The organism is Streptomyces flaveus (assembly GCF_014647675.1).
Classification (GTDB): Bacteria; Actinomycetota; Actinomycetes; order Streptomycetales; family Streptomycetaceae; genus Streptomyces; species Streptomyces flaveus.
The window spans coordinates 1-43,730 of sequence record NZ_BMPQ01000051.1 but is presented as its reverse complement, the minus strand read 5'-3'; the positions used below and the strand labels follow the sequence as shown (position 1 = coordinate 43,730).

Below are 43,730 nucleotides of genomic sequence, written 5' to 3'. Positions count from 1 at the left end.
ATGGTGACCGTGGCGGTTTCCGTCGGGACGACCGTCCGTCGGGCGGCTCGGGTGGCTTCCGTCGCGACGACCGCCGTGACGGCGACCGTCCCACCGGTGGCTTCCGCCGCGACGACCGTCCCTCCGGCCACCGGGGCAGCGACCGCCCGTTCAACCGCGACCGTCAGGGCGACCGTCCCACCGGCGGCTTCCGTTCCGGCGGCCACGACCGCCCGCACGGCCGCCGTGACGATCACCGTGGCGCCGGCTCCGGTACGGGTACGGGCTCCGGCTCCTCCTTCGGCCGCCGCGACGACAAGCCGCGCTGGAAGCGCAACGGCTGACCCGACCCTTACCCGGAGGGCCCGGACGACTTCGGTCGTCCGGGCCCTCCGGCGTTCGCGGGCCGCGAGCGAGCCGACCGACCGTCCGCCGCCACGTGGCGGTACGCCTCGGCCCGCCACTGATCCCTCGACCCGGACCACGAACACACCCGCACCCACGAGGCGTCCCGCGCGAACACCCCGGAACCGGTAGATCCCTGACGCTTCCACCCACCCGACGTGGCCGGGACCCCGATACCCGATCGGAGACCCGGCCACGTCCGGCTATGCTCGGGGGAGCAACATCGCCAGGGCCCTTAGCTCAATTGGCAGAGCAGTGGACTTTTAATCCATTGGTTGTGGGTTCGAGTCCCACAGGGCCTACCTTCAGCGGGTTGGCGGATACCCCGTCCGACCCGCGCTTGAGCGCCCTGTCCGGCTGTGCCGGGCAGGGCGCTTCCGCGTTCTCGGCCCCGCTGCGTGAGCGAAGTGGATCAGGTCGCTGCGGCCGCCTCGGCGCGGGAGAGTGCGACGTCGAGTACGACCAGCAGCGCGTCCCGGACCGAGCCGGTCCTCCGTGCGTCGAAGACGATCAGCGGCACGTGCTCGGAGATGTCCAGTGTCCACCGCACCTCGTCCAGATCGTCCCCGACCTCCCCGTCGAACGCGTTGACGGCGACCGCGAAGGGGATGTTCTTGTGCTCGAAATAGTCCACCGCTGCGTAGCAGTCGTCCAGGCGGCGGGTGTCGACGATCACCAGGCCGCCGAGGGCGCCCTCCACCAGGTCGTCCCACATGAAACCGAACCGGTCCTGGCCCGGCGTGCCGAACAGGTACAGCTTCAGTGTCGGGTCGATGGTGAGGCAGCCGAAGTCCATGGCGACCGTGGTGGTGCTCTTGCCAGGAGTGTGCGTGAGATCGTCCACGCCGGCCGCGACCTCGGTGATCGCGGCCTCCGTGGTGAGCGGCCGGATGTCGGAGATCGAGCCCACGGCTGTGGTCTTGCCGACCCCGAAGCCGCCGGCGATGACCAACTTGACGGGCGTCGGCGGCTGTTCAGCCGGAGTCGCGGAGTGTGCCCCGTGACTCGGGGACGGCACGGAGACCATCGATAACCCTTCTCAGTACGGAGAGATCCTGAGCCGTCCCGGCGTTTGGCCTGTGGACCGCCAGATGCCCGGCGGCACACAGATCCTCGGCCAGCACGCGGACGACGTTGAGGTGCAGTCGCAGCTGGGCGGCCAGTTCCGCCACCGACTGCGGCCGTCGGCAGGCGGCGATGATGTCGTGGTGCTCGAAGGTGAGCGTGCGGAGGACGGAGAGCCCGGTCGAGGTCGACACGACCTGGGTCTCGATGGGGATCGGTGGCGCGGTGCCGCGTCCCGACACGCGACCGGCGGTCAGCAGGAAAGGCCGGATCGAGCGGGCGCGGCCGGCCGGCTCCGCTGAGCCCTCGGCTTCCCCTGCTGCATCGTGTGGTGCTGGTCCACCGACGGCCATCACGGTCCCTTTCTGAATGCCTGTACCCGCGCTCTCGCTGCGGGACGGTCAGCGGGCCGGCGCGGCACCGACGCTCTTCTTCAGCTCCAGTACCAGTTGGGGGGTGAGCGCGGCCCCGGCCCGGTTGGCGAAGAGAGCCATCTCATAGGCGATGTTGCCCAGTTTCGCCTCCTTCGAGGTCACCACGCCGAGGACGGCGCCGCCGCCGATGGCCGACACCAGAACATGGCCGCCCTCCAGGTCGATGATGACCTTGTTGAGGCCGCCCAGGCCGTAGTTGCCGGAGGCGCCCGCGGCGAGACTCGTCATGCCGGACACGATCGCGGCGAGCCGCTCGGAGTCGGCCTGGTCGCGCAGCCGGGAGACCGCGATCAGCAGGCCGTCGGACGACACCGCGATGGCGTCGAGGACACCGTCCGTCTCCGAGGCGAACCGGTCGAGCAGCCAGGTGAAATCGGCCGCGGCGGCTCGCAGAGCGGTGGGTGTTGTTCGCTCGGAACTGCTGTCACCTGTCGACGTGGTCACTGCCCGACTCCTTCTTGGATTCCTGGTGTGGCGATGGTGCAGGCTCCGTCCTGCCCAGGGGACTGTCCTGCGCCGCCCTGCGTACGGCGGCCTCGAACTCATCGAGTTCCGAGCGGATCGCCTCGGCGTCGACGGGGGGCCGTACGGCAGCCGGGGCCTCTCGGTCGGTCGGCTGGGTGGTCCTGGAGAGTGTCGCGCCACGCACCCGTCTGGGCCGGGTCCGGGAGGCCTCCGCCGCGGGCTTCCCGGGGGCGGCGGTCCGGTTCGTGGGGACGCGCTGGGGGAGGCCGCCCTGCGGCGGCGGGGCCGTCAGCCGCAGTTCGGGTGCGGAGGCCCGTACGGGACGGGGCTCTCGGTATTCGAGTTCGTTCGCCTCCGGCCGTTCGGTTCTGGCGCCGACGCTTCTCGGACTTCGCTCGTTCCTCGCTGTGTCCGCGTGCGCTCTCGCTGTGTCGATCAGCGGCTTCGCCGCGGGCGGCGTGGCCTTTGACTCGCTCACGGGTGCGACGGCCTCCAGCTCGGACCTCTGCCCGGACCTCGTCGGGAGTACCGCCACGGTCCCGGTCGGGCTCGGGGGCGGAGTGGGGTCCACGGGGCTCATGGTCAGCAGGAGCGCGGAGGGGATCCAGACGGTGCTGGTGACCCCGCCGCCCGGCGTACGGCTCAGGGTCACCCGTATGCCCCAGCGCCGGGCGAGGCTTCCGACCACGAAGAGGCCGAGCACTTTGGTCGGTACGAGGTCGAGCCGTTCCCGGCGGATGAGCCGGGCGTTCTCCTCGACGAGGCGTTCCGCGCTCAGGCCGAGGCCGTGGTCGATGACCTCGACCAGCGCACCACCGTCCGAGGTGACGTCGGTACCGGGCCGGACGGCCACCTCGACGGGCGTGTGGGACGGGGAGAACGCGACCGCGTTCTCCAGCAGTTCGGCGAGCATCAGCGTCAGGTCGCCGATGATGTCGGGGGCGACGGTGACCTCTGTCTCGGACCGCAGGGACACCCGCTGATACCCCTCGATCTGGCCGAGCCCCACCCGTATGACGTTGGCCAGGGTGGTCGGCCGGGCCTCGACGCCGGTCTCCCGGATGCCGGCGAGCAGCATCAGGCTGTCGGCATTGCGCTGGAGGCGTACGGCGATGTGGTCGATGCGGTAGAGCCGCTCGAGGAGGTCGGGATCGGTTTCCTCGCTTTCGATGGCATCGATCAGTGTGAGCTGACGCGATGACAGATTGCTGACACGTCGCCCGACGTTGCCGAACATCTCGGCGACGTTGCGGCGGCTCAGCACCTGCCGCTCCAGCAGTGCGGCGGCGGTGACCTGCACCTGGTTGAACGCCTCGGCCAGCTCACCGATCTCGTCACGGACCGGAACCGGGATCGCCTGCGGACGCAGCGGTGTGCTGTCGGCGGCCTCGTCGTCCGCGACCCGGGCGAGCTCCTCACCCGCCACGTCGACGACCTGCTGAGCCGCGCCGGTCAGCGCCGCCAGGGGGCGTACGACCGAGCGCCGGACCAGCACGGAGAAGGCCAGCCAGCCGGCGAAGCCGAGCAGGGCCAGGCCGAGCAGCATCAAGGCATTCCGCAGGGCGCTCGCGGACATGGCGTCGGCCCGAGCGGCGGTCTGGTCGATCAGCGACCGGGTGATGCCGAGGCGGGTTTCGGCATGCTGTGCTCCGGCAGCAATCTTCTTGCTCAGTTGCTGTGGCGTCTGGGCCTGCAGGGAACTCGGATCGATCTGGAGCTCCGCGAACTGGGCCTCGATGCCGCTCTGCCCGGCACTGCGCTCGATGCCGCTCAGGGTCAGGACCTGGGCCGGCGTGGCGATCCGGCCGAACCGGTCCGACTGGTGCTCGTAGAGCGTGTGGGCGCCGAGCGCGCGGCTGTACTCGGTGAGGGCGTTGGCGTCACGGGTCTGCGCGGAGAACACGGCGCTCTCGAAGGCCGCGTGGGCGGCGTCGGCGCGCAACACCGTGTCGAGCAGAGTGATCACCGAGGATGAGGGGGTGTCCGACAAGCGGTCGAGCCCGATGCCGTCGATCAGGTAGTCGACCGCGGAAGCGTACGCGGGGTCGATGTTGGCGGCGGGTACGTAGTCCCGTTCGAGCTTCTCGCGCAGGACGGCAAGGCTGCTGATGTACTCGAGGGCCTGCTTCTCCTTGTCCGGCAGGCTCGAACCGAACGCGGAACGCACGGCGGCGACTTGTGAGTCGGTGTTCCGCTGCGCCTGGCGGTAGTCGGCGGTCGACGGGCGGGCGTCCCCGGAGCGGTCCGACTCGTACCGCACAGACAGCACGAGCGCCTGCCGGTGTTCGGCCTGCACGCCGTTGATCAGCCTCGCGACCTGTTCGCTGTCGCGCACCAGATCAGCGATCCGACCAGCGTCCCGGGCCCGTACCACCTGGTCGACGACACCGGCGCCGAGCAACAGGCCGACGACCAGGACGGGCGCGCTCACCAGGACGTTGAGTTTTCGCCGGAACGGCCATCGGTCGAGCACGGCTCCCGCTCTCCGGCGCAACGGCGGTGTCACCTCCGCAGGCCCTGGCGGGTCGGGTGCGAGGTGGTGGTCCCCCCGCTCGGCCGAAGCCGAGAGCAGGGGAGGGTCCACTGTTTTCACGGACACCCTGGCCTCCTTCGTCGTGTTCCTGAGCGGTGACCGAGGTGTCGTTCGTGCCGGACCGCGAACCGCCGGGAGCGGAGAGTGACACTTTTGACGCGCCCATCGCTGATAGGTACGAAAGGATTGCGCCACGTGTCCGAATCCGACCGTGCGGAGACTATCGTTTGGGCGGAGGTTCGACTGGCCATATGTCATCAAGAGTTGATTACGAAATGTTTCTTGGTTTATGTGCGGACATTGACGCTTTTTCGTCGGAAGGTCCGCCTCCGACCCATGTCCGGTGCGGGGCGGCGGAGTTGACGAGGGCCGACGTGTCCCACATGGTCCGGGCGTTCTGCGTGTTCTGCGTGTTCCGCGCGACCTTCGGCATCAGCGGCGTGTAAGTCGTCGGCATCGTCGGCGCCCTGCTCGCCCCGGCCCGGCGCCAGATCGTCACCTCGGCGTCGTGCGGAGGGGGGCGGCGTCGTGTTGTCGGACGTCCACTCGCACCCTGCTACATTCCCCCCGGCAAACGCCCTGGCCACCTCCGGGGGCACCGTCGTCGCTGTGGCCACCCCGCCACGGACTCGGCGTCGCCGTCGGTGCCGCGGCCTCTCCTTCGGCGGAGGCGCCGCGCCGGAACCGTCGGCGTCTTTGTCCATCTCCTCCCCCCACTCGCCCCGTACCCTCTTTTGCCTTGTTGAGGAGACCTCAGTGCACGCCACCCGCCAGGCGACCGTGTCGGCCGCCGCGTTGCTGGCCATGGCCACTGCCGTCGTCGGCTGTGACAGCGGTTCGACCACTGCCGCAGCCACCGCCGACTCCGCCAAGCCCGGCTGTCCCGCCGTCCTCGCCCATGTCAAGTCGGCGGTCAAGAAGGCCGAAGACGTCGACGCGCCGTGGGACGGTCCCACCACCGGCCCCCGGGCCGTTCCCGACAAGACCATCGTCTTCGTCGCCCAGACCCTGGCCAACCCCGGTGTCACCGGCGTAGCCCAAGGCGTTGAGGAGGCTGCCAAGGTCATCGGCTGGAAGGTCCGCGTCATCAATGGCCAGGGCACGTCCGCCGGTATCAAGGCCGCCTTCGGCGAGGCCGTGGCCCTCGAGCCCGCCGGCATAGTCATCGGCGGTTTTGATCCCAAATCCACTGCCCAGCAGGTCCGTCAGGCCAAAGCCGCGGGTATCCCGCTGATCGGATGGCACGCCGTTGGAGCCCCTGGCCCCAGCGAGGACCCGGAGCTCTTCAGCAACATCACCACCAAGGTCGAGGACGTCGCGAAGATCAGCGCCGACTGGATCATCGCCCGGTCCAACGGTCGCGCGGGCGTCGTCCTGTTCACCGATGCCTCGATACCCTTCGCCAAGCGGAAGTCCGACCTGATCAAGAAGGAACTCGCCACCTGTTCCGACGTCAGGCTGCTGAGCTACGAGGACATCCCCATCCCCGAAGCCAACAGCCGCACCGTTGAGGCCGTCTCTTCCCTTCTCTCCCGTTTCGGCAGTGAGTGGACCCACTCCGCCGCCATCAACGACCTCTACTTCGAGCACGCCGCCACCGCTCTGCGGGCCGGCGACCGGCAGGGCGCCGACGCCCCGTTCAACATCGGCGCCGGCGACGGCGACCCGTCGGCTTTCCGGCGCATCAACGGCAGGGAGTACCAGGCCGCCACCGTGCCCGAGCCCCTCTCCGAACAGGGCTGGCAGATCATCGACGAGTTCAACCGTGCTTTCTCCGGCAGAGCCGACAGCGGATACGTCGCCCCTGTCCACATCGCCACCGCCTCCAACAGCGGTGGCGCACTGTCCTGGGACTCCGAGGGCTATCGCCAGGCGTACCGGAAGATCTGGGGCAAGTAGGCCATCGGTCAACGGCCCCAGCCACAAGCCAAGCCGGTACGCACCCGGCGGCGTCGTCGCCGACGGGCACGAGCGGCGCCGCCTCCAGGGGGATGTCGCAGGGCAGCCGCAGGGGTCCGCGTGAGCGATGCGTGAGCGGACGACGCCGCACAGGTCGGGCCGAGCCGGACCGAGCACCACGCTTCACCCGCCTCCGACCAGGCACAACAGGACGGCGGGGGACCGTCGGGCACCGCCCGGCAAGGGGCGGCGGGGACTTTTAATCCATTGGTTGTGGGTTCGAGTCCCACAGGGCCTACCGGAGAGCCCCAGTTCAGAGCGATCTGATCTGAGGCTTCGGTGCGTTTCGGGGCCGCGCGTTGCGTCGCGTGGCCCCTTCAGGCGCTCGGCTCGCCCTCTTCGGGCGCGTCGCCGACTGGCTCCGGCATTCCGATGACGTACGTCCCCTTCGCGGGCAGAGTGGCGACGAGCCCTCGTTTCCGGAGTTCGACGACGGCGCGACGCACGGTGCCGATGCTCACGCGGTACAGCTCCGTCATGGCTCGCTCGCCCGGCAGCGCGGCGCCCTGCGGCAGCTTGCCGGACGCGATCTCCGCCGCGATGGCATCGGCGAGTTTCACGTACTCGTAGCGCGGAAGCTCACTCATCCTTCTACGGTGCCGCAGCCCAACGCGTATCGCAGGGGTCGAACGCGTTCCGACGCGGTAGGACGCAGTAAAACGCAGAGGGGTGCAGGGGGACGCAGTTCCCGGTATGGTCGAAATGGAAAGACCCCGGCGAGGTGGCTAGACCTCCCGGGGCACGGCCAACGCTGACATAGGAGCGTCGACAATGACCGACCTTATCCGCCGCACCCTCGAATGGCTGCGCCTCCTCTTCGCCCCGGGCACGGGTAAACGGCGCCGCCCCCACCGGCACCCTCACTTCTGCCTTCACCTCACCGTCGTACGCCGCCCCTCGTCCCTTCTGTCCCCGAACCTCCCTCGCCACCGCTCCCCGTACGGCCTCGTCACCCTCCTCGACGGCGCCGACTCCGCTCTCGTACGCCCCTACCTCACCGCCCACGAACAGGAAGCCGCACTCCAGGAACGCCGTCGCCTCGCCCTCGTGCTCGCCGCCGACTTCGGGATCGACCTCGATCGGCACCTGATCGGCGCGCAGGAGGTGGCTGCCTGATGAAGCACACCACCGACCCCGCGGCGGCCACCTCCGCTCCCCGTCTCCTGCCCTGGCCGTCCCCCACCGGCACCCCCTGCTACCTGATGACGGACAGCGGCGGCGGGTACGTCTCCCGCCTCGCCGACGACCTGGAAGCCGTACAGCTCGCCATGGGCACCGACGTACTCGGCCTCGCCCGCACCGTGCTGGACGACCCCACGTCGCCGTACACCGAGGTCCGCTACGCAGGACTGCGGCTCGCCGAGTGCCTGACCGACGCCCTGCGCGTCGCCGAGTCCCGCGGCCTGCGCCTGCCTCTACCGGACACCGCGGGAGCCGAAGACGCCGACGGCGTCGAGGAGGCCGAAGCGACCGAACGCAGCACGGCGTAACCGCCGACCGAGACCCGGGGCGCCCCTGGAAGACGCTCCCCGGCCAGGTGGCTGGTCGCGAAAATGTGACAGTTCGGCACCTGAGTGTCACATTTTTTCGCGACTGCCTACCAGGGGTCCGGCAGCGTCGACCGGAGCGCCCGCACTGCCGTCGGGATTCGGCTCGGCCCGGGCGCTGCTTCGTCATCGGGCGAGCACAGGAGGACACCGACTCCGTGTCCGTGGTGGTTTCCGTGGTCGGCACGGATGCCGCCGCACCTCGGTCAGGACAGGCTGTGACCACAGCGGCAGGGCCTGACCGGGCACACCGAGCCGCTCGTGACACACGACCACAGGAGTGATCATGGCCGGCGCCAAGAACAGCTCGTACGAGGGATTCACGGCCGAGGAGCGGGCCGCGATGAAGGAGCACGCCCAGGAGCAGAAGAAGGCGGCGCGGCGCGGCTCGCGTGCGGACAAGGCGGCGGAGGCGGAGCGGGACGTGTTCGCGAAGATCGCTGAGATGCCGGACTCGGACCGGATCATGGCCGAGCGCGTCCATGCCGTCGTCAAGGCCAACGCCCCGGTCCTCGCGCCGAAGCTCTGGTACGGGATGCCCGCCTACGCGCTGGACGGCAAGGTCGTCTGCTTCTTCCAGAGCGCCGCGAAGTTCAAGTCGCGCTACGCCACCCTCGGGTTCAACGACCCGGCGAAGCTGGACGAGGGCACGATGTGGGCGACCGCTTTCGCCCTGACCGAGGTGACGGACGAGGCGGAGGCGCGGATCGCCGCACTGGTGAAGCAGGCGGTCAGTTGAAGGCACACGCAGCGGCGGTTGTCGGCTACCGGTCGGACTTGGGCGCCAGGCCGAGGCCGGCCAACGCGGCCGTGCCGGCGGTGGCGTGGTCGCCGCCGGCGAGGAGCAGCGTGCGTGCCGACTGGTAGGGGCAGCCGGCCGCGTCGAACGCCGCCGCGGCGGCGAGCTGGCGCGGCAGGTCGCCGTCCAGCAGTGCCTCCGCTCGGTCCAGTTGGGCGGTGGCGACCGGGTTGCCGGTGACCACGACGCGCGCGGCGTCGATCCGGGCGCGGGCGTCCGGGTGTCCGGCGAGCACCGCCGTCTCCGCGCGGAGCGCCACGTACCAGTGGTGCCAGATCCAGCACACCCACTTCCACACCTCGTCCGGCTTCGGCGCGACCCGCTCCAGCGCGGCGTCCACCTCTCCGTGGTGGAGCAGGACCATGGCGTCGAAGACCGCACCGTAGCCATGACGATGCTGCTCCACCGCCGTGTCCGCCTGATCGACGACCGCGAGCCAGGCCGCCCGCGCGTCGTGGTCGCCGCGCAGGCCGTGGATCATGGCCACCGACGCGGCCGCAGCGCCGAGGGAGAGCGAGCGCTGGCGGCCGCTCTGCTCCCACGCGTCGAGGAACCTCACACTGCGGGTGAGTACCTCGTCGGCATGGCCGGCGAACGCGTCCGCGGTCAGGATCCAGGACGTGGCGTGGTGGCCCGCCTCGGCCAACTGGGGGTGGTCGGCCAGCTGCCTGCCCCACCGTCGGGCCTCTGGCAGTTCACCCACACCGAGGGCGGTTCCGGCGGCCATGGCGAGGGCGTCCATCAACTCGTGCGTACTGGCAGGAGTTGGCCGTACGGAAGCCAGGATGTCGATACGGCGCCGGGCGAGCCCTGCGACTGCGAAGGCATCACCGGCCCAACTCCGGGCGCCGGAAAGCGCGTCGAGGGCGGCCGACTCCGCCACCGGGTCGCCGGTGCGCCGGGCGAGCCCGACGGCCTGTTCGGCTCGCTCGACCGTCTCCTCGACGGTGTTTTCCGTATCTCCCTGAATCGCGCCGTACGCGTCCGCGACCACCGCCGCCTCGGCCAGCGCGACAGCCGCCTCGGCGGCCGGGCTGTCACCGGACAGCTCTCGCGCCTCCGCGAGCATGGCGGTCACCTCGTCCACGGGGGGAATGCGCGTGAACGAGGTGGAGAAGCGGTACGCGACGGTGGCGGCGGCCGCCAGTTCGCGGCCGGCACCGGCGCTGTCCCCGGCCCGGCGGGCGGCCTCCGCGGCGGCACGATGCAGTCGGAACATGTCTTCGCCGAGTCTGCGGCACCCGGCCACCGAGGCGGCGTGCCGCAGTGCGGCGGCACTGGCGGCGGCGTCGTCGGCGAGCCGGGCCGCCTGCTCGTACCGCTGCTTGGCCTCGCCGAGCAGGTTGCGGGTGAACGCCAACTCGGCCAGGAACAAGGCGAGTTGGCAGGCGTTCGCGCGCCGCTCCGGCTGCTTTGCGGCCCAGGTGAGAGCGGCCCTGAGGTCGTCCGCCAGCGCGTCGAACCGGGCGCGCCAGTCCGCGCCGCCGGCACCCATAAGGGCCCTCGCGCCGGCCAGGCACCAGTCCACGTGGCGGGATCGGACGTCGATCAGCTCACCGGCGTCGGCGAGCCGCTCCGTCCCGTACTGGCGGATGGTCTCCAGCGCCTGGTAACGGGTGCCGTCCGCGGACGGTGCCACGGCGAGCAGACTCTGCTCGGCAAGCCTGCCGAGCCCGTCCGTGACCGCGGCCGGATCCAGCGGGGCGAACCCGGCCACCGCGGTGGCCGCCTCGGCGGTGAACGGCACGGCGAACACCGACACCCGGCGCAGCAAGGCCTGATCCTGCGGCTCCAGCAGGTCATGGCTCCAGTCGAGGACCGCCCGCACCGACCGGTGCCTGTCGTCGGCGCGGGCCCCACCGGTGAGGATCCGCAGCTGATCGGAGAGGCCGGCCGTGAGGCCGTCGAGGCCGAGCGTGGACCACCGCGCCGCCGCCAGCTCGATCGCCAGCGCCATACCACCGAGCCGTTCGCAGACGGCCACGACTCCTTCGCTCACAGCCGGAGGCGGCGGCTGGCCGACCGCCGCCGCCCGGTCCATGAACAGGGCCACCGCCTCCGACTCGCCGCCACCGGCCCGCGACAGCGGCGGGACCGGGAAGACCCGCTCGAACGGAACCATCAGCCGGGCCCGGCTCGTCACGAGCACCCGCAACCGCGGACAGGCCGTCAAAAGCCGCTCCACAAACGACGCCACCCCGTCGCGTACCTGCTCGCAGTTGTCCAGCACCAACAGCGCCCGGTGATCCGCCAGCGCGGCCGGCACCGCGTCGTCGATGCCGCGCCCGGGCTGCTCGCCCACACCCACGGCCGCCGCGACCGCCGCCCCCACCCGCTCCGGATCGGTGACCGGGACCAGGTCGACGAACCACACCCCGTCGGCGAAGTCGCCGGCCACCTCCGCTGCCACCGCCAGTGCGAGCCGGGTCTTGCCGACCCCGCCCGGGCCGACCGCGGTCACCTGTCGGTGCGTCTTCACCGCCTCGGCCAACTCGCCACGCTCGCGCGCCCGGCCGACGAACGGCGTCAGCCGCGCCGGGAGGGCGGGTGCCGACCGCGACCGCTCGGCGTGGGCGGACTCGGCCGCGCGCCGGGAAAGCGCCCGCCGATCCGGCACCTCCAGCTTGCGCAGCAGCGAGGAGACGTGCGACTCGACCGTACGTACGGAGATGACCAACCGCGCGGCGATCTCCGCGTTGCTGAGGTGCTCCCCGAGCAGCGCAAGCACTTCGGCTTCCCGGGCGGAGATCACTGGAGTGGACACCGGCTCATTATCCGTATCCGTATTCGTTTATCCGTGGCGGTTTCCGTGGTCAGCACGGAGGTGGACCGCATCCGGTCCGGGAGAGGCTGTGGCCACAGCGATCGTGACCCCCGACCACAGGAGTGACCATGACCGTGGTGTACGACGACCCCCGCTCCCCTGCCCAGCGCCGCCGCGACACCGAGGACCGGCTCACCCGCGATGTCGACGTTTGGGTGGCCAGTGCCTCGGCGGACGGCGCACCGTACCTCGTGCCGCTGTCCTTCGCCTGGGACGGCGAGGCGCTGCTGGTGGCCACCCCGGCAAAGAGCCCGACCGGCAGGAACCTGGCCGCCACCCGGACCGCCCGAATCGGGCTGGGGCACACCCGCGACGTGTCCATGATCGACGGAGAGGTCGAGGTCCTCGAGATCGACGAGTTGCCGCAGCAGCAGGCTGACCGGTTCGCCGCACGCACCGGCTTCGACCCGCGCCCGCTGACCACGCCGTACCGCTGGTTCCGTATCACCCCGCGCCGCATCCAGGCCTGGCGCGAGGGGAACGAGCTGCGCGACCGCGAGTTGATGCGCGATGGCCGTTGGCTGGTCTGACGCTCCGGCGCTCCGGCCGGGCGCACCTGAGTCCCACGGCGTGAGCCGCGAAGCTATTTTTTGAACGTGTTCAAATTTCTGCGATAGGCTCGCCCATGCACACCGAGGGGGAGCCTGATGAAGATCGTGATGCCTGGGGGCACCGGGCAAGTCGGTACGGTTCTGAACCGCGAACTGACCGCGGCGGGCCATGACGTCGTGGTTCTGAGCAGACGGCCGCGGCGCGAGAGTGAAGTCCACTGGGACGGCGAGACCTTGGGGCCCTGGGCCGAGGTGATCGACGGCAGCGACATCGTGATCAACCTGGCCGGACGCAGCGTCAACTGCCGGTACACCGCGGCCAATCTGCAGGCCATGATGGATTCTCGCGTCAACTCCGCCCGCGTCGTGGGCGAGGCGATCGCCGCCGCCGCTCAGCCTCCCCGGGTCTGGCTGCAGATGAGTACGGCCACCGTCTACGCCCACCGCTTCGACGCACCCAACGACGAGGCGACCGGCGTGCTCGGCGGCACCGAACCCGGCGTCCCGGACTACTGGGCGTACAGCGTCGAGATTGCCCAAGCGTGGGAGCGGGAGCAAGAGCGCGCCGACACCCCGCACACCCGCAAGGTCGCCCTGCGCTCAGCCATGGTGATGAGCCCCGACCGCGGAGGCGTCTTCGACGTCCTGCTGCGGCTGGCGCGGCTAGGCCTCGGCGGACCGGTCGCGGGCGGCGCACAGTACGTGTCCTGGATTCACGACCGAGACTTCGTCCGCGCCGTCGAGTTCCTGATCGACCGGGGCGACCTCGCCGGGCCGGTGAACCTCGCCGCTCCCGGTCCCGCACCGCACCGCACGTTCATGCGCACGCTGCGCGCCGCCTGGGGCATGCCCGTGGGCCTGCCCGCCACGAAGTGGATGGCCGAACTCGGCGCGTTCGCGCTGCGCTCGGACACCGAACTCCTGCTGAAGAGCCGCCGCGTCATCCCCGGCCGCCTGCTCGAAGCGGGCTTCACCTTCGACCACGCCCAGTGGCCGGAGGCCGCCCAGGATCTCGTCGGGCGCGTACGAGACGGACGGGCCGCACGGGCGGTACGAAGCGAGCCGTCGGCTCCGCACTGAGCGGGCCCAGTGGACCTTACCCGGGTGAACCCTTGCCGAATCTATCGATTCTCGATAGATTTCCATCGTTGCTCGATCAGAGGAGGGGCGATGGGAAAGCTGGCCGTGCTCGCGCTGCGGGTCGTGCTCGTGGTGGTGCTCACCGGCACCGTGTTCGTACAGGCATTGATGGTGTGGGCGTTGGTCAGCGGGAGTGACCCGGAGGACGGGTCGCTTCCGCTGACCCCGCTGCGCGTGATCACGATCCTGGGCATCGGGACGGCCCAGGTCGCCCTGGTCTGTGTATGGCGACTGGCAACGATGGTGCGACGCGGAACCGTGTTCTCCCACGCCGCCTTCCGGTACGTGGACGTCATCATCGGCGCGATCGTTGCGGCTGCCCTCGTGTGGTTCGCGGTCACGGCCCTGAATGCGCCCGGCCAGCGGGACGACCCGGGCGTCACCCTCATCATGAGCGGGATTGGCGTGGCCATCCTGGGAGTCGCGCTCCTCGTGCTCGTGCTGCGGATGCTGCTCGCCCAGGCCGTCGCGCGCGATGTCGAGGCGACGCGGATGCAGGCCGAGCTGGCCGAGGTGATCTGATGCCGATCGCCGTCGACATCGACGTGATGCTGGCCAAGCGCAAGATGTCCGTGGGCGAGCTCGCGGAACGCGTCGGAATCACGCCCGCCAACCTGGCGGTCCTCAAGAACGGCCGCGCCAAAGCCGTACGGTTCACCACGCTCGCCGCACTCTGCGAGGTGCTCGAATGCCAGCCGGGAGATCTGCTGCGCTGGGAGACCGACGAGACCAAGAAAGCCGACGAGGCCGAGGAAGCCGACGAGGCGAAGCAGGGCGGCGGAGTCAGCCCGCGTTGAGTTCCGGCAGTGGCAGCGTGTGGCGGGTCTGGAGGACCTTGGCCCGCAGGTAGCGGACGTTGTGGGCCGTCGTGAACACGCCCGTGGGGACCCGGCGTTGGACGTCGACGCCCAGTGCGCGGAGCTGTTCCGCCTTGTCCGGGTTGTTGGACAGCAGGTCGAGGGACGAGATGCCCAGGGCCGCCAGCATCTGGGCCGCCGACGTGTAGTCGCGGGCGTCCTCCGGCAGGCCGAGGGCCGTGTTCGCGGCGTACGTGTCGAGGCCCTCGTCCTGGAGGGCGTACGCGTCGAGCTTGTTGTAGAGGCCGATGCCGCGGCCCTCCTGGCGGAGGTAGAGGAGTACGCCGCCGCGTGTGGCGATCTGCTCGACCGCCTCGCGGAGCTGCGGGCCGCAGTCGCAGCGGGCCGAGCCGAAGACGTCGCCCGTCAGGCACTCGGAGTGCAGGCGGACCAGTGGGGTCGTCGAAGGGTCGCCGAGGACGAGGGCCACGTGTTCCTGGCCGTCGGTCAGTCCGTGGAAGGTGACCACGTCGGCGTCGACGCCGTAGCCGTCTTGGAAGCGCAGCGGGACCCGGACGCGTGCGCGCGGGGTGGCGGCGGGGAGTTCGGGCATGCGGGTTCTCCGAGTCCAGGATCCGAACTGCTCCAGAACAGCCTCTTCAGAAGCAGCCTGTTCAGAACAGCCTCAACAACAGCTTCAGATCTGCTCTGCTACAGATTTGAAGCAGATCCTCTGATCGAGACCCTAACTCATGGTTCAAAGTTGAAGCAACAGTTCCGAATGTTGCTCATGAGCCCAGAACACGCGCCTGTGCGGAAGGCCGCGGCGAGCCGCCGCTTCACGAGGGGCTTGTACGTCCAACACGGACGACAAAAAGCAAAGGCAAGGAGCTCACCCGCTCCTTGCCACTCTCAACTTATAGCGCACCGGGGGGCTTGCGGCAAGGCCCCCGTCGTGCCGCAGAATTGCCCGGCCAAGGCCAGGACCTGCGGAAATGGGAGTCGCGAAGTGCGTGTGTTGTTGTCGACCTATGGGTCGCGGGGGGACGTTCAACCGATGGCGGGACTCGCGGTGCGGTTGCGGGAACTCGGCGCGGAGGTGCGGGTGTGCGCACCGGCGGACGAGGAGTTCGCGAAGCTGCTGGCCGGTGTCGGCGTGGAGCTGGTGCCCTTCGGGCCGTCGGCGCGCGCGCTCACGAAGGCGACGCCGTCCCTGCCCGCGGAGGGCCTGCCCCGGCGCGCGGCCGAGGTGATCGCCGGCCAGTTCGACGTGGTCATCCCGGCGGCCGAGGGATGTGACGTGCTGGTGGGGACCGGCATGACGCCGGCCGCGGCGGGCGCGCGGTCGGTGGCCGAGAAACTCGGCATCCCCTCCGTGTCCGTGACCTTCCAGCAGCTCACCCTGCCGTCGCCGCGGCGCCGACCGCTGGAGTATCCGGGCCGGCCGTTGCCGCCGGACGTGACCGACAACCGGGTGCTCTGGGACCTGGACGCCCAGAACATCAACGCGCTCTTCGGTGAGGCGCTCAACACCAACCGGGCGTCGATCGGCCTGCCCCCGGTGGACAACGTCCGCGACTACGTCATCGGCGACCAGCCGTGGCTGGCGACGGACCCGGTTCTGGACCCGTGGCAGCAGACGCCGGACCTCGACGTCGTACAGACCGGCGCGTGGATCCTCCCCGACGAACGCCCACTCCCGGCCGACCTGGAAGCATTCCTGGAGGCCGGCGAACCACCGGTGTACGTCGGCTTCGGCAGCATGCCCCTGCACGGCTCGACGGACGCCGCCCAGGTGGCCGTCGAGGCGGTCCGCGCGCAGGGCCGCCGCGTACTCGTTTCCCGCGGCTGGGCCGACCTCGGCCTGATCGACGCCCAGGACGACTGCTTCGCCGTCGGTGACATCAACCACCAGGCACTGTTCGGCCGGGTGGCCGCCGTCGTGCACCATGGCGGCGCGGGCACCACGACGACGGCCACCGGGGCCGGCGCGCCTCAGGTGGTCGTCCCCCAGCTGGCGGACCAGCCATACTGGGCCGACCGGGTGGCCGGCCTGGGCATCGGCGCGGCACACGACGGTCCGACCCCGACCTTCGAGTCCCTGTCGGCCGCGCTCACCACGGCCCTGACCTCCGAGACCGGAGCACGAGCAGCCGCCATCGCCGCCACGATCCGTACCGACGGGGCGGCGGTGGCCGCGAAGCTGCTGCTCGACGCGATCAGCTGAGAAGGGCCGCCGGTGCCCGCGTGCACCACGCGGGATCGCCGAGCCAGGACCAGAACGCCAGAACCCAGAACGCCGCAGAAGGCCAGAACCCGCACATCTGGTCCCCTCAACCGACAACGGCCACAGGGTCGCAAACGACCCCAGATCGGAGCCGATGACGTGAACCCGCTGACCACCAGCGTGTTTGACCTCCCCGACCACCTTTCCCCCAAGGCCGACCCGAAGCTGATCGCCGACGACGAGCAGCACTTCGCGGCCATCGCGGAGTGCCTCGAGCAGACGATCGCCGAGGTCTCCGGCAGCCTCGACGCCGAGCGCAGGGCACCCGGCGGCATGGGCCGGCACGCCATGGACCGGGACACGGAGATCCACCGGCTGACCAATCGCCTGCGTACCCTGCGTCGCTTCGGTCTGGACCTGTGCCTCGGCCACATGGTCGGCGCGGACGACCAGGAGCCGGTGTACGTCGGACGACTCGGCCTCACGGACAGCACGGGCCGTCGGCTGCTGGTCGACTGGCGCTCCCCGGCGGCCGAGCCGTTCTTCGGAGCCACCCACGCCAACCCGATGGGCCTGGCGAGCCGCCGCAGATATCGCTGGACCCGCGGCCGGATCAGCGACTACTGGGACGAGGTGTTCACCGCGGAGGGGTTCGCCGGGCACGCCGCGCTCGACGACCAGTCCGCCTTCATCGCCAGCCTCGGCAGCAACCGGTCGCCGCGGATGCGAGACGTGCTCGGCACCATCCAGGCCGACCAGGACGCCATCATCCGCGCGGGCTCCCGCGGCGCTCTCGTCGTCGACGGCGGTCCGGGTACGGGCAAGACCGTCGTCGCCCTGCACCGCTCCGCCTACCTCCTCTACTCCGACCCTCGCCTCGGTCACCGCCGCGGCGGCGTGCTCTTCGTCGGTCCGCACCGGCCCTACCTGGCGTACGTCGCCGATGTCCTCCCCAGCCTCGGGGAGGAGGGCGTACAGACCTGCACCCTGCGGGACCTGGTCACCGAGGGCGCCGTGGCGGCGGTCGAGGCCGACCCGGACGTGGCCCGCCTGAAGTCGTCCGCGAACCTGGTGGAGGGGATCGAGAAGGCCGTCAGGTTCTACGAGGAGCCGCCCACCCAGGGGATGACGGTCACGACCCACTGGTCCGACGTCTGGCTGAGCGCCGACGACTGGGCCGTGGCCTTCGAAGCGGCGGAACCCGGTACTCCGCACAACGAGGCACGCGCCCAGGTGCTGGAGGAGTTGCTCACGATCCTGGTGGACAAGCACGGCGAGGACGACGCGGACGGTTTCTCGCCCGACCTGCTCCGCAAGTCGCTGCGGCGGAACAGGGAACTGCTGACGGCCTTCAACCGCGCGTGGCCGCTGCTCGAGGCGACCGACCTCGTCGGAGACCTGTGGTCGGTACCCGCCTACCTGCGGATGTGCGCTCCCTGGCTCAGCCGCGAGGACGTACAGAAGCTCCAGCGCGAGGACCCCCAGGCCTGGACGGTCTCCGACCTGCCGCTCCTGGACGCGGCACGGCAGCGGCTCGGCGACCCGGAGACGGCCCGGCGCAAGAGCCGGTACGAGGCCATCCTCGCCGCCCAGCGCGAGCGCATGGCGCAGGTCGTCGACAACCTGGTCGACGCGGTGGCCGACTCCGGCGCCGACGGTGACGACGGCGAAGGCCTGGTGAGGATGCTGCGCGGCGAGGACGCCCAGGTCAGCCTGGTCGACGAGTCCGAAGCGCCCACCGTCGACCCGGACCTGCTCGCCGGCCCGTTCGCGCACATCGTCGTGGACGAGGCTCAGGAACTGACCGATGCGGAGTGGCAGATGCTGCTGCTGCGCTGCCCGTCCCGGAGCTTCACCATCGTCGGCGACCGCGCCCAGGCCAGGCACGGGTTCACGGAGTCATGGCAGGAACGGCTCGAGCGGATCGGGTTCGACCGGATCAACCTGGCCTCCCTGAGCATCAACTACCGGACGCCGGAAGAAATCATGGCGGAAGCCGAGCCGGTCATCCGAGCCGTACTCCCGGACGCCAACGTGCCGACCTCCATCCGCAGCGGCGGCGTCCCCGTCGTCCACGGATCCGCCTCGGACCTGAACTCGATCCTCGACACCTGGCTCACCGCACACGCCGACGGAATCGCCTGCGTCATCGGCGACCCCACATTCCGTACGACATTCCGTACGCCGTCGTCCCGCGTCCGCTCCCTGACCCCGGAGCTGTCGAAGGGGCTCGAGTTCGACCTCGTCGTCCTCATCGACCCGGAGAAGTTCGGCGAGGGCATCGAAGGAGCGGTCGACCACTACGTCGCGATGACCCGGGCGACCCAGCAGCTCGTCGTTCTCACGAGCACCTGACGCCGGCCGGACGAACGCCCGCCGCCCATGTGAACCGGGTCACCTATGTGAGCTGGGTGGACGAGCGCCGCCGCCACGGCAGATCGTCCGACGCGGGCTGGTCCCCGTCCCCCTGGAGCGCCCCCGCGACCCCCGTGAAGATCTCCTCCAACTGCCCCACCTGCTCCGGAGTGAGGTGCTCGAAGAGCGCGGTGCGCACCATCTCAACATGACCCGGCGCTGCCCTCTCCAGCACCTCCATGCCCTCGTCGGTCAGGAACGCGAGGCTCCCGCGCTTGTCCATGCGGCAGCCTTCACGGCGTACGAGACCGTCCTTCTCCAGGCGGGTCACGGCGTACGTCAGCCGACTGCGGGTGATCTTCAGCGCCTCGGCGAGATCCGTCATCCGCAGACATCGGTGGTCGGTCTCGGAGAGGGTGGCCAGGATCGTGTAGTACAGGTGCGGCATACCGGCCTCCTGCTGGAGCTGCCGGTCGAGCGCGTCCTCCAGAAGGTGGGAGGCGGCGATGTACGCGCGCCAGGCGCGTTGCTCGTCGGGGGTGAGCCAGCGGGTCGTCATGCCACCCAGTGTAGGTACTGTTTAAAAATTGAACCACCATCGCCCGAAGCAGACGCACCGAAGCAGACGCACCGAGCCGAGCGGAGAGTACGCCCCATGCCCCACCCCTACGTCCTGTTGTCCGCCGCCGTCTCCCTCGACGGCTACCTGGACGACACCGGCCCCGAACGGCTGCGGCTCTCCGGCCCCGCCGACTTCGACCGGGTCGACGAGGTGCGGGCCCAGTCCGACGCGATCCTGGTCGGCGCGGGCACCCTGCGCGCCGACAACCCCCGCCTCCTGGTCAACTCCGCCGAGCGACGCGCGGCCAGGCTCGCGGAAGGCCGCCCGGAGTACCCGCTGAAGGTCACCGTCAGCGGCGGCGGAGACCTGGACCCGGCCCTCAACTTCTGGTCCACGGGCGGCGAGAAGGTCGTCTATACGACGGACAAGGGCGCCCCGAAAGCCACAGCGGCCCTCCGCGGCCTGGGCGTCGACGTCGTCCCCGTCGGACCGGAGCTCGACTGGCCGGCCGTACTCGAGCACCTTCACGACGTACGAGGCATACGGCGGCTCATGGTCGAAGGTGGCGGACGCGTGCACACGCAGCTGCTCCAGGAAGGCCTCGCGGACGAGTTGCAGCTCGCCCTCACGCCCCTCCTAGTGGGCCAGCCGGACGCACCCCGGCTGTTCGGACCCGGTGGCTACCCGGGCGGGGTGCGCAACCGGATGCGGCTGGTGGAGACGCGGCCGGTGGGCGACGTGGTGCTCATGCGGTACGTGCCCACGGCGCCCGGTGCCGGCGGGCTGGCCTCCGCAGCCGACCGGCACTGGCTGGAGCTCGCCTGCGAGCTCGCTGCCCAGTGCCCGCCCTCGCGCACCGCGTTCAGCGTCGGCGCGGTCGTCGTCGCGTCCGACGGCACAGAACTGGCCCGTGGATACTCCCGCGAGTCCGACCCCGTGTCGCACGCCGAGGAGGCCGCCCTCGCCAAGCTCGACCCGGCCGACCCGCGCCTTCCCACCGCCACCGTCTACAGCAGCCTGGAACCCTGCGCCCGCCGCGCCTCCCGGCCCGCCCCCTGCGCCCGGCTGATCCTCGAAGCGGGCGTACGCCGCGTGGTCACCGCCTGGTGCGAGCCCGACACGTTCGTGCCGTCCGCCGACGGAAGCGGTCTGCTTTCCGCCCGGGGCGTCGATGTCGTCGTACTCCCGGAATACGGGGAGCGGGCCGCCGAGCCCAACCGCCATCTGCTCGGCGGGTGACAGGGACCAGTGGCAGGGACTGGTTAAGAGCGGGCGGCGAAAAGCCGTGTGCTGAGCGTCCCGCGGATGGCGTACACTGGTCTTACCGACGCGGGGTGGAGCAGCTCGGTAGCTCGCTGGGCTCATAACCCAGAGGTCGCAGGTTCAAATCCTGTCCCCGCTACTGAAGACTCAGGGCCGGAACCTACGGGTTCCGGCCCTGAGTGTTTTCCCGGCGTTCCCGGTGTTCCCGACGGTCCTCCTGTCCCCGATGGCCCGCTCACCCACTCGGCCCGCACAGGTCGCCCCCCGACCACCCGCCGGGAAACTGGACAGAGCGCGGTGAAGGGCAGGAGAGAAGTGGTGGGGCCTGGAGATGCGGAGGGCGGACCGCGCGGTGGTGCGTACGTCCAGACCCTTGTCCGGGCCCTCCCCGTGCTGCTGATCGTCGCGGGCGTCTGCTACGACCTCCTCACCCCTCCCCCCTTCACCGCGGTGCCCTTCTTCACGGTCGCCCCGCTCATCGCCGCACCCCTCTCCACGTTCGCCAACACGCTGCGCACCGGAGTCGTGGCCGTCGTCGCCCTGGCCCTGCTGCACATCAGGGGTTCCTTCGACGTGGGAGCGGCCACGGAGGTGGCCACCGCGGCGGCGGTCGCCGTGCTGGCCCTCGTCATCAACCGTCTCGTACGCCGCAGTGACCAACGTCTCGCCTCCGCGCGCGAGATCGCGGAGGCGGCCCAGCGCGCCGTACTGCCCGAGCCGGCCGAGCGGATCGGCGGGTTCGACATCGCGGCGCGGTACGAGGCGGCGCAGGCGGACGCGTTCATCGGGGGTGATCTGTACGCCGTGCAGGACACCCCGCACGGCGTACGGCTCGTCGTCGGGGACGTACGCGGGAAGGGCATGGGCGCGGTGGCGGCCGTGGCCGTGCTCATCGGGGCCTTCCGGGAGGCCGCCGAGCAGGAGGCGACCCTGGAGGCGGTGGCGCAGCGGCTGGAGCGGGCGCTGGTGCGCGAGGCCGCCCGGCGCGGCGGTCTCGAGGCGGTCGAGGGCTTCACCACCGCCGTACTCGCCGAGATCCCGCACGCCGGCGCCGTCGTACGCCTCGTCCACCGCGGTCACCCGGGGCCGCTCCTGCTGTACGGGGACGGCTCGCTGGACACGCTGCGGGCCGAGGAGCCCGCACTGCCGCTCGGAATGGGCGAGTTGGGCCCGTGGCCCGACCGCGCGCAGGAGGTCCCGTTCCCCGGCGGGGCCACCCTCCTCTTCTACACGGACGGGGTGACCGAGGCCCGGGACCGGCACGGCGTCTTCTTCGACCCGGCCCGGTGTCTTGCGGGCCGGACCTTTCGCGGTCCTCGGGCGCTGCTCGCCACGCTCGTGGAGGAGGTTGTCCGGCACACGGGAGTCGGAGGCGCGACGGACGACATGGCGCTGCTGGTGGTCAGGAGGCCGTGAGGCGGGTTCCTGAATCGCCCCGGATCTGAGCCCTGGGTCCGATGCCTGAGAGGCCTCAATATCACCGGTAGTAGTTGAGTCAACCCACTCCGGTTAGCAACTGAAACATTGTCAACAGAAGTCACAGCGGTGAATTGCCTCCGAGTCGTGGTCAACTCGCCCGATTCATCCCGCTCATGACCTGAAAGTCCAGGCCAAGGCCGCCAACGAATCTCCAGAACAGCTTGGAATCCGGTGCCTGCCTCTATTAACGTTCGATAACGCAGCGCGGTCGTCCCAGCCGGCACAAGAGTCGGCTCCGTGCGCACGCGCCGAATCCCGCAAGGGAACCGGGGAACCACCAACTTGGGGTGAATCGGGCGTTGTTCTCGGTGGAGACACCGTGAGTGACGCGCGTAGGAGACCTTCCTGCTCCGAACCCGTCAGCTAACCCGGTAGGCGACAAGGAAGGAAAGGAGTGCGCCTACGTGGCGTCCAACCGGCCTGCCCCCCAGACCTCGTTCGCACCGGATGAGCAGCAGCCCGACTCATTCGGCTACGGCAAACGCCAGGACGAGGGGACCTGGGAGGAGTGGAATCCCACAGAGGATTCCCTCAAGCCCATCCGCGGCAGGCACCGCGTCGGCAAGCAGCGCGGCGGAGGCCTCGCACGCAGCTCGACGGTTCTGGGCGTCGGCGTCATAGCGGCCGTCAGCGCGGGCGGTATGGCCAGCGCGAACACCGGCAAGCCGCCGGTCTCCATCACCCTGCCCGACCTGCCGCTGATCTCGGACGAGCCCGAGGAAGAGACCGGTTCCGCGACGCCGCTCACCCAGGCCGGTCTGACCACGGCGGACGCCAAGCAGGGCAACTCCGACGCGGGCGAGGCCCTGCGTGCCCGCATCGTCCTCCAGGCCGAGCGGCAGCAGGACCAGGTGGACCGCGAGGCCAAGAGGGCCGCGGAGACCGCCGCCGCGAAGAAGGCCGCCGAGCAGGCGGCCAAGGAGCGGGAAGCGGCCAAGGCCAAGGCCGAAGCCGCCAAGGAGAAGGCGGCGGAGGAGGCCCGGCAGAAGGCCGAGGCGGAGCGCCTCGCCGAGCTCGCCAAGAGCTTCACGCTGCCCACGTCCTCGTACACCATCACCTCGACCTTCGGTCAGTCCGGCGCGCTGTGGTCCTCCGGGACCCACACCGGCCTGGACTTCGCCGCCCCGACGGGTACGCCGCTCAAGGCAGTCCACAGCGGCACCATCACCGAGGCCGGCTGGAACGGCTCGTACGGCTACCTCACGAAGCTCAAGCTCGACGACGGTACGGAGGTCTGGTACGCCCACCAGTCCTCGATCAGCGTCAGTGTCGGCCAGAAGGTCAGCACGGGCGAGGTCATCGGCCGCGTAGGCGCGACCGGCAACGTCACCGGTGCGCACCTCCACATGGAGGTCAAGACGACGGGCGGCGACGGAATCGACCCCGCGGCCTGGCTGCGGAGCAAGGGGCTCAACCCGTAAGTCCCGACCAGGTACCAGGTCTTCGACGCCATCCGCTTTCGGACGAGAAGCGGGTGGCGTCTTGGTTTCGCCTGATTCCGGGCTGAGCGGCCTTGGTGAAGCCCGGTGCGGTACCGCGCCCGCTTGAGGGGCCGCAGGCCCTCCTTTCAGGGGCGCGGGGCTGTATCGATGTGCGGCTCCGCCGCGTGGGCGCGACCAGCCACAACGAACCCGCAGCTTCAAACCGCCAAACCCGGCGGAGCGCCTAGTTCCGGTAGGGGTTGTAGGCCGGGTCGTACGCCGGGTAGGGCGACCCTTGCCCGTACGTGTTCCCGTACGTGGGCCACGGCGGCGGCACCGGGAGGGGAGCCGTCGCCCGTGCCGCGTACGCCAGCGCGGGGCGGGCCAGCTCGCGGCGGGCCCACAGTTCGTGGAGCAACTCCCGTTCCCGTACGACGAAATCAGTGCTCGCACGGCCGCGGCGCCCCCGGTGGCGCAGGAACGCCAGGGATGTCGCGTACGCCTCGTACTCCGCGACCGCCCGCCCCGCCGCGCGTCCGCCGTGATGCGTGGCGTACTCGCGGGCCAGTCGCCGGGCCTTCATCGAGCCGAGCACAAACGGCTCGGGAACGGTCAGCCAGCCCGCCATGGCGTACGCGGGCAGTTCGGTGCGGATCGTGCCGAGTTCGCGCTGCCGGGTCCAGATGGCCAGCCAGGTCAGCAGGCCGAACGCGGGCACCATGAACGCCGCGTACACCGCGAAGAAGCCGTACGTGCCAAAGGTCGACGAGCCGTTCCAGAGGGCATGCATGCCCATCGCCAGCAGCAGGCCCGTGAAGGGCAGCAGCACGCGTCGTATGTGGTGGCGGTCCGCGGAGAGCGCCGCGATGCCGAAGCCGATGCCGGTGAGCACGGTGAACAGCGGGTGCGCGAAGGGCGACATGATCACGCGTACGAAGAAGGTGGCGGCCGTGACGGAGGCGATGCCGCCGTCGCCGCTCAGCTGGTCGGTGCCGAAGGCGGTGCCGAGGTAGAGGATGTTCTCGGTGAACGCGAAGCCGGTCGCGGTGACCCCGGCTATCACCACGCCGTCGACGATCCCGGTGAAGTCCCGTCTGCGGAACAGGAAGACGAGTAAGACGGCGGCGGCCTTCGCGCTCTCCTCCACGACCGGCGCTATGACCGTCGCACCGATCGTGTCGGCGCTCGACGGGTCCGCGGTGGCCGTCGCTATCCATCGCGTCGCGAAACTGTTCGCGACGATCGCTATCAGCGCCGCCGCGCAGGCGCCCCAGGCGAACGCGAACGTCAGGTTCCGCCAGGGCCCCGGCTCGACCCGGTCCAGCCAGCGGAACGCGGCGATCAGCAGCGGGACGGGCAGTACGGCGAGGCCTAAGCCCACCAAAAAGCCTTCGGTGCCGGTCTGTTCGCGGACCAGGGCCAGGATGACGAGACCGGACAGGGCGAGCAGGGTGGTCAGCGCGCCGTAGCGCACCCACTTGCGGCGCCACCAGTGTGCATGCCGCCGGGTGCCTCCGGCGGGGGTGCCGGGGGGTGGGGGGTACGCCGGATACGGGGGACTGGTGGCCACGGCATCGACCCTAACCAGGGAGGGGGTTGGCTGGCGATGGTGCCGGGCTCACGTGGCGCTGCGCGTGGTGCTGGACGGCACACGGAGGAACAGCAGGTCGTGCACCACATGTCCCTTGTCCAGGCCCTGGCCCTCGAAACGGGTCAGCGGGCGGAAGTCCGGGCGGGGCGCATAACCGCCGTCCGGTCGGGTGTTCTCGAAGTCCGGGTGTGCGGTGAGGACTTCGAGCATCACCTCGGCGTACGGCTCCCAGTCCGTGGCGCAGTGCAGCAGCGCGCCGGGCCTGAGGCGGGACGCGGCGAGGGTGAGGAAGTCCGGCTGGATCAGGCGGCGCTTGTGGTGGCGCTTCTTGGGCCAGGGGTCCGGGAAGTACACGCGCAGGCCGCTCAGGGAGTCCGGCTGGAGCATCTCCCTGAGCAGGATGATCGCGTCGCCGTTGCCGACCCGGATGTTGGACAGACCCTTCTGGTCCGCGAGGTTGAGGAGGTTGCCCTGGCCCGGGGTGTGCACGTCGATGGCGAGGATGTTGGTGTCGGGATCGTCAGCGGCCATCCGAGCGGTGGCCTCGCCCATCCCGAACCCGATCTCCAGCACGACGGGCTTGTCGTTCCCGAACAACTCCGCGAGATCGATCTTCCGCTGCCCGTCGATGTCCAGCCCCCACTTGGGCCACAGCCGCTGCAAGGCGTCCGCCTGCCCCTGGGTGACCCGGCTCCGCCGCGGCTGAAAGCTGCGGATCCGGCGCTCGAAGTGAGAACCGGCGGGGTCGGGGCGGGGGCCGTCGGGGAAACGGGGTTCGCCTTTGGCGCGGGGGTGGGGGCGGCGGGGCTCTTCGGTGTTTTGACGTTCAGACACAGTAGTTCTGATTCTACGGAGTGGGCTGGGTGCGGGGAGCCGCAGGCTTTTGCTTTTAGGGGCGCGGGGAACTGCGCGCCCAGCCACGACGCACCCGCAGCCGCGACACAACGTGTCACCCCACCCCCTGGCGGGGGGGCCTGGGGGCGCAGCCCTCAGTTTCGGGAAGGGGCGGGGCTGGGGAAAGAACCCCCCGCAGTCACCCCCGCCCCAACGCCTCCAGAACCCGCCGCCCCACCTCACGCCCAATCGGAAGCGAAGCGGTAGCCGCAGGGGACGGCGCGTTCAGCACATGAACCGTCCGCGGCCCTTCCCGAAGGAGGAAGTCGTCCACCAACGTGCCGTCCCGAAGGACCGCCTGGGCACGGACGCCCGCAGAAGCCGGAAGCAGGTCATCCGAAGTCACCGCGGGCAACAACCGCCGCACAGCAGCAGCAAACGCCGCCTTGGACACCGACCGCCGCAGCTCACCCCCGCCATACCGCCAGTGCCGCCGAGCGATCCTCCAGGACCCGGGCCAGGCAAGCGTCGCCCCCAGCTCCCGAGCCCGTACGGTCCGCCAGTCATAACCCTCACGAGCCAACGCCGGCACAGCGTTCGGCCCGATATGGACACCTCCGTCGATTCCCCGCGTGAGATGCACCCCGAGGAACGGAAACGCGGGATCCGGCACCGGATACACCAGCCCCTTCACCAGCCAGGGCCGCGCCAGCGAGTAGTACTCACCCCGGAACGGCACGATCCGCATCCCGGGCTCGTCCCCGGCAAGACGAGCGATCTCGTCACAGTGCAGCCCCGCACAGTTGACCAGCACACGCGCGCGTACGACGTCACCATCGCCCGTACGAACGGCGACCCCGAGGTCGGGACGCCGGTCGATGTACGTGACCTCCGCCCCGTACCGAATCTGCGCCCCGGAAGCCTCCGCGAGCTGCCGAGCCACCCCCACGAAGTCACAGACGCCTGTCGTGGCGACGTGAATGGCAGCGAGCCCCCGGACCTCCGGCTCGTACTCGGCGATCTGGGAGGCCCCCAGTTCCCGTACCGCAATGCCGTTCTCCCGCCCCCGCTGCACCAGCGCATGCAGCCGAGGCAACTCGTCCCGCTCCGTGGCGACGATCAGCTTCCCCGTCACGGCATGCGCGATCCCGTACTCCGCACAGAACTTGACCATCTCGGCCGCACCCCGCACGGCATACCGCGCCTTGAGGGAGCCGGGCCGGTAGTAGATCCCGCTGTGGATGACCCCGCTGTTGCGCCCCGTCTGGTGCCGCGCCGGCCCAGGCTCCTTCTCCAGCACCATCACCCGCGTCCCCGGCGCGGCCCGCGTGATCGCATACGCAGTCGACAGCCCGACGATCCCCCCACCGACCACGACCACATCACAGTCATAAACGATCACCCGCGGCACCACTCCCACCTCCCAGTTAAATAGTGCACTGCACCACTGACAACGCCCTCAAACCCGAAAGAGGACGCGCCCCTTGAAGGGCCGCAGGCCCCTTCAAGGGGCGCGGGGCTGTGTCGATTTGCGGCTCCGCCGCGTGGGCGCGACAAGCCACAACGAACCCGCAGCCCCAAGACCACGAGTAACCAGGCAGACGCGTAGGAGACCCGCCCCAAGCGGAGCGTTCACGCGGGGGCGACCAGCAACGGCCGAGCCCTCTCCCGCAACTCAACAACCCGCGGCTCATCCCCATACGGCTCCAGCCGATGCAGAAGATCCTTCACGTACTCCGTGGTCCGGGCCGACGAGATCCGCCCCGCCACCTCCACCGCCCGCACGCCCTGCTCGCACGCCGCGTCCAGGTTCCCCGACTCCAGCTCGGCGACCGCGGACACCACAAGCCGCAGGCCGTGCGACCGCACGAACTCCTCCGTCGGCTTCGACAGCGCCTGCTCGGTGAAGCGGCGTACCTGGCGCGGGGCCTTGAGATCGCGGTAGCACTCCGCGGCATCGGCGGCGAAACGGTCGTACGAGTAGAAGCCGAGCCAGGACGGATCCTGGTCGCCGTCGCGGGCCCGCTCCAGCCAGCCCTCGGCGGCCTTCAGGGCTCCGCCGGCCGCCTGGGCGTCACCGGCGCGCGCGTGTGCGCGTGCCTCGACAAGGCTGAAGAAGCTCATGGTGCGGGCTGTGGCCAGGCCACGGTTGCGCTCCAGGGCGGCCTGGGCGAGGTCCACGCCCTCGTCGCCGAAGCCGCGGTACGTCGCCTGGAGGGACATGGAGGCCAGTACGTAACCCCCCAGAGGGACATCGGCCGCCGCGCGCGCGAGACGCAGCGCCTGGATGTAGTACCGCTGTGCGGCCTCCTGCTGGCCGGTGTCGAAGGCCATCCACCCGGCGAGGCGGGTCAGTTCGGCCGAGGCGCCGAACAACGCCCGGCCCACCTCGTCGGAGTACGCGCCGAGCAGCAGCGGCGCCGCCTCCACTCGTAGGCACTCGGGCACCATGGACGAACGCCAGTCGCCGCCTCCGTACTTGGAGTCCCAGCGCCTGGCGTCCTCGGCGGCCTCACGCAGCTTCTGCACGTCGCTGTGGCCGACTTTCAGCGGTGCTCCGGAACCCTCCACGGGGCTCGCGTCGCGGGCCACCGAGCTGTCGGCCGGGGTTATCAGCCACCGGGAGGCGGGAGTCGCGTACGCGCTCACCGCGAACGATCCGGCGAGCGACTGCCAGATGCCTCCGGAGCCGGCTTTGCGCCCGGCGAGGTCGAGACGGTACAGGTCCGTCGCGGCCCGTACGGCCTGTCCTACGTCACGGGGGAAGGCGAGGCCCACTTCCGGTGCGGGGTCCGCGTCCGCCAGACCGATTTCGTGGAGCGGTACGGGCCGGCCGAGCTTCTGGCCGATGGCCGCGGCGATGAGGTGCGGGGCGGCACCCTGCGGCACCATGCCCTTCGACACCCATCTCGCCACCGAGGTCTTGTCATAGCGAAGAGTCAGTCCGCGCTGTGCGCCAAGGTCGTTGACGCGACGGGCGAGGCCTGCGTTGCTGATTCCCGCGAGGGCGAGAACGGCGCCGAGTTTGTCGTTCGGCCCGCGTTGCTCCCTGGACATGCGCCACCCCTCGACACAGACGGCTGCCGCGTTGGCATAACCACGCGGCATTCGTAAACCCAGCGTAGTTCGCCGCATCCCATGCGTTAAGAGGCATAGTTCCGGATGGCGGGATTGTGGTCCGCGGGGAAGTACGCAGCGTTGTGGTGTGCTCCTGGTGTGTGGCTGTGCGCCCGCCCGTGCGCTCTTCTCCGGCCACCGTCGAATCGCTTCCATGGATCCTGCGTGGGTCGGCCCGCTGTACTGGATCCAGTGGGCTGGGGGACACCGCCGTCACATATCCCCGCGGGCGGCGGACCGGTCCGGGAGGCGAACTCCGCCTCCCGGATCGTGCGTTGCGCGGAGCCTGTACGGAGCGTGTGCACGCCCGTGCGCCCATCGCGGATTTGGCTGATTTTCGCCCCTGCCTTCTGAGCTCGAAAATCCCTCCTACCATGGCACTTGAGGGCGCGTTGGGTGTCGTGGGGGAGCGAACCGGGGGCGCATTCGCGTCGTAATCTCCGTGCTCCGTGCGTGCGTTCGCTCCATTGCGGGCATCTCCCCAGGGGCGCACTCTGGGGAGCACAAGCGGAGGCAGGGGCCCACCGGCGCGCTCTCTTCGTGGCAGCATGGTGCCCAGTTCGTACGGTGCACTGGTTGTCCACAGCCTGTGGAGGCGGCGATGCGGTGGTTGGTGGGGTGGAGCAGTACCGCCACTGCGGCTCCTGAGGTCGGCTCGGCGGGGGCCACTGGCAGCGACGGTGAGACGGTGCACCCGGTGGGGTCCCAACTCCTGTGGGGCGACCCGGATCCGCTCTGGGCGGTCGGTGACTGGCGCCCCGACGAGGTGCGCGTCGTGAAGGCCGACGCGCAGAACCGGATCGCGGTGCTCGGCACCTGCGGCGCCTCCGACGAGCAGCTGCGGGTGGGCCTGGTCGCCGCGCGCGGAGGGGCACTTCGCCATCTGACGGCCTGGTCCGGCAGCTACACCGCGGTCGTCCAGGTGGGCCGCCGGGTGATGGTGTGCGGCGATCTGGCGGGCGCACGGCCGGTGTTCTACACCCCCTGGGCGGGCGGCACGGCGTACGCCACGGCCGCGCTCCCCCTCGCCGACCTCATCGAGGCCAATCTCGACTTCGGACACCTCGCCGCCATCCTCGCCGCCCCCGACGTACCCGCCGCCCTGCACAACTCCACGCCCTACCAGGGTGTGCAGCGCATTCCGCCGGGGCACGCGCTGATCCTGCGCGCCGGCGCACGCGAGATCGCCGGTTACGAACCGGTGGCCTCCCTCGCCGTCGCGGCCCCCATCGCCGACCCGGACAGCGCGGTGGACGCCGTACGCGACGCCCTGGTGGAGTCCGTACGCGCACGTCTCGCCGCCCCCCGGCACGTCCCCGGCGCCGATGTGGACCCCGGCCCCGTGCCCGGCATGGGGCCCGCCGAGCGGCGCGCGGCGCGCGGCATGCCCGTACCCGGCATCGGAGCCGACCTCTCCGGAGGCCCCGCTTCGGGAACCCTCGCCCTCCTTGCCGCCGGCCTCCCCGGAATGCCGGGCACCGTCCTGGGGCACGGCACCGGCGCCGGTGAGCGTCTCCTCGCGGTCACCTTCAACGACCTCGCCGTGAAGGGCCGGGAGGCGGAACTGGAGCGGGCAGGGACCCTGGCCGCCAACCCACGGCTGCACCACGTAGTGGTCGCCGGCGGCGAAGAGGTCCTCCCCTACGCCGAGTTGGACGGCCCCCTGACGGACGAACCAGGCCCCTCCCTCGTGACCGCCGCCCGCCACCGCGCGCGGCTCGCCGCGGGCAGCGCGGACCACTTCACGGGGTACGGCGCCCGGCAGGTCCTGGACGCCCACCCGGCGCGCCTCGCCGACCTGTTGATGGACCGCAAACGACGTCATCTGGTGCGCCCCGTCGCCGCGTTGGCGAGGGCGGACGGTTCGGTCATGGTCCCCGCGCGCGTGTACGGCGCGGCGCGCAAGCTCGCCCGTACGCCCTATCTCGTCGGCATACAGGGTCTCGCCGACCGGCTGCTGCACCGGCGCTTCGACGAGCCCGGAGGTGCCGTGGGGGCGTCCCTCGCCGCGCTCACCTGGGCCAGACCGGGCCCCGCCGCGCGCTGGCTCACCGGTGAGGCGCTCGCTGAAGTATCGGTTCGCCTGACGGGCGCGACGAGCCGGGTGAGCGTCGGCCCCGGCCAGCGCCCCGGCGACTTCCGCGCCCGCGCCGCCCTCGCCCGGCACGCCGCCGACCTCCGCATCCTGGAACAGGCCGCCGAGATCCGCTTCCAGCGCCTGCACGCCCCCTTCCTCGACAACCAGGTCGTACGCGCCTGCCGAGCCCTCCCCGAGGCCCTCCGCGTCCAGCCGGGCGCCCGCGCCGCCATACTCCGTACGGTCCTGGAGGGCGCCGGCGTGGCCGACCTCCCCCCAGGCTGGGGCGCCCCCTCCCACGCCTCCTCAACAGCCGCCGCCCGCACGGGCCTGCGCGCCGCCGCCGACACCCTCGTCGACCTCTTCGACACCCCGCTCCTGGCCCAGGCGGGCCTGATCGAGGCCAGGGTGGTCCGCAAGGCCCTCCGAGCGGCGGCGGACGGCGAACCCCTGCCCCTGGAGGGCCTGGCGGACCTCGTCTCACTGGAACTGTGGCTCGGCCGCCTGCTGGACCGCAGGGGGACTTGCTGGACAGGGACGCCTGCGCGGGCGCGGGCGGTGCCCGGGGGGATTGCTCCGGAGCGGGGGGCGTTGGGGGCGGGGGCGGCGGCTCGGCGGGGGTAGCGGGGACCGCACCCGTACGTTCTCAGCCCAAGTACACCGGCCCGTCTGGGCACCAGCGGTAGCTGGGGAGTTCGACGACGAGGCACTGCCAGGCAAACTGTCACCTGCCCACCTGCCCACCTGCCCACCTGCCCACCTGCCCACCTGCCCACCTGCCCACCTGCCCACCTGCCCACCTGCCCACCTGCCCACCTGCCCACCTGCACCTCCACCCGCCCAGTCCAGGCACAAGCAGCCCGTCCGGCGCTTGAGGACGAGGCCGTTCAGGCCGATAGCACCCACCCACCCGCACTTTCCCACCCACCCCCAGGCACCCCCAGCCCGTCCGGCGTTTGAAGACGAGGCCGTTCAAGCCGATGCGGGGTCTGGGGCGCAGCCCTAGCGGGGCCCAGGGGCGGAGCCCCTTGGCTTCGGGAAGGGGCGGGCTTGGGGAAAGAAAACCCGCCCCGCCGCCGACCCCCGTAAGAATGACCCCGTGCGGTACAAAATCCTGGGCGTCACCCAGGCCGAGGACGACCACGGCACCCCCGTACCCATAGGAGGCCCCCGACTCCGCACCCTCCTGACCGCCCTCGCCCTGCGGCCCAACCGCGCAACGACACCGGACACCCTCATCGACGAGGTCTGGTCGGACAACCCGCCGCACGACGCACACGCCGCCCTCCAGGCCCTCATCGCCCGCCTCCGCAGAGCCCTCGGCAAGGAAGCGATCACCTCGGAACCGGGCGGCTACCGCCTCAACGCCACCCCCGAAGACGTAGACCTGTTCGCCTTCGAACGCCTCGTCCGCCAGGGCACGGCAGCCATGCCCGACGCCCCCGCGGAAGCGGCCCGCACCCTACGCCAGGCACTCGCCCTGTGGCACGGCCCCGCCCTGGCCGACCTCCCCGACCGCACCGCCGCGGCCACCCGCACAGAAGCCCTGCACCAGGAGGCCATCCGCGCGCGCGTAACGGCGGACCTGCGACTGGGCCACGCCGCAGACCTCGTACCGGAGTTGAGGGGACTCACCGAAGCGCACCCGTACGACGAAGCCCTGCACGCCCTCCTCATCCGCGCCCTGCGCGACACGGGCCGAAACGCGGACGCCCTCGCCGCGTACGAGAAGGCCCGCCGCGCCCTCGCCGAGAACCTGGGCACGGACCCGGGCCCGGAACTGCAAGCCCTGCACGCGCAGTTGCTGACCCCACAACCCACGCCGAGAGAACCCACCCCGAGAACCGAGCGACCCGACAGAGCCGACCGGACCGACAGGACCGACCGAACCGGCAACATCCGCCCCCGTCTGAATTCCTTCGTCGGCCGGGAACCCGAACTCGACGCCATCCGTTCCGAATTGCACAGGGCCCGCCTCGTCACCCTCACCGGACCGGGCGGCTCAGGAAAGACCCGCCTCGCCGAGGAAGCCGCCGCCGGACTTCCACCGGCATGGCTGGCCGAGCTCGCCCCGCTCGACCGGCCGGAGGCGGTGGCAGGCGCGGTCGTCAGCGCCCTCGGTCTGCGCGAGACCGTGCTGATGACCCATGAGAGAGCGGTGGCGCAGGACGACCCGGTCGCCCTGCTCATCGAGTACTGCGCCCCGCGCAGCGAACTACTGATCCTTGACAACTGCGAACATGTCATCGAGGCGGCAGCCGAGCTCGCCGAAACCCTCCTCACCCACTGCCCGGGACTCACGATCCTCGCCACCAGCCGCGAGCCCCTGGGCGTGCCCGGCGAGTCCGTGCGCCCGGTCGAGCCCCTGCCCCCCGGCCCGGCGCACCGCCTCTTCATGGAGCGCGCCGCGGCCGTACGCCCCGCCTCAGAAGCCGACGTCACCCATGACCCCGAGGCCGTCGACGAGATCTGCCGCCGGCTCGACGGCCTGCCCCTGGCCATCGAACTCGCCGCGGCCCGCCTGCGCATGCTCACCCCACGCCAGATCGCCGACCGCCTCGACGACCGCTTCCGGCTCCTCACCTCAGGAAGCCGTACGGTCCTGCCGCGCCAGCAGACCCTGCGCGCCGTCGTCGACTGGTCCTGGTATCTCCTCGACGAGCCGGAGCGCACGGTCCTGCGCGAGGTGTCCGTCTTCGCGGGCGGCTGGGACCTTCAGGCCGCGGAGGCCGTGTGCACCGGGCCCGCCGCAGACCTCATCGGGGCCCTCGTCGACAAGTCCCTGATCGTCGCGACACCGTGGGAGCGGGAGGGCTCCGCCGGCATGCGGTACCGGCTGCTGGAGACTATCCACGAGTACGCCAGGGAGCGCGCCGCCGAGGTCCCGGAACTGCGCGCCGGGGCCGAGCGCCGACACCGCGCCTGGATCCGCGCGCTCGTCGAGGAAGCCGAACCCCGCCTCCGCTCCGCCGACCAACTCCCGTGGATCACCCGCCTGGAAACCGACCTGGACAACATCCGGGCGGCCCTGGACCGCAGCATCCTCGCCGCCGACGAGGAGGAAGCCGCCGCGCTGGTGCTGGCCATGGGCTGGTTCTGGTGGCTGCGCAACTTCCGCCGGGAGAGCCTGACATGGACCGACCGAGCCCTGCGCCTCGGTAGGGATCTGGACACCTACCTCGCCGACCCCGAAGCCGAAAAGGACCACCCGCTGCACCGGCTGCGGATGAGGCTGCGGATGCTGCATCTCTTCCTGTTGGCGGACCTGGGGATGGAAGGGCTGGAGGACGAGCGGCTGCGGGCGTACGCCGCGCGCGTACGGGACGCGATGGCTCAGGGTGGACCGGACGCGGCTCGCTTCCCTGGCATCGCGTGGCCGCTGACCACGTACTACCTCGGCGGTCCGGAGGAAGCACTGCCCAACATGGACGCGGCACTCGCCAACTGCCGGACATACGGCGGCGACTGGGAGATCGGCGTCACCCTGATGTTCCGTACGCACATGGCCGTCGACACCCCCGGCGGCCTGCAGGGCGTCGATGAGGCCCTCGCCGAGCTGCGCGTCATCGCTCCACGCGCGGGCGACCGCTGGATGCGCGCCCAGGTGTGCAGCGCGGGCGGCGAGGCGGCGATGGCGCGCGGCCGTTTCGAGGAGGCGAAGAAGGAGTACGAGGAGGCGCTGCGGCTCGCGCGTGAGGTGGGCGCGTGGGCGGAGACGCCGTTCCTCATCGCGAGGCTCGGCGAGATCGCGTACCGCGCCGGAGATCGTGCCGCCGCGCTCACCGCCCTGGACGAGGCGAGCGCGGTGGCCGAGCGTCACGGGGTGCCCGACTCCGTGGCCTTCGTGCTCCTGATGCGGGCGCAGATGGCCCTGGACGACGGGGAGTTCGCGCAGGCGCGGGAACTGTGCGAGGCGGCCCGCGCGGAGACGACTCGTGGCACCCCGCCGCCGCAGTTCATCGCCGCGCTCAACGGCATCGACGCCCTCGTCACGGCCGCCGAGTCGGGCCCCCGGCAAGGTCTGCTCAAGCTGGCCGAGGCCCTGCGGGAAGCCGTGGCCGCGTACAGCACGAAGGCGGTCCTCGCGGGACTGGCCGAACGGGCGGTCCACGTCCTCGCCGAACAAGGCGACCACCCGCGCGCGGTCCGGCTGCTCGCCGCCGGATCCCGCTGGCGCGTGTCCCACCCCCGCGCCCTTTCGGAGCGCCTGGAAGCCGAACGCATCGAAGCCGCGGCCCTGGCCGACCTGGGCCCCGAGCGCTACGAGGCCGAGCGCGCCACTGGCACGACGTTCACCACGGACGACGTCCTGCGCGAACTCACCGAGGCGGCAGGCCGCTAGCGGGGTCTGGGGGCGCAGCCCCCACCGGGGGTCCATGGGGCGGAGCCCCTTGGCTACGGGAAGGGGCGGGCTTGGGGAAAGAAACCCCACCCCCGGCACCCCGCCCGCGTACCCGAAGCACGAAAACGCGCATCGGTACGGGAAAGGGGCAACTCCCTTTCCCGTACCGATGCGCAAAAACGCCCGCCCCGCTGCCTACGCGGGACGCGACCGCAGCCCCTCCAGCAGTATGTCCAGCAGCCGGGCCGAGGCCGCCGCCTGCTGGGCCGCGTCCGGCAGCGAGGGTGCCGCCGTGGCGATCACCAGCAGGACGTCCGACACGGTCACGTCCGGGCGCAGCTCGCCCGCCGCGCGCGCCCGCTCCACGAGCCGGCCCACGACCTCGAGCAGCTGGGCCGCCCCGGCGTCGTCGTCCGCCGTCGCGACCTCCCCGTCGAACGCCGGCCGCTGCTCCACGAGCCGAAGCTCACCGGAGCCGGAGCCTGACAGGGACATCGACTGGGACCGCTGGTGCGGCACCAGCGCCTCGTCGAGAACGGTGCTGTCCTCCGCGACGCCCACCCGCAGCACCTGCGGCGGCAGCAGTCGCCCCGCGCCCGAGGCCACGGACGTCCGCAGGAAGCGCGAGAGCGCCGACCACGGCTCGTCCTCCTGGCCGAGCGCCGCCCGGGCCTGGTCGGTCAGCCGGGAGGTCTCCTCCTCGGCGATCCGCCGGACCAGGACGTCCTTGCTCGGGAAGCGCCGGTACACCGTGCCGACACCGACCCGTGCGCGCCGCGCCACGTCCTCCATCGGCGCGCCGTATCCCAGCTCGCCGAAGACTTCGCGCGCCGCACGCAGTACGTGCTCCAGATTGCGCTGTGCGTCCACGCGCAGCGGTGTCGTACGCGATGCGTCCCCCGCACCGCGACCGTTCGCCATCGCCGCACCGACCGCGCCGCCGCCAGCGATGGCGGACGCGGATGACCAATGAGTTTCTTGAACATGCATATGTGTTCCCCCGGTAATGACGTCTCCCCCCGGAGACTCTCCCCGTCATTGACAAGCCGGAGCGAGCGGAACAGGCATCGGTCCCACGACCCGGTGGTACCCGTCGTACCGGTCGTGCGGACCCGCCGAGTGCTTCCCCCTACACCCCGATGAGACACGAACATAGTTGAGTAAGGGTCAATTCAGAAGGGGCAGGTTCCGCACAGTGCGCCCCTCGATCGGAGTACGGGCCGCTTACGTCCCGATTAAGACACCTACCGTCACTCCGTCCACCCCTGCTGACCTGCGTGTTTTCATCGCACTCCGGCAAATCGGCCAACTCTGCGCGTCTCAGGCGGCCGGTCACACAAATTGTCGGGCCTGTGGACAAACTCAAGACCGCGTTGCGTCATGGGTGGGTGAACACAGCGATCTCCCGGGGGACGACCCCCGAATCCCCGAACGGTGCGCGCATTCTCATCGTCGGCGGTGGTTACGTCGGCATGTACACCGCCCTGCGACTCCAGCGGAAGCTGAAGGCGGAGCTCAAACGCGGCGACGTAGAAATTGTCGTGGTCACGCCAGATCCTTATATGACCTACCAGCCGTTCCTGCCCGAGGCCGCCGCGGGAAACATCTCGCCCCGCCATGTCGTCGTGCCGCTGCGCCGTGTTCTCGACCAGTGCAAGATCGTCATCGGCGAGGCCCAGTCCATCGACCACGCCAAGCGCACCGCGACCCTCACCACGCTCGCCACCCAGGAAGAGGGCGCGGAGCCGGAACAGATCTCCTACGACCAGCTCGTCCTCGCGCCCGGCTCCGTCTCACGCGTCCTCCCCGTTCCGGGCCTCGCCGACCACGGCATCGGCTTCAAGACCGTCGAAGAGGCCATCGGCCTGCGCAACCACGTCATCGAGCAGATGGACATCGCCTCCTCGACCCGCGACCCCGCGATCCGCGACGCGGCCCTGACCTTCGTCTTCGTAGGGGGCGGTTTCGCCGGCGTGGAAGCCCTCGGCGAACTCGAGGACATGGCCCGCTACACCGCGCGCTACTACCACAACGTCAAGCCCGAGGACATGAAGTGGATCCTCGTCGAGGCCTCGAACCGCATCCTGCCCGAGGTCGGCGAGGAGATGGGCAAGTACACCGTCACCGAGCTGCGCCGCCGCAATATCGACGTACGCCTGGAGACCCGCCTCGAATCGTGTGTGGACCGCGTCGCCGTACTGAGTGACGGCGCGCGCTTCCCGACCCGTACGGTCGTCTGGACCGCCGGTGTGAAACCCCACCCCATCCTGGCCGCCACCGACCTGCCGCTGAACGAGCGTGGACGCCTCAAGTGCACCGCCGAGCTGACCGTCGAGGGCGTCACGCACGCGTGGGCCGCGGGAGACGCCGCCGCCGTCCCCGACGTCACCTCCAAGGAGCCAGGCACGGAGACCGCCCCCAACGCCCAGCACGCGGTACGCCAGGCCAGGACCCTCGGCGACAACATCGTCCACTCCCTGCGCGGCGAGCCCCTGGAGACGTACTCCCATGCGTACGCCGGCTCGGTGGCCTCCCTGGGACTGCACAAAGGCGTCGCGCACGTCTACGGGCGGAAGCTGAAGGGCTACTCCGCCTGGTTCATGCACCGCACGTACCACCTGAGCAGGGTTCCGACCTTCAACCGCAAGGCCCGCGTGATGGCCGAGTGGACGCTGGCAGGGCTCTTCAAGAGGGAGATCGTCTCCCTCGGTTCGCTCGAACATCCTCGTGCGGAGTTCGAACTCGCGGCCGGTGGAAAGCCTCCTGAGGACCCGAAGGGGTCGTCCTGACCGGACTCAGGAACTCCACCGTCAGGGCCGACGTCTGACGGATGTCGGTCCGGTCGGACACACTGGTCCACGACCATGGGCGGGCCGACCGCTCGCCCTTCAATCCCACGAGGCCTGTCCCACAGTGAACTTCACGCGCTGGAGCGCCCTGCTCCCCGGAACGCAGCGCCGCGCCCAGGCGCGGACCGACAGTTCGTCGAACGCGCTCCCCCCGGAGGGCAGCTCCGTGCCCGCGGCCCGCGCCGAGCGGCGAACCGCCAAGGAAGCCGACGAAGCCGCCGATGCCGCCGACACGGGCGAAGCCGAAACCCCACCGGACCCCACCGTCGACGAACTGCCGGTCCGCGAGGTCCTCGACCGCATCCCGGCCCTCGTCGCCCTCGTACACGGCCCGGAGCACCGCCTCGCGTACGTCAACGACGCCTACGTAGAGGCCTTCGGCGCCCGTCCGGTCGGCGAACCCGCGCGTGAGGCGCTGCCCGAGCTGGAGGAAATCGGCCTGCTGTCCCTCCTCGACCAGGTCCTGCGCAGCTCCAAGCCGCGTACGGTCCTGTCCCGCAAGGTCCCCGGCGGCCGCTCGTACACCTTCACGTGCACACCCGTCCCCCTCGATGTATCAGCCTCCCCCGAAGGGGGTGGCGTACTGATCTTCGCCGCCGACGTCACCGACCAGGCCGAAGTCGCCGACCGCCTGCGCGTCCGCGAAGGCGAGCAGCGCGAGACCGCGGTCACCCTCCAGCGCTCCCTGCTGCCCCAGAAGCTGGAGGAACCCGACGACCTGCGCGTCGCCGCCGTCTACCACCCCGGCGGCACGGAGGCCGCGGTCGGCGGCGACTGGTACGACGTCATCACCCTGGGCGGCGGCCGTACGGCCCTGGTCATCGGCGACGTCATGGGCCGCGGCGTCCGCGCGGCAGCCGTCATGGGCCAACTCCGCACCGCCGTCCGCGCGTACGCCCGCCTCGACCTGCCCCCGCACGAGGTCCTCCAGCTCCTCGACGGCCTCGCCACGGAGATCGACGCCAACCAGATCGCCACCTGCGCCTACGCCGTCCACGACCCCAACGAGGGCCGCCTCGTGTATGCCTCCGCCGGCCACCTCCCGATCCTCGTACGCGACGACAGCGGCACCGTCCTGCGCGCCGAGGAACCCATCGGCCCGCCCCTCGGCACAGGCGGCTGGATGCACGCCTCCGGCTCCATCCCGCTCGGCCCCGGCTCCACCGCCGTGCTCTACACGGACGGCCTGGTCGAGCGCCGCGACAAGGACCTCGACGAGGGCATCGCCGCCCTGGAGGAAGCCCTCGCGGGTGCCACGGGCACCCCCCAGGTGATCTGCGACCGCCTGGTCCGCTCGGCGGGCATGACGGCCGACCACGACGACGACGTGGCGGTCCTGGTACTCCAGCACCCGTCCCGTACGGGCTCCGACGGCGAACTCTTCCGAAACGCCGCCCTGGAGCTGCTCGGCGGCGTGGAAGCGGCCCCACGCGCGCGTGCCTTCGCCTCCGGCGTCCTGACGAGCTGGCGCTTCCCCACAGACCTGCACGACCTCGGTGTCCTTGCCGCCAGCGAACTCGTCGCCAACTCCCTCCAGCACGGCACCCCGCCCATGCGACTGCGCCTGCGCCGCACGGACCGCCGCCTGATCGTCGAAGTGACCGACGGCGACGACCACCTCCCACGCCGCCGCCGCGCCGAACCCGCCGACGAGGCCGGCCGCGGCATCGCGATCGTCGCCACCATCGCCTCGAACTGGGGCTCACGCCGTACGCCAGGCGGCGGCAAATCGGTGTGGTGCGAGTTCGCACTTCCGCGTGCCACTTAGATCAATGACCGCGCGCCATCTGGCCGATCGCGGCGCACGGTGCTAGTAGCTCCTCCATGGCAGAGGAAACGGAATCGGGCTTCCAGCTCACAGGCAGTGCTCCCGAGCGTTACGAGCGGTACGTCGCGCCGATCATGGCGCCCTTCGTCGAGGCGGTCGTGGACGCCGTCGACCTGATCCCCGGAGCCACGGTGCTCGACCTCGCATGCGGCACCGGCTTCGCGGCACGGGTGGCCGCCGCCCGGGTCGGTCCCGCGGGCCGGGTCTTCGGCGCCGACCCGAACGAGAGCATGCTCAAGGTCGCCGAAGCACACCACCCCCGCATGTACCCGGACATCGAGTTCACCATGGCCCCCGCCGACCAACTCCCGTACGCGGACGACACCTTCGACGCGGTCGTCTGCCAACAGGGCGCCCAGTTCTTCCCGGACCTGGGCGCAGCGCTCGCGGAGGCGGCCCGCGTGACCCGCCCCGGAGGCCACTTCGCCGCCACCATGTGGGCGTCGCTCGACAAGTCCCCGTACTTCACCGCCCAGCACCGCGCCATCGCGGAACACGGCGGCCCGGAAGCCGCCGCGAACTTCACGGCCGCCTTCGTCCCCGCCGAACGCCTCACGACCGCCCTGCGCCGAGCAGGCTTCCAGGAGGTCACCGACCGCGAGGTCACCTTCGGCATCGCCCTGCCCCCGCTGGCGGACTTCGCCGCCAGCCACCTCTCCGCGGTCCCCTGGGGCCAGACGATCATCGAAACCGACGGCCAGGAAGCCCTCACCAGCGCAGGCCGCCTGGTCCACGACCTCCTCAAGACCCACACCGCCCCCGACGGCACAGCAACGCTCTCCTTCACCTCGACCCTGGTCACAGCCGTCCGCTGACACAAAGAGGCGGGCGCCACCCCAAGGTGACGGCCGCCTTTCCGTGTCTTCAGACCTTCGCCGATACGGCCTCCGAGGCCTCCGCACCCCGCGCGACCACCCGGCTCCTCGCCATCGACGGCTGATTCTGTACGGGCGTGAGCTGCCGCCCCAGCCGTACGGCCAGGAACGTGACGCCCAGTGAGAACAGCAGGAACGTCACGACGTACGGCCCGTGCAGCGCCGCCCCCATCGGCCCGCCCACCGCAGGCCCGACCGCCAGCGCAAGCTGCTTCACCAGGGCGAACGCCGAGTTGTACTGCCCCGCCATCCCCGCAGGCGCCAGATCGGCGACCAACGGCGCCACGGTCGGCGACAGCATCGCCTCACCGAGCCCGAAGAGCGCGTACGTCGAGATGAACGCGGCCGTGGCCATGGCCTGGCTCCCGTCCCCGAGCCCCGCATACCCGGCCACGCCCCACGCGACGGCCCAGATCAGCCCGACAGCCGCGATCACCCGAGACCGCCGGCGCCGCTCCACGAACCTCAGCACCACGAACTGCGCGACCACGATCACCGCCGTGTTGGCGGCAAGCGCCGTACCAAGCGCGGAAGTCGAAATCCCCGCCGCCTCGACGCCGTACGCACTCAACCCCGACTCGAACTGCCCGTAGCAGGCGAAGAACAGCACAAACCCCAGCACACACAACTGCACCATGGCCCGATTACCGAGAAGCTCCTTCCAGCTCCCCTTGGCCCGCGGCGCCCCGCTCCCGATCCGCGGCGCATCCGGCATCCGTACGGTCGCCATGATCACGACCAGCAGCAGAAACATCGCCGCCTCGACCGCGAACAGCAACGTGAAGGAACCCGGCCGCGTGACATCGACGAGATGCCCACCAATGAGCCCACCGACCCCCAGCCCGAGATTCTGCAGAAAGAACTGCATGGCGAAGGCCCGCGCCCGGGTCCCGGCAGTCGAACAATCCACGATCATCGTCGCAAGCGCCGGCTGCATCACGGCCTGCCCCGCCCCGAGCACCCCCGCGGCAAGCAACACGCTCACCGCGCTATTCGCCAGCCCCAGACTCAGCGCACCCAACGCGGCAGTGACCAGGGCGACAAGCAGCACCGGCAGCGCACCACGCCGGACGATGGCCCGCCCGGCGAACGGCAGCACGACCAGCGCGGCCACCGCGAAGACGGCGAGCACGAGCCCTGCAGTCACAGCACCGAGCTCCCGCACCTGCGCCACATAGACGTACAGATACGGGACGGTGAAACCGAGCCCGAACGCGCCGAGTGCGTTGCCCACATGGATCCGGCGCATCGCCGCGCCCCTCGCCCTGGTCACTGTCACCTGCTTCAGTAGATAGGAGAACTTAGAAGTGAAGACTTCAAAGCTAAACTTAACTCTTGAACTCTACACACTGAAGGACTTAGACCCCAAGCGAGTGCATGCCATACTTCGCCCCATGGGCGACACCCCCGGCGTCGGCGAGCCGACACTCGAAGAGCAGATCGCCGCGTACCAGCGCGAGTTCCAGGACCTCGACCCCCAGGTAGAGAAGATCGTCTCGGCCCTCGGCCGCCTCAACCGCCGTATGAACGTCGCCTACGGCCGCCAGACCGCCACCCTCGGCATCAGCAACGCCGAGTGGGAGGTCCTCAAGGCCCTCGTCCTCTCCGGCGCCCCCTACCGCATGGGCCCGAGCGACCTCGCCAAGCGCCTCGGCCTGACGCCGGCCGCGATGACCCACCGGATCGACCGGATGGTGGCCGGGGGCCTGGTCACCCGAGAGCGCGACGAGTCCAACCGCGTACGCGTCATCGTCGAGCTCACCACCGAAGGCCGCGAGAAGTGGCTGGCAGCCATGCGCCTCGCCAGCGTTTTCGAGGAGGACCTGCTCCAGGACCTCTCCCAGGAGGAACGCGGCGTCCTCGGCGACGTCCTGACCCGCCTCCTCCGCCGCGTGGAGCACGCCCAGCCGGACGCCGGCGGCCGACTCACCGACCTGGACTGACGGCACCCTCGAGGTTTGCCGAACCGTCGCCCGGGGGAAGTTTGACAACCCCTTCGTGGATCCGTAAGGTTCTTCGAGTTGCCACGGGGCCGTAACGGTTCTGCGACAGCACCTCCCGCCGCAGAAGCGGCACACCAAACCACTAGTGCGATCTCCCTACGGGGTCAATTTCGGCATGCCGAAATTGAATTCCCATGGAGCCCGGTAGCCCGATTAGGAACTGCCGAAAGTATCCGCTAAAGTTTGGAACGTCGGAACGGCCCAACAGCTGCGAAGACGAAACCAGTTGACTGGAGTCAGGCCCGAAAGGATCTGCTATAGTCAACGTCGCCGGAAGGCCGAAAGGCCGGAAAGCGAACCCCCTCCGACGGGGAATCGGGCTCGAAAGGGTCTGGTAGAGTCGGAGACGCAAGACCGAAGGGAAGCCCGGAGGAAAGCCCGCGAGGGTGAGTACGAAGGAAGCGTCCGT

General features: G+C 70.6%; 33 protein-coding genes, 2 tRNA genes, 1 pseudogene and 1 riboswitch. Of the genes and pseudogenes, 22 read left to right on the top strand and 14 right to left on the bottom strand.

Going from position 1 to position 43,730, the window contains the following annotated elements:
- Together IEZ21_RS44565 and IEZ21_RS44560 are read left to right on the top strand one after the other, a co-directional pair.
- Window positions 1-323: pseudogene (locus IEZ21_RS44565) on the top strand (DEAD/DEAH box helicase); the annotation flags it as partial.
- A gap of 290 nt (window positions 324-613) precedes the next feature.
- Window positions 614-686: transfer RNA gene (locus IEZ21_RS44560), tRNA-Lys, on the top strand.
- 110 nt (window positions 687-796) lie between these two features.
- Here the strand turns inward: IEZ21_RS44560 and IEZ21_RS44555 are convergent.
- Genes IEZ21_RS44555 through IEZ21_RS44540 form a run of 4 tightly spaced genes read right to left on the bottom strand, consistent with a single transcriptional unit; the run spans window position 797 to window position 4,941 of the window.
- Window positions 797-1,411 (bottom strand): GTP-binding protein, encoded by a 615-nt coding sequence (locus tag IEZ21_RS44555; RefSeq protein WP_189327517.1) that lies wholly within the window; start codon window positions 1,409-1,411, stop codon window positions 797-799.
- Window positions 1,359-1,802, bottom strand: coding sequence for a DUF742 domain-containing protein (locus IEZ21_RS44550; RefSeq protein ID WP_189327516.1), 444 nt, complete (start codon window positions 1,800-1,802; stop codon window positions 1,359-1,361). Before IEZ21_RS44550 ends, IEZ21_RS44555 begins: the two co-directional genes overlap by 53 nt.
- A gap of 48 nt (window positions 1,803-1,850) precedes the next feature.
- Entirely contained in the window at window positions 1,851-2,327 is a 477-nt protein-coding gene (locus IEZ21_RS44545; RefSeq protein WP_189327515.1) for a roadblock/LC7 domain-containing protein, read from the bottom strand.
- Window positions 2,308-4,941 (bottom strand): sensor histidine kinase, encoded by a 2,634-nt coding sequence (locus IEZ21_RS44540; RefSeq protein WP_373302377.1) that lies wholly within the window; start codon window positions 4,939-4,941, stop codon window positions 2,308-2,310. Before IEZ21_RS44540 ends, IEZ21_RS44545 begins: the two co-directional genes overlap by 20 nt.
- 696 nt (window positions 4,942-5,637) lie before the next feature.
- Here IEZ21_RS44540 and IEZ21_RS44535 point away from each other — a divergent pair.
- Window positions 5,638-6,780, top strand: a complete 1,143-nt coding sequence (locus tag IEZ21_RS44535) for a substrate-binding domain-containing protein (RefSeq protein WP_189327513.1) — start codon at window positions 5,638-5,640, stop codon at window positions 6,778-6,780.
- Window positions 6,781-7,157: 377 nt separating this feature from the next.
- Here IEZ21_RS44535 and IEZ21_RS44530 read toward each other — a convergent pair whose 3' ends face one another.
- Window positions 7,158-7,427 (bottom strand): winged helix-turn-helix domain-containing protein, encoded by a 270-nt coding sequence (locus IEZ21_RS44530; RefSeq protein WP_189327512.1) that lies wholly within the window; start codon window positions 7,425-7,427, stop codon window positions 7,158-7,160.
- Between the two features lie 184 nt (window positions 7,428-7,611).
- On the opposite strand from IEZ21_RS44530, the gene IEZ21_RS44525 reads away from it, so the two are divergent.
- The 3 genes from IEZ21_RS44525 to IEZ21_RS44515 all read left to right on the top strand — a co-directional run bounded on the left by IEZ21_RS44525 (window position 7,612) and on the right by IEZ21_RS44515 (window position 9,126).
- A complete protein-coding gene (locus tag IEZ21_RS44525; RefSeq protein ID WP_189327511.1) occupies window positions 7,612-7,956 on the top strand; it encodes a hypothetical protein in 345 nt (114 codons plus the stop codon).
- Window positions 7,956-8,330: a hypothetical protein gene (locus IEZ21_RS44520; protein ID WP_189327510.1), complete on the top strand. Its 375-nt coding sequence runs from the start codon at window positions 7,956-7,958 to the stop codon at window positions 8,328-8,330. The genes IEZ21_RS44525 and IEZ21_RS44520 overlap by 1 nt, the downstream gene beginning before the upstream one ends.
- Before the next feature lie 343 nt (window positions 8,331-8,673).
- Complete coding sequence (locus IEZ21_RS44515) at window positions 8,674-9,126, top strand: iron chaperone (RefSeq protein WP_189327509.1); 453 nt, start codon at window positions 8,674-8,676, stop codon at window positions 9,124-9,126.
- A 25-nt stretch (window positions 9,127-9,151) separates the two neighbouring features.
- Here IEZ21_RS44515 and IEZ21_RS44510 read toward each other — a convergent pair whose 3' ends face one another.
- Entirely contained in the window at window positions 9,152-11,950 is a 2,799-nt protein-coding gene (locus tag IEZ21_RS44510) for an ATP-binding protein (RefSeq protein WP_189327508.1), read from the bottom strand.
- Between the two features lie 128 nt (window positions 11,951-12,078).
- On the opposite strand from IEZ21_RS44510, the gene IEZ21_RS44505 reads away from it, so the two are divergent.
- From IEZ21_RS44505 to IEZ21_RS44490, 4 genes are all read left to right on the top strand, one after another.
- Entirely contained in the window at window positions 12,079-12,540 is a 462-nt protein-coding gene (locus IEZ21_RS44505; protein ID WP_189327507.1) for a pyridoxamine 5'-phosphate oxidase family protein, read from the top strand.
- A 117-nt stretch (window positions 12,541-12,657) separates the two neighbouring features.
- Window positions 12,658-13,641: a TIGR01777 family oxidoreductase gene (locus IEZ21_RS44500; RefSeq protein WP_189327506.1), complete on the top strand. Its 984-nt coding sequence runs from the start codon at window positions 12,658-12,660 to the stop codon at window positions 13,639-13,641.
- 90 nt (window positions 13,642-13,731) lie between these two features.
- Window positions 13,732-14,223: a DUF2975 domain-containing protein gene (locus IEZ21_RS44495; protein ID WP_189327505.1), complete on the top strand. Its 492-nt coding sequence runs from the start codon at window positions 13,732-13,734 to the stop codon at window positions 14,221-14,223.
- A complete protein-coding gene (locus IEZ21_RS44490) occupies window positions 14,223-14,498 on the top strand; it encodes a helix-turn-helix domain-containing protein (RefSeq protein WP_189327504.1) in 276 nt (91 codons plus the stop codon). Before IEZ21_RS44495 ends, IEZ21_RS44490 begins: the two co-directional genes overlap by 1 nt.
- On the opposite strand, the gene IEZ21_RS44485 is transcribed toward IEZ21_RS44490, so the two are convergent.
- Window positions 14,485-15,111: a GTP cyclohydrolase II gene (locus tag IEZ21_RS44485; protein WP_189327503.1), complete on the bottom strand. Its 627-nt coding sequence runs from the start codon at window positions 15,109-15,111 to the stop codon at window positions 14,485-14,487. The two genes, IEZ21_RS44490 and IEZ21_RS44485, sit on opposite strands and share 14 nt — an antisense overlap.
- A 444-nt stretch (window positions 15,112-15,555) precedes the next feature.
- Between IEZ21_RS44485 and IEZ21_RS44480 the strand changes: the two genes are divergently transcribed.
- Window positions 15,556-16,725: a glycosyltransferase gene (locus IEZ21_RS44480; protein ID WP_246568869.1), complete on the top strand. Its 1,170-nt coding sequence runs from the start codon at window positions 15,556-15,558 to the stop codon at window positions 16,723-16,725.
- Between the two features lie 159 nt (window positions 16,726-16,884).
- Entirely contained in the window at window positions 16,885-19,080 is a 2,196-nt protein-coding gene (helR, locus tag IEZ21_RS44475) for an RNA polymerase recycling motor ATPase HelR (protein WP_189327501.1), read from the top strand.
- A gap of 43 nt (window positions 19,081-19,123) precedes the next feature.
- Here helR and IEZ21_RS44470 read toward each other — a convergent pair whose 3' ends face one another.
- Window positions 19,124-19,639: a MarR family winged helix-turn-helix transcriptional regulator gene (locus IEZ21_RS44470; RefSeq protein WP_189327500.1), complete on the bottom strand. Its 516-nt coding sequence runs from the start codon at window positions 19,637-19,639 to the stop codon at window positions 19,124-19,126.
- Window positions 19,640-19,735: 96 nt separating this feature from the next.
- On the opposite strand from IEZ21_RS44470, the gene IEZ21_RS44465 reads away from it, so the two are divergent.
- From IEZ21_RS44465 to IEZ21_RS44450, 4 genes are all read left to right on the top strand, one after another.
- On the top strand, window positions 19,736-20,881 hold the full coding sequence (locus tag IEZ21_RS44465; protein WP_189327499.1) for a dihydrofolate reductase family protein: 1,146 nt from the start codon (window positions 19,736-19,738) through the stop codon (window positions 20,879-20,881).
- Between the two features lie 89 nt (window positions 20,882-20,970).
- A tRNA-Met gene (locus tag IEZ21_RS44460) sits at window positions 20,971-21,044 on the top strand.
- Between the two features lie 179 nt (window positions 21,045-21,223).
- Window positions 21,224-22,321, top strand: coding sequence for a PP2C family protein-serine/threonine phosphatase (locus IEZ21_RS44455; RefSeq protein WP_189327498.1), 1,098 nt, complete (start codon window positions 21,224-21,226; stop codon window positions 22,319-22,321).
- 299 nt (window positions 22,322-22,620) lie between these two features.
- A riboswitch (cyclic di-AMP (ydaO/yuaA leader) is annotated at window positions 22,621-22,777 on the top strand.
- Between the two features lie 11 nt (window positions 22,778-22,788).
- Complete coding sequence (locus IEZ21_RS44450) at window positions 22,789-23,805, top strand: M23 family metallopeptidase (RefSeq protein ID WP_189327497.1); 1,017 nt, start codon at window positions 22,789-22,791, stop codon at window positions 23,803-23,805.
- A gap of 244 nt (window positions 23,806-24,049) precedes the next feature.
- On the opposite strand, the gene IEZ21_RS44445 is transcribed toward IEZ21_RS44450, so the two are convergent.
- From IEZ21_RS44445 to IEZ21_RS44430, 4 genes are all read right to left on the bottom strand, one after another.
- A complete protein-coding gene (locus tag IEZ21_RS44445; RefSeq protein ID WP_189327496.1) occupies window positions 24,050-25,375 on the bottom strand; it encodes a PrsW family intramembrane metalloprotease in 1,326 nt (441 codons plus the stop codon).
- 48 nt (window positions 25,376-25,423) lie between these two features.
- Window positions 25,424-26,230 carry a tRNA (guanosine(46)-N7)-methyltransferase TrmB gene (gene trmB, locus IEZ21_RS44440; RefSeq protein ID WP_246568867.1) on the bottom strand — a complete coding sequence of 269 codons (807 nt, stop codon included), beginning with the start codon at window positions 26,228-26,230 and terminating at the stop codon, window positions 25,424-25,426.
- A 199-nt stretch (window positions 26,231-26,429) separates the two neighbouring features.
- Window positions 26,430-27,641: an L-2-hydroxyglutarate dehydrogenase gene (gene lhgD, locus IEZ21_RS44435; protein WP_373302375.1), complete on the bottom strand. Its 1,212-nt coding sequence runs from the start codon at window positions 27,639-27,641 to the stop codon at window positions 26,430-26,432.
- A gap of 221 nt (window positions 27,642-27,862) precedes the next feature.
- Window positions 27,863-29,287, bottom strand: a complete 1,425-nt coding sequence (locus IEZ21_RS44430; RefSeq protein WP_033321366.1) for an NsdA family TPR-like regulatory protein — start codon at window positions 29,285-29,287, stop codon at window positions 27,863-27,865.
- Window positions 29,288-29,948: 661 nt separating this feature from the next.
- Here IEZ21_RS44430 and IEZ21_RS44425 point away from each other — a divergent pair.
- Both IEZ21_RS44425 and IEZ21_RS44420 read left to right on the top strand, forming a co-directional pair.
- Window positions 29,949-32,048, top strand: a complete 2,100-nt coding sequence (locus tag IEZ21_RS44425; protein ID WP_189327494.1) for an asparagine synthase-related protein — start codon at window positions 29,949-29,951, stop codon at window positions 32,046-32,048.
- A gap of 475 nt (window positions 32,049-32,523) precedes the next feature.
- The gene (locus IEZ21_RS44420) at window positions 32,524-35,766 is read left to right on the top strand and encodes an ATP-binding protein (protein WP_189327493.1); all 3,243 of its coding nucleotides are present in this window, start codon (window positions 32,524-32,526) and stop codon (window positions 35,764-35,766) included.
- Between the two features lie 195 nt (window positions 35,767-35,961).
- Here IEZ21_RS44420 and IEZ21_RS44415 read toward each other — a convergent pair whose 3' ends face one another.
- The gene (locus IEZ21_RS44415) at window positions 35,962-36,756 is read right to left on the bottom strand and encodes a TetR/AcrR family transcriptional regulator (RefSeq protein ID WP_189327492.1); all 795 of its coding nucleotides are present in this window, start codon (window positions 36,754-36,756) and stop codon (window positions 35,962-35,964) included.
- Between the two features lie 398 nt (window positions 36,757-37,154).
- Between IEZ21_RS44415 and IEZ21_RS44410 the strand changes: the two genes are divergently transcribed.
- From IEZ21_RS44410 to IEZ21_RS44400, 3 genes are all read left to right on the top strand, one after another.
- Entirely contained in the window at window positions 37,155-38,555 is a 1,401-nt protein-coding gene (locus tag IEZ21_RS44410; protein WP_078492498.1) for an NAD(P)/FAD-dependent oxidoreductase, read from the top strand.
- Window positions 38,556-38,679: 124 nt separating this feature from the next.
- A complete protein-coding gene (locus IEZ21_RS44405; protein WP_189327491.1) occupies window positions 38,680-40,383 on the top strand; it encodes an ATP-binding SpoIIE family protein phosphatase in 1,704 nt (567 codons plus the stop codon).
- 56 nt (window positions 40,384-40,439) lie between these two features.
- Window positions 40,440-41,258, top strand: a complete 819-nt coding sequence (locus tag IEZ21_RS44400) for a class I SAM-dependent methyltransferase (protein ID WP_189327490.1) — start codon at window positions 40,440-40,442, stop codon at window positions 41,256-41,258.
- 49 nt (window positions 41,259-41,307) lie between these two features.
- Here the strand turns inward: IEZ21_RS44400 and IEZ21_RS44395 are convergent, their stop codons facing one another.
- The gene (locus tag IEZ21_RS44395; RefSeq protein ID WP_246568871.1) at window positions 41,308-42,591 is read right to left on the bottom strand and encodes an MFS transporter; all 1,284 of its coding nucleotides are present in this window, start codon (window positions 42,589-42,591) and stop codon (window positions 41,308-41,310) included.
- A 121-nt stretch (window positions 42,592-42,712) separates the two neighbouring features.
- Between IEZ21_RS44395 and IEZ21_RS44390 the strand changes: the two genes are divergently transcribed.
- Entirely contained in the window at window positions 42,713-43,261 is a 549-nt protein-coding gene (locus IEZ21_RS44390; protein ID WP_189327489.1) for a MarR family winged helix-turn-helix transcriptional regulator, read from the top strand.
- Window positions 43,262-43,730: the final 469 nt, after the last annotated feature.

Coding starts and splice junctions, on each gene's coding strand:
- IEZ21_RS44415 (WP_189327492.1), bottom strand. CDS start 36,756: ATGCATGTTCAAGAAACTCATTGGTCATCCGCGTCCGCCATCGCTGGC.
- IEZ21_RS44525 (WP_189327511.1), top strand. CDS start 7,612: ATGACCGACCTTATCCGCCGCACCCTCGAATGGCTGCGCCTCCTCTTC.
- IEZ21_RS44515 (WP_189327509.1), top strand. CDS start 8,674: ATGGCCGGCGCCAAGAACAGCTCGTACGAGGGATTCACGGCCGAGGAG.
- IEZ21_RS44530 (WP_189327512.1), bottom strand. CDS start 7,427: ATGAGTGAGCTTCCGCGCTACGAGTACGTGAAACTCGCCGATGCCATC.
- IEZ21_RS44495 (WP_189327505.1), top strand. CDS start 13,732: ATGGGAAAGCTGGCCGTGCTCGCGCTGCGGGTCGTGCTCGTGGTGGTG.
- IEZ21_RS44505 (WP_189327507.1), top strand. CDS start 12,079: ATGACCGTGGTGTACGACGACCCCCGCTCCCCTGCCCAGCGCCGCCGC.
- IEZ21_RS44390 (WP_189327489.1), top strand. CDS start 42,713: ATGGGCGACACCCCCGGCGTCGGCGAGCCGACACTCGAAGAGCAGATC.
- IEZ21_RS44465 (WP_189327499.1), top strand. CDS start 19,736: ATGCCCCACCCCTACGTCCTGTTGTCCGCCGCCGTCTCCCTCGACGGC.
- IEZ21_RS44425 (WP_189327494.1), top strand. CDS start 29,949: ATGCGGTGGTTGGTGGGGTGGAGCAGTACCGCCACTGCGGCTCCTGAG.
- IEZ21_RS44555 (WP_189327517.1), bottom strand. CDS start 1,411: ATGGTCTCCGTGCCGTCCCCGAGTCACGGGGCACACTCCGCGACTCCG.
- IEZ21_RS44400 (WP_189327490.1), top strand. CDS start 40,440: ATGGCAGAGGAAACGGAATCGGGCTTCCAGCTCACAGGCAGTGCTCCC.
- IEZ21_RS44520 (WP_189327510.1), top strand. CDS start 7,956: ATGAAGCACACCACCGACCCCGCGGCGGCCACCTCCGCTCCCCGTCTC.
- IEZ21_RS44485 (WP_189327503.1), bottom strand. CDS start 15,111: ATGCCCGAACTCCCCGCCGCCACCCCGCGCGCACGCGTCCGGGTCCCG.
- IEZ21_RS44480 (WP_246568869.1), top strand. CDS start 15,556: ATGGCGGGACTCGCGGTGCGGTTGCGGGAACTCGGCGCGGAGGTGCGG.
- IEZ21_RS44490 (WP_189327504.1), top strand. CDS start 14,223: ATGCCGATCGCCGTCGACATCGACGTGATGCTGGCCAAGCGCAAGATG.
- IEZ21_RS44430 (WP_033321366.1), bottom strand. CDS start 29,287: ATGTCCAGGGAGCAACGCGGGCCGAACGACAAACTCGGCGCCGTTCTC.
- IEZ21_RS44500 (WP_189327506.1), top strand. CDS start 12,658: ATGAAGATCGTGATGCCTGGGGGCACCGGGCAAGTCGGTACGGTTCTG.
- IEZ21_RS44550 (WP_189327516.1), bottom strand. CDS start 1,802: ATGGCCGTCGGTGGACCAGCACCACACGATGCAGCAGGGGAAGCCGAG.
- IEZ21_RS44470 (WP_189327500.1), bottom strand. CDS start 19,639: ATGACGACCCGCTGGCTCACCCCCGACGAGCAACGCGCCTGGCGCGCG.